Genomic DNA, 51,206 nt, shown 5'->3' with positions numbered 1-51,206 from the left:
GGGTTTGCCGTGTTTCGTCAGTCTGTTTCAGCTCGTCACTGCCTTTCGGTGCTGTCCGCTGCGTTCTGTGCGGTTGCTGTTCCGTTTCTGTCGGGCTGTGGACCCAGCTATTCCCCCGATACCTACGCTGACCGCGCGATGCAGCAGGCCAACAAGGTTGAACAGGGGGTGATTGTTGGTGTCAGGCCGATCGGGGTCAGTATTGATTCGTCGATGGGTACCGCGACCGGGGCTGCGGCTGGCGGTATCGCAGGGGCGCAAACGCCGGGCGGGGTCGGATCTGCTTTCGGGGCGCTAGGTGGCGCGCTGGTCGGTGGGATTGTCGGAACCACTGCAACCCATGTGGTGGGTGATACCAAGGCATGGGAATATATCGTCCGGAAAACCAGCGGTGATATGGTCTCCGTTACCCAGAAAGATCAAAAACCGCTGGCGATCGGACGTAAGGTGCTGGTGATTGGCGGCAATCAGGCCCGAATTGTGCCTGATTACACGGTTCCCCTGCCGGACAGCAAAGCAGATAATAAACCTGCTGCTTCAACCCCATCTGCAGAAAAACCCGCAGCTGATTCGACTCAACCTGCGGAAACCCGGCCGGATGTGACATCCACCCCGCTTCCGGCTCCGCTCAGCGCCCTGCCTGCCGCCCTGCCCGGCGATTCACCCCTGGTAAAGCTAGCCACTATGGCCGCCAGGCTGGTGCTGCCGGATGCCAAGCCCTGACGAATCCGGGCAACAGCCTCTTTCTCAAGAGACTTGCTTTCAGGCCCTCCTCCGGCGCATGAAGCGCGCATCGTTCGCTGCGCGCGATAAGTCAGACCTGTCGAGCCGACCTGCCTGCAGGCAAGGTCCTGCAAGGGTTGGCGTTTCCTGAACGATCCATAGATGACCTGTCCCGTTCCAGCATCGCGCGTGGATCGTGACCGATCCGGCATGCATATGCCGGCTGGAGACGACTGTGACAGACGTGACATTTGATAGTTTTGGACTGGCCGAGCCTATTCTTCAGGCGCTTCAGGCGGCCAGTTTCCACAAGCCGACCCCGATTCAGGCCGGTGCCATTCCTCCTTTGCTGGAAGGCCGTGACCTGCTGGGGATCGCCCAGACCGGAACCGGCAAGACGGCAGCTTTCTCCCTGCCTTTATTGCAGCACCTGATGCAGAAGCGGGAGCGTCCGCGGGCTTTTTCGACCCGCGCCCTGATTCTGGCCCCGACCCGCGAACTGGCCGTGCAGATTGACGATAATCTGCGCATGCTGGGTGGTGAGCTGCCGATTCGCCGCGTTCTGATTCTGGGTGGCGTCGGCCGCAAGCCGCAGGTGCAACGCATGCAACGCGGTGCTGATATCGTGATCGGCACGCCGGGTCGTATCTGCGATCTGATGAGCACCAATGAACTGCTGCTGGATCAGGTATCGCATTTTGTTCTGGATGAAGCAGACCGGATGCTTGATCTCGGCTTTATGCGCGACATCCGCAAGGTTCTGGCCTCCCTGCCGGAAAAGCGGCAGTCCCTGCTGTTCTCTGCCACCATGCCCGGTGAAATCGGACGTCTGGCAGAAGGGCTGCTGCGTAATCCTGCGCGCGTGCGGATCGCGGTGGAGGAGCCGACTCCCGACCGGATTGCCCAGCATGTGCATTTCATCGAAAGCACCGGCAAGCGCGTGCTGTTGACCCGTCTGCTGGCGGATCGGGCGTTGGAAAAGGTAATCGTGTTTACCCGCACCAAGCATGGCGCCAATCGTGTCGCTGAGCATCTGGAAGAATCCGGTATTCCGGCCGATGCCATTCATGGCAACAAAAGCCAGAATGCTCGTCAGCGCGCTCTGGAGCGTTTCCGTAGCGGAGATGCACGGGTTCTGGTGGCCACCGATATCGCCGCCCGTGGTATCGACGTTGCCGGGGTGTCACATGTGGTCAATTTCGAACTGCCGAACGAGCCGGAAAGCTATGTCCATCGTATCGGCCGCACGGCGCGGGCTGGACAGACAGGCATTGCGATTTCCTTCTGTGATTCCAGCGAGCGTCCGTTCCTGAAGGCTATCGAAAAGCTTACCCGTGTGAAAATGTCGGTCGCCGGCGGTGTCGAAAGCGATCTTCCGGCTGAAGAACCCCGCAAGCAGCCGCAGGCGCGCCGTCATCGTCCGCGTTGGCGCAATGCGGCCTGATTTTCACTCCGGTCAACTTGGCTGATTGACTTACCGGTCGGGTACGGGACAACACTTGCGAAGCCATGCCAATGATCAGCAATGTTTCCTGTACCCCTTCCTCCCTGCCCAATGACTCTCTTCCGCCTGCTGGGTCGGGCAAGCGGCGTAAGCTTGCGGTGGTGCTGTTCAACCTTGGCGGCCCGGACAGCCCAGCCGCCATCCGGCCCTTTCTGCTGAATTTATTCAGGGATCCCGCTATTCTGAGGGTCCCGTTTTTTGTCCGTCCAATTCTGGCGAGAATGATCGCGAAAGCGCGTGTCAAACCGGCCAGCGAGAATTATGCGCTGTTGGGCGGCAAATCTCCGCTGCTGGAGCTGACACAGGAACAGGCACACACGCTGGAACAGGCTTTGCCGGAATGCGAGGCCCGCTGTTTCATTGCCATGCGATACTGGCACCCGTTTGCTCGTGAAACGGTGCGGGAAGTGAAAGACTGGGATCCGGACGAAATCATCCTGCTGCCGCTCTATCCGCAATATTCCACCACGACGACGGGCAGTTCGCTGACAGACTGGCGGGAAGCCGCCGCAGCGGCAGGATTGGCAAAACAGACTTTTTCCCTCTGCTGCTATCACAGCGATCGTGATTTTGCTTCGGCAACGGCGGCCCTGGTGCGGAAAGCGTATGATGAGGCCCGCAACACCCTGCCGGATGACGTCCCTCTGCGACTGTTATTCTCGGCGCATGGTCTGCCGGAGGTCATCGTCAAGAAAGGCGATCCTTACCAGTTTCAGGTGGAGCGGAGCACGGCAGCCGTTCTGAGGGCTATGAACATGCCCGGCCTTGATCATCAGATCTGCTATCAGTCCCGCGCCACGCCGCAGGTCTGGCTGGGCCCCTCGACGGAAGAAGCGATCGATCGGGCGGTTGAGGATGGGGTTGCAGTGCTGGTGGTGCCTATTGCCTTTGTCAGCGAGCATTCGGAAACGCTGGTTGAACTCGATGTTGAGTATGCAGAATTGGCGCACAGAAAAAACATCAAGGGCTATTTCCGGGTGCCTACCCAGAATTCCGATCCGGGATTTATCGATTCTCTGGCCGGGCTGGTAAGGCGTGTGAGAGAGCATGGACCCGGCCTGTGCAGTTTTGCCGGGGGCCGTGTCTGCCCGCGTGTTCATCGCGATTGCCCCCACGGTGAACAGGGAGATACTCCATGAGAGCGGTGCCCTTGCGTCTGGTGATCTTCGATTGTGATGGCGTGCTGATCGACAGCGAAACCATTGCTTCCCGTGTCGTGGCAGCCAGCCTGACCGAAGAAGGGTTGCCGATGACGCCTGATGAGGCACACCGTATTTTTCTTGGCATGTCGTTGATTGATATGGTGCCTTTGATCGAAAAAATGCTGGGTCGTCCTGTGTCGCCCGGCTGGCGTCCAGCATTGGCAAGCGCGTTGCTGAAAGCGCTGGAAACCGAATCCGTCACTGTGCCGGGGGCAAAAGAGGTTCTGGAGGGGATGGCGGCGCTGGGTCTGGAATGGCGGGTTGCTTCCAACAGTTCCCAGGCGGAAATGGCTGTCAAATTCGCACGGACCGGCCTTAGCTATCTGACGGAAGGCCGGACATTCAGCGGGGGGCCGGGAGGTTCGCTCAAACCGAAACCCGCCCCGGATGTATTTCTGGCCGCGGCGGCGGATGCCGGCATTCCCCCTGAGGCATGCATCGTGGTGGAGGATAGTATTCCTGGCATAAGGGGGGCTCGCGCAGCGGGTATGGAGGTTCTGGGTTTCGCCCCGCATGATGACGGCGCCAGACTGAGGGCGGAAGGGGCCATTCCATTCAACGATCTGGCGGAACTGCCGGGTTTGCTACGCCCGAGAATGCGGATCGGCCAGGGTGAGGCGGCATGACCGTGTCGTTCCTGACGCCGCTCTATCCCTGGATCAAGGCGGCGCATGTGGCCAGCATGATTGCCTGGATGGCGGGCTTGTTCTACCTGCCGAGGCTGTACGTCTATCATTGCGCCTTGAAACGCGGATCAGAGGAGAGCGAGCGTTTCAAGGTGATGGAACGTCGTCTGCTGAAGCAGATCATCAATCCGGCCATGATCTCCACCTGGTTTTTCGGTATTCTGCTGGTTTTGACTCCAGGGGTGATCGATTGGGCGCAAGGCTGGTGGCACCTGAAACTGCTCTGTGTGCTGTTGATGAGCGGTTTCCATGGTGCGGTCTCGAAATGGCGGCGGAATTTTCTGCAAGACAGGAATGAAAAACCAGCCCGCTTCTACCGGATTGCCAATGAGGTTCCCACGCTGCTGATGCTGATCATTGTCACGATGGTCATCGTCAAACCATTTTGAAACGCTTCGCCGATATGGACTGTTGCGAAATGGTCATATCGCAGGGTTTTTAAAGAAACACCCATCAAATGTAATTGCGACTCATTATCATATTCAATAGTTAGGCCTCCTTGCTTGGCGTATCGTTTGCCTGCCGGGAGATCTTTATTATCGTGCCGAAACAGTTTTTGACGTGCCGTTCCTGGCTGACCACCGGTTCAGCCTTGACATGCCTGGTATTGCCTATGCTTGGCAGCATCGCCGCCAATGCGGCTGCGCCTGCACAACCGTCTTCGAACACCGATACGGCCGGCAGCCTCCCTGTTCTGAATGTCAGCGGGGAAGCCGTTCCGTCCGCCACCGCGCCGGTGCGCGGCTATGTGGCGGAAAGCACCGAAACCGCAACCAAAACCGATACGCCGCTGCTGGAAACGCTGCAATCCGTCTCGGTCGTGACAGCGGACAGCATCAGCGCCCGTGCCGCTCAATCGGTCAGCGAGGCGCTACGCTATACATCCGGCATGCAGGCTGAAGCCTATGGTAACGATCCGCGGCTGGATTGGATCCGCATTCGTGGCTTTGATGCCAATACCGGTGGCATCTATCTGAACGGGATGCGCTTTCCTTCCGGTGTTTACGAACCGTATGGGCTCGAACGCATCGATGTTCTGAAGGGACCGGCCTCGGTGCTGTATGGCCAGACGCCTCCTGGAGGGCTGGTCAATCTGGTCAGCAAAAGGCCGACCTCCACCCCCCTGCATGAGCTGAAATTGCTGGGGGGCAGTTTTGGCCGCATTCAGGGTCAGGCCGATATGAGCGACAATGTGCCTGGCACGGACGGAAAATGGTCCTATCGTATCACAGCACTGGTGCGTGATGCCGGAACGCAGGTCGATGAAGTGCGCAATGATCGTGTTTTTGTCGCACCCACTTTGACATGGCATCCGGATGCCGACACAACGGTGACGCTGCTGACCCATTATCAGCGCGACCATACGGCCGGCACACAATTCCTGCCGGCTTCTGGAACGGTATTGCCCAATCCGTATGGCAAGATTTCATCGACTCTTTTCAGCGGATCGCCGGGTTTCGATAAATACGATCGCATTGTCTATTCCGGCGGTTACGCTGCCGAGCATCGTTTCAACGATGTCTGGACCGTCAGGCAGAATCTTCGCTACACGCATACCGATCTGACGTGGTCCCAGGCTTATGGGCTGGGATTGCAGGCGGATCAGAAAACGCTGAATCGCCTGGCCTTTACCCAGAATACGGCAACGGATCTGTTCACGCTTGACAACCAGGCGCAGGCAAAATTCGGTACCGGTTTCGTCGCGCATACGGTACTGGCGGGCGTCGATTACAGCTTGCTGAATTACAGCCAGTATTTTGCGAGTGCGATGGGCACGCCCATCAATCTTTTCGCGCCCGTCTACACAATTCAGCCGCCGCTCGGCGCGGGAACCGTTACCAACCAGGATACGAGTCAGACAGGTATCTATTTGCAGGATCAGATGAAGCTTTGGAATCGTCTGCTGTTCACGGCCGCGCTTCGCCATGACTGGCTGCAAAGTGATACTACCAGAGCCTCGCAATCCCAGTCGCAACCGGATGGGGCATTCACCTATCGTGTTGGTCTCGGCTATTTGACACCGTTCGGACTGATGCCGTTCGTCAGCCATGCGACATCGTTTCAGCCGATTCTTGGCACGAATCTGTATGGCGATCCCTTCAAGCCGAGTCGGGGCAAGCAAACCGAGATCGGTTTGAAATACCAACCACAGAATCACACCAGCTTCATCACTGCATCCGCTTTCGATATCACGCAGAGCAACGTGCAGACCCCGGATCCCAATAACGCGGCGAATACGATTCAGACCGGAGAAATTCGGGTACGCGGATTTGAGGTCGAAGCCAATGCCAGTCTGGCGTCGGGCCTGAATTTGACCGGCAGCTATACTTACCTCGATCCCGTAATTACCAAGGCCAATGACGGGACTCAGGGAAATGAACCGACAGGCGTGCCACGCAATACGGCGTCCCTATGGATGGATTACAGCTTTCAGAAGGACGGTTCGGTTGCGGCCTTGGCTGGGCTCGGCTTTGGCGGCGGGGTGCGTTATGTCGGCAGCAATCCGGCGGGGAACGCCAATGTGTTTCGTGTTCCGAGTGTAACGCTCTTCGATGCCGTCGTGCATTACGATTTCGGTCAGGATATGCGGTGGCGCTTCGCGATCAATGCCAGCAATCTCTTCGATCGTACCTACGTGGCGTCTTGTGGTGGCATGACGTCCTGTTTCTATGGAATGCGGCGCACGGTGTTCGCCAGCGTGCAGTTGCGTTGGTAGCAGACAAGGAAAAAATCCGGAAACCGGCAGCGCTGCCAAGGGTGGTTTTGCTGGTTTCCTGATGAGCATGTTTCACTGAAAAGTCTTTATACTACTCAGCATCGATATGCTTTCTCGGTCCCGTTTGTTGATCGAAGAGGTGGATCATGTCTGGGTGGAAGACGGCCCTAAGCGATTTGGGCATGGGAACCCCGGTTTTAGCGAATACAAATGGCAAAGCCGGTCAGCTGACCGGGATCATTGTCAGCTTATTGCTGGTTATTGGTGTCGTGTATGCCGCTTTTCATCTGTCGAATGATCTGGAGGGTGTCAGTTATCCGACGGCTCTGCCCTTTGTTCTGCTCGGCATTGCTCTGGCGATTGCGCTGGGCTTTGAATTCGTCAACGGTTTTCACGATACCGCCAATGCTGTGGCGACAGTTATCTATACCAATTCGCTGCCTGCCCATTTTGCTGTGATCTGGTCAGGCGTATGGAATTTCCTGGGTGTTCTGGCTTCCTCGGGGGGTGTCGCCTTTACAGTGGTCTCCCTGCTGCCGGTGGAGCTGATTCTGCAGGTTGGCAGCGATGCCGGATTTGCGATGGTATTTGCCCTGCTGGTGGCAGCGATTTTGTGGAATCTGGCCACCTGGTATGTGGGTATTCCCAATTCTTCCTCTCATACTCTGATTGGCTCCATTATCGGGGTCGGTCTGATGAATCAGCTGATGGCCGGTCCGAATGGCACCAGCGGCGTGGACTGGGCACAGGCGGTGAATGTGTTGCGTTCCCTGTTGTTCAGCCCCATTGTCGGATTTCTGCTGGCTGGCCTGGGAATGTTGTTGCTGCGCAGACTGGTGAAAATTCCGGCCCTGTACAAGGCACCGGAAGGAAAACAGCCGCCACCCTGGCCGATCCGTGCTCTGCTGGTTCTGACCTGCACCGGCGTCAGCTTCAGCCATGGTTCCAATGATGGCCAGAAAGGCATGGGCCTTATCATGCTGATCCTGATCGGCACGGTTCCCACGGCTTATGCCCTGAATCATACCGTTGATGGTCAGAAACTGATCGCGCTGCATCATGCGTCCCTGCAGACAGTGCAGATACTTGATGATCTGTCTGCTGCCCGACATGCTCCTGCCGTATCATTGGATGCGGCCCGGAGCAGGGTGACGGCTGCGATACAGAAAAAGAAAGCCCTGCCCGATACGGCATCGGCGCTGGATACCTTGATCAAAGATGTGAATGCAAAGCTGGAAAGCCGGGGAGCACTGCGCGATGTGCCGCATGATCAGGCCGGCAATATTCGCAATGATTTCTATCTGATCAGCCATGCCCTGCCGTTCGTGGAAAAAACCGCTACTCTGACGCCGCAGCAGAAATCGATTTTCGAAACTTTCACGGCGCAGGCGAACAACGCCACCCAGTTCATTCCCTTGTGGGTCAAGGTCTGTGTTGCTCTTGCGCTGGGGCTTGGCACTATGGTCGGCTGGCGTCGCATTGTGGTGACGGTCGGGGAGCGTATCGGCAAGGAGCATCTGACCTATGCGCAGGGTGCAGTTGCTGAAAGCGTAGCGATGGGCCTGATTCAGGCAGCCGATATATATCATCTGCCGGTCAGCACCACCCATGTGCTGACATCCGGTGTGGCGGGTACGATGGCAGCAAACGGATCCGGTCTGCAGGCGAAAACAGTGCGCAATCTGCTCATGGCCTGGGTGTTGACCCTGCCTGCCTCAATCCTGCTGGCAGGCGGCCTGTTCTGGGCTTTCCGCAGTATGTTTACCGGTTAATCCGCAGCAGCAAGCTGGGGATTATCAAAAACCGGATTCTGAACCCTGTACAACGCGTCCTGAAGGGTTTCCGCCAGGGCGCGTTTTTCATCCTCTCCCAGTGAACGTGCCAGCTCGAATTCACCATCCCGGGATGACAGGATCAGTTGCGGCACGCGTCCCGGACGTTCCTCCAGCCGCAAACGCAGCCAGCCCGGTCGTATTTTCATATGGCGGCGTCGTCCCCGTGCGTCGATATGGGCGATGCCGGGATCAGTTCCATTCAGGATCACGATCTCGGTTTGGCGGACCGCTCTGGCATTCCATAGCAGAGCAGCGATCGCCAGCGGGGCTTCCAGCCCGGCAAAACCCGCCACGGGCCAGGCATGAATCATCAGGGAAAACAGGACACCCAGCCCGGATAACAGGCACAGCCCTCCACACACCAGCGCCAGCCCGCGGCGGGACAGGCTGCGATGCGGGATAATGATGGCTTCCGTGACCGGAAGCCCGTCAGACTTTGTTTCCGTCAATCGCCACATAAGGCGTGCATCATCCCTGCTTTCATCCTGAAACGCCACTGGATTTGCCTGCCTCTTGCCATAATCGGGTCAGGCGTGGTGTCTCTCCTCTCCATGTCCTCCTCTTCTTCTTTTTCTGCTGCCGATCCTGTTTCTGCCAGTCCGCGTATGACCAGGGCACAGGTGCTCGGTTTTCTGGATGCTCTTGCCAAAGCCAATCCGGATCCGAAAAGTGAGCTGATCTACACGTCCAATTTCACGTTGCTGGTTGCGGTTGTGTTGTCAGCCCAGACCACGGATGCCGCTGTGAACAAGGCCACACGGAGCCTGTTCGAACAGGCCCCCGATCCCGCTTCGATGGCGGCGCTGGGGGAGGAAGGGATAGCCCGTCATATCCGCTCCATCGGACTATGGCAGGCCAAGGCGCGGAATGTCGCGGCCTTGTCACAGCAATTGCTGGATCGTTTCGGCGGGGAGGTTCCTGCTGATCGGGAAGCTCTGGAATCCCTGCCGGGTGTTGGCCGCAAGACCGCGAATGTCGTGCTGAGCGTGGCGTTCGGTCAGCCGACCATGGCGGTGGATACGCATGTGTTCCGTCTGGGGAACCGTACCGGCATTGCGCCCGGCAAGACCACGCGCATGGTCGAGGATGCGTTGGTGGCCCGTATTCCGGCGGACAGGCTGGGCCTGGCGCATCACTGGCTGATCCTGCATGGACGCTATGTCTGCAAGGCGCGCCGTCCGGAATGCTGGCGATGTGTGGGGGCGGAGTGGTGCCGTTACCCGGCCAAGGTGCTGGTGCCACCTGTCAAATGAAGCACAGGGCCTTATTCGTCCCTGACCGGGCGGGACAGCAATGCACTCATGGCCTTCTGAAAATCGGCCTGGCCTGAGACCATCGCGGCAACAGCGGAAATGACCGGGAGGTCGGCATTTGGGCCGGCCCGGTGCAGCAGGGCGGGGGCGGTCATGACGCCTTCCACCACCCCTTCACTGGCGGCCAGCGCCTGATCCAGCGCCATCCCCTGCCCGAGCGCGAAGCCGAGACGGAAATTGCGGCTGGCCTTTCCGGTGCAGGTCAGCAGCAGATCGCCCAGCCCTGATAAACCGGCCACTGTTGCGGCCTGCCCCCCCAGTGTAACAGCCAGACGCGACAATTCGGCGATGCCGCGGGTCACCAGTGCGGCACGGGCATTTTCCCCCAGCCCAGCACCGATTGTGGCCCCTGCGGCGATGGCGATGACGTTTTTGGCCGCGCCACCGACTTGCGCACCGACAGGATCGGCATTGCCATACAGCCGGAATCCGGCACTGCCGAGAGCATGGATAATATCGCTTCTCAATCCGGCATCGGTGCTGGCGATGACGGAAGCGGCCGGCAGTCCGGCAGCGACTTCATGCGCGAAATTCGGGCCACTGAGCACGGCATGAGGCAGAGCAGGAAACAGGGTTGCCAGAATTTCCAGCGGAAACAGTCCAGTCTTACTCTCCACGCCCTTGCAGCAGGTGACCAGCCGCATGGGCGGCAGGTTTTGTGCGACCGCCCGCATATGCTGCATCGGTACAGCCAGCAGGGCGAAGGCAGCTTGCTCCAACCGATGGGTGACTGTCACCGCGTCGTGGATCACGATACCGGGCAGACGGGGATTGTGGCGGCTATCCTGCAAACGGGCGGCTGTTTCCTCGCTGCGTGCCCACAGCCGCACGCGCCGCCCGGCCCTCGCCGCCTGAATGGCCAGGGCGGTGCCCCATGCACCGGCACCGACAACCAGAACGTCGTTCAAACCGGTATCTGTCATTGCGTTTTATGTTCCATGACCGCCGGGGCAGAGGCCGGACCATCGGTTCCGAATTCATCCACGCGGATCTCACACGCCTTGAGCCCGGTTTTCAGGGCCTGCATGATCGCGCGAGCGTCATCGCCAAATTGCCAGGGCGGGTTGAGAATGGCCATGCCACTTCCGTTAAGACGTGTCGTATCCGTGGGCGGGTGAAGGAATAATTCGGCGATCAGCACCCGTTTCAGCCCGGCATCCTGAAGCTGATGCCGCAGCAGCCGGGCCGGAGCACCGCCCTTGATCGGATACCACCCCGCGACCATGCCGGTGGGAAAACGCCGTTGTGCCGTCAGCATGGCATCGGCCAGGCGGTGATGTTCATCCGGCTGTTCGAAAGGTGGGTCGATCAGGGTCAGGCCGCGCCTGGGCAGGACACCGCCGGAGGAAGCGGTTTTCGGAGGCAGCATGGTTTCCAGCGCTTTCCACCCGTCGCGGCGATGGATGGCGCAATAGGGATCTCCCCTGAACCGCTCGGCAAGGCTGGCGCCATCTTCGGGATGAAGTTCACACACGGCCATACGGTCCTGAGGACGCAGCATGGCGCGGGCAATCAGGGGAGAACCTGGATAGAGGCTCCGCTCCATGCCCAGTGATTTGACCAGCGCCAGATAGGATGCCAGCGCCGGAGCCGGATCATCCAGCAGCAGACCGATTCCCTCCCTCCATTCACCGGTACGGGCGGCTGGTCCGTCCGTCAGCAGGGTCTCGCCGCTGCCCGCATGGGTATCGAGCACGAAGAAAGGAGCCTCTTTCTGCCGCAGGGCGGTCAGCAATGCGACCATCAGGGCGTGCTTATGGCAATCGGCGAAGTTTCCGGCGTGGAAAGCGTGGCGATAATTCATGGCGTGATCAATTCCGGCAACGCCATATCAGGAGCCTCCAGCGGCCAGCGTGGCAGGGGGGCATGATCCAGACCGGAGACCGCGCCATGTTTCAGCCGGTGCAGCCCGGCCCAGGCCACCATCACGGCATTATCGGTGCACAGCCGGGGTGGAGGGGCGAGCATGATGATGCCACGCTGCTCGGCGGCGGTGGAAAGTGCTGTCCGGATTGCTGCATTGGCTGCGACCCCGCCGGAGACGACGAGCATTTTTGCGGGCGCGATCTCATCGGCCATAGCAAGGGCGGCGGTGGCGCGATCAGCCATGACATCGGCCACGGCGGCCTGAAAACTGGCGGCTATGTCGGCGGCATCGGATAAGGGCAGCGGCCCATCCGGAAACCGGGCGACATACTGGGCCACCGCTGTTTTCAGCCCGGAAAAACTGAAATCGCAACCCGCCCGGCCCTTCATCGGGCGGGGAAAGGCAAGGGCGCGTGGATTGCCCTGCAGGGCCAGCCGCTCCAGCGCCGGGCCGCCGGGCCAGCCCAGCCCCAGCAGCTTGCCGACCTTGTCGAAGGCCTCCCCCACCGCATCGTCGATCGTGCCGCCGAGCCGCCGGTAACGTCCGATCCCCTCGACCAGAATGCACTGGCAGTGGCCGCCGGACAGCAGCATCAGCAGGAAAGGGAAATGCTCGCCGGCGGTTGTTTCCGCAACTCCGCCCAATGCCGGCAGCAGAGCGGCCAGAGCATGGGCCTCCAGGTGATTGATGGCGATAAACGGTCGTTTTGCCGCCAGAGCCAGACCTTTGCCCAACCCTGCCCCCACCAGCAGCCCACCGATCAGCCCCGGACCGGAGGTCGCGGCAATCGCGGCCAGATCCTGAAAACGGAGTCCGGCCTTGTCCATCACCTCTGTCACCATGCCGGGCAGATAGGCCAGATGGGCACGGGCGGCGATTTCCGGCACCACCCCGCCGAAGCGGGCATGATCATCGTACTGGCTCAACACGATTTCGGCCAGAATGCGGCCCGATCCGTCCAGCACGGCAGCGGCGGTTTCATCGCAGGAGGTCTCGATACCCAGTACCGGACCCGGAAAAAGGTTTTCGGAAGCCGGAAAATCCGCTGCTTCATGCATTTCCGGCAGATTGGGGGTCATCTGTACTCTTTCCTTTCCTCTGTGCGGGTTTTAGGACACATGCATGCAACCCGCCCACCCCCCCGGCCACCCTTCTGGCCCCGCAACGCCCTCTTCTACGCCGCCATCCTCCCATGCGGGGATGCATGGCCTGCCTTTACGGGTCGGCACGCGCGCCTCTCCTCTTGCTCTGGTGCAGACCCGCGCGTTTCTCGCCCGGCTGCGCAGCTTCTGCCCGATCCTGCGGGATATGGAGGTGTTCGAGGAACACCAGATTAACACCACCGGCGACCGTGTGCAGGACCGACGTCTGGCCGAAATTGGCGGCAAGGGCCTGTTCGCCAAGGAAATTCACGAAGCGCTGGCTGACCGGCGGATCGATTTTGCGGTTCACAGCCTGAAGGATCTGGAAACCCAGCTTCCCCCCGGCATCGTGCTGGCCTGCACCCTCAAGCGTGAAGACGCACGGGATGCGATTATCCTTCCCCCCGGCTTTACGCCACCCCCGCCGGGAGACCCGTTCAGCGTGTTGCAACAGGGCGCGCTGGTCGGCACGTCATCGGTGCGCAGACAGGCGCAGCTGGCCCATGCCCGCCCTGATCTCCGCTTTGCGACAATCCGTGGCAATGTCCAGACCCGCCTTGCCAAGCTGGCGCGGGGGGAATGCGATGCCAGCCTTCTCGCTCTGGCCGGTCTGCGCCGGCTGGATATGGAGCAGGCGGCCAGCGTGGTGCTGGATACCGAAATCATGGTGCCTGCCGCCTGTCAGGGTATCGTCGGCGTCACGGTGCGGGAAGACGATTACGCTCTGCGCGACCTGCTGGCCGGGATCGAGGATCGGGAGGCCAAGGCGGTCTCCACCGCGGAACGGGCATTGCTCAATCTTCTGGATGGGTCCTGCCGCACGCCGATCGGCGGGCATGCGCGGATTCTATCGGGTGGTGTGCTGCATCTGACCGGTCTGGTCGCGGCCGAGGATGGCAGCTTTCTGCTCCGCCGGACGTTGCAGGGTGCGGTTTCGGAAGCGGAGGCGCTGGGGGCTGAACTCGGCCGCAGCCTGCGTGCCGACAGCCCGCCCGATATTTTCCTCGATTAGCATAGGGCAGAGCGGGGTATGAGCCTTCCGATCCCGTCCCGCCCTGAACGGCCCGCCATCCTGGTTACCCGGCCGGAGCCGGGTGCTTCAGCGACGGCACGACGGCTGGAGGAACTCGGCTTTACGCCGGTGCTGGCACCGGCGCTGGAAGTCCGGATCCGCCCCGATGCTCTGGCCGGAGAGGCTTTGCCTGATTTGCAGGCCGTGCTGGTCACCAGCGCCAATGCCATTCCCGCGCTTGATCCGCTGCGTCCTCTGCCCCTGTTCGCAGTGGGGGATGCAACAGCAAGGGCGGCGCGGGCGGCGGGTCATCAGGATGTGACCAGTGCCGGAAAAGATGCGGAACGTCTGCTGATGCTCGTTCGTGCCAGGCTTGACCCGGCTGGAAAGCCGCTATTGCTTGCCTCCGGCGAAGGCCAGGGGGCATTTTTGTATCAGGGATTGACCCAGATCGGGTTCACCGTGCTGCATCGTTTCGTATACTGCGCATGCCCGGTGCAGGCTCTGCCCGAACAGGCGGAGCAGGCTCTGCGCATTCTGATGGAAGGGGCTTCCCCCTCTGCGGGGGTGCCTGAACTGAAGGCGGTCCTGTTCTTTTCACCGGAAACAGCACGGAGCTTCGTGCGTCTTCTGGACAGGGCCGGATTGGCTGACGGGACGTCGAGGCTGGTGGCCTGTGTCATCTCCTCTGCCACCGCTGAGGCCATTACTTCTTTAAGTTGGAGGGATATACGTGTCGCAGCACAGCCTACTCAGGACAATCTTCTGGCCCTCCTGCGATGAGTGAACCAGACAAGACCGGGCCGCAGATCGATGGCCATGCGGATAAGGTGACCGGGGTGAAGGAACAGTCTTCCGCATCTCCTTCTTCTTCTTCCACACGGGCGTCGGAGAAGAATGCCCGGCAAAGCATTCTTCCGCATGTCGTGCTGGTGTTGGCGGTGGGTGCGTTGGCTCTTGGCGGGGTCTCGCTGTATCTGAGCACACAGTCGCAGCCGACCGATCCCGTGCTGCAGGCACGGTTGGAGGCGTTGGAGGAAAACGAAACCCGCCATCAAAATCCCGATCGGCCTGCCATCAAGAAAATGCAGGATCAGCTTGAGGATCTGGAAACCACCCTTCACCGGCAGATTCAGTCACTTGCCAATGCTGTGCGCGTTCATACGGGTCGTCTCGACACTCTGCAGAATCGTCCTGCTGTCCAGGACGAGAAGACAGTCGGGTTGGTCGAGGCACTCTCGAAGCGGGTGGATGAAGTTACGGCAGAACAGAAACGATTCAGGGATCTTTTCGATTCCGAACGCGATCGGATGCAGGCGGCGCTTCACGGATTGGAATCTCGCCTCACGAAACTGGATGCGGAGCAGCAAGGGGCGGTTCAGGCGCTGCAACAGGCACGTGAACGCCTGAACGAAATCGCCGGAGAAGCCGGAAAGGTGACAGCGCTGGCTGATCGGGCGGGCAGGCTGGCGCGTCTGCAGGCTGCCTCATCCGCTCTCAGCCGGGGTGAGAAGCTGGGTGATATCCCGGATGCACCGCCTGCCCTGACCCGCTTTGCGCAGGAGGCCCCTCCCACCGTGGCGGCGCTGACATTGTCTTTCGAGACTGTCGCACAGCATGCTCTGGAAGCATCCCGCCCGGACGTGAGCCATGCTTCCTTTTGGGAAACCGTGAAACAAAAAGCCGAAACTCTGGTAACCGTCCGGCGGGGGGATCAGGTTCTGGTGGGTGATCCTGCGGCAGGGGTCATTGCCCGGGCCAGAAAAGCATTGGATGCGGGTGATCTGGCCGGGGCCGTCAGGACGCTGGATGCGCTGACGGGGCCTGCGGCGCAGGCTGTCAGTGGCTGGAAAGCACAGGCGCAGGCTCTGCTGGATGCGCAGGCTGCGCTGTCCGATATGGCGGCACACGCCTGATGCGCCGGATCATCAAAATTGTTCTCCCTGCGGCGGTGGTTGTTGCCGCCGCGTGGTATATCGCCGGACTGCCCGGCCATGTCGGCATGACGGTCGGGGATGATCTGACCATAGACATGTCGGTGCCAGCGGCCATTGTTGCGGTCGTCATTCTGGTTCTGGCCGTGCATCTGCTGCTGCGTGCCGTTGGTGCGATACTGGGCCTGCCCCGCACCATCCGCCGCTGGCGGCAGGCGCGGAAGCGGCAGGCCGGTGATTATGCTGTTTCCCGTGCATTGGTCTCATTGGCTGCGGGTGATGCGGGTGGAGCATGGCGGGAGGCAGGCAAGGCCCGCGCCTGCCTCGGCGATACTGCCCAGACTCTGCTGCTGGTGGCCGAGGCGGCCCGTCTTTCCGGCCGGGAGAGTGAGGCCACGCAGGCTTTCCATGCACTGACCCGGACTGAAGATGCCTCTTTCCTTGGCTATCGAGGCCTGCTGAGGGAGGCAATCACACGCGAAGACTGGGCCGGTGCCGCCGAACTGGCGCGCAAGGCGGAGCTGGCCCATCCCGGCGCCGCATGGCTGCGGACAGAGCGTGTCAATCTGGCGATCCGTGGCGGTCACTGGATGGATGCGCTGTCTCTGGCGGAAAACGATCAGCAACGTGCGGCCTTTGCCACGGCAGCGGCGCAGGCAGAGACGGATCAGGTCGAAAAGCTGCGGACGGCCCGGCAGGCATTTCGTCTGGACCCCAGCCTGACCCCTGCGGCCATTGCCTATGCGACTGCGCTGCGTGCAGCAGGTCGGCAGAGACGTTCCGATGCCGTGCTGGTCAAGGCATGGGCTGCCCATCCACAACCCGATCTGGCGATGGTGGCCCTGTCCGGTGTGACGGACCCACTGACAAGGGTGCGCATGGTCAAGCGGCTGGTGGCTGGCAATCCCGGCCATCCAGAGTCGCATCTGTTGCTGGCACGGGAAAATCTGGCTGCCGGGCTGACCGGCGAAGCCCGCAGCCATGCCGAACAGGCCAGTCGCCTGATCGACCAGAAACGGGTCTGGCTGCTGCTGGCTGATATCGAGGAAAAGGAGCGTGGCCCCGGTGCCGCCATGCAGGCTGCGCTGCGTCGCGCCTCGGAGGCCAGTTCTGATCCGGGATGGCGCTGCCTGCATTGCGGTCATGCTACGCCGCATTGGGTGGCTGCCTGTCCGTCCTGCCATACGCCCGGTCAGATACGCTGGACCACGCCGGGTGAAGCAGGGGTGGCCTTACCCCCTCTCCCGTCCTCGACAGAGCCGCTTCTGGCCCTTCGCTGACATCGATTTTTCTTCCAGTCAGGCTGCCGTTCCAGATCATGGGACGGCAGTTTTGTTATGGACTCCGCGCAGTCGGCCCTTCCCTGCTCTGAAGAGAAAATTAATACGATTTAAAATCGTTTAATTTATTAATCTTGACAATTTTACATAAATTCTTGATATAACGTTAAGAAATCGTTATTTAGGCAGGGCCGGATAATGGCGAAGCAAATCCGTCTGAACGCGTTCGACATGAATTGTGTCGGGCATCAATCCTCCGGCCTCTGGCGGCATCCGCGTGATCGGTCGGGCACGTATAACACGCTTGGGTACTGGACCGATCTGGCCCAAACGCTGGAGCGGGGATTGTTCGATGGCCTGTTTCTGGCCGATGTGCTGGGTGTGTATGACGTCTATGGCGGCAACGCGCATGCTGCGCTGATCGATGCGGCACAGATTCCCGTCAACGATCCGGCGATGCTTATTCCCGCTATGGCGGCGGTCACCCGGCATCTGGGGTTTGGTCTGACCTGCACTCTTTCCTATGAACCGCCTTTTCCGTTTGCGCGGCGTATGTCGACGCTCGATCACCTGACGGAGGGAAGGATCGGCTGGAACATCGTCACCGGCTATCTGAACAGTGCGGCGAAAGGCTCCGGGCTGGCGAAGCAGCCGGAGCACGACACGCGATACGATATTGCCGAAGAATACATGCAACTGACCTACAAGCTGTGGGAAGGAAGCTGGGATGACGATGCCGTTCTGCGCGATCCTGTCAGCGGGGTGTTCACCCAGCCGGACAAGGTGAGGAAAGTGCATCATGACGGCGCATATTTCCGTGTGGATGCAATGCATCTGTGTGAACCGTCGACGCAGCGTACGCCCGTGCTTTATCAGGCGGGCGCCTCTCGCAAAGGCCGGGCCTTTGCAGCGCGACATGCGGAATGTGTTTTTATTGCGGGACCGTCGAAGCAGGTGGTTGCGCCCAGTGTTGCCGATATTCGCAAGCAGGCTGGCGAGCAGGGCCGCGATCCATCGGATATTCTGATTTTTACCCTCATGACCGTGATCGTTGGTCGCTCCGATGAGGAAGCGCAGGCGAAATTTGACGAGTACCGGCGTTATGTCAGTCACCGGGGAGCCCTGACATTGATGTCGGGCTGGACCGGGATCGATTTTTCCCAATACGGGCTGGATGACGAGCTGAAACAGATCCGGAATGACGCGATTCACTCGGCTGTGGATGCATTCACCGTCGCCGATCCTGGGAAAGTCTGGACGATCAGGGAAATTGCCGAATTCGCGGCGATTGGCGGGACAGGTCCGATCGTCATCGGTTCGCCTGAGCGTGTAGCGGACGAATTGCAGTCCTGGATCGAGGAGACCGGCATTGACGGCTTCAACCTCGCCTACGCTGTCACACCCGAAACGTTCGAGGATTTTGTCGCTCTGGTGATCCCTGAACTCCAGCGGCGTGGTGTCTATAAGACCGCCTATGCCGAAGGCAGCCTGCGCAACAAGCTGTTTGGTCACGGCGACCGGTTGGGTGAAACCCATCCCGCCCATACATTCCGGGCCACATCCCGAACGCTGGCTGCCTGAATGTCATGATGACATCCCCATCTGACTCGTCGGCCTCTTTTATCCGGGGCCTGCCGTGCCGACATTGCAGCAAGACAAATCGGCAGGAGAGTGTGGATGGAAACGGCGGTCATAGGGGGCGGCTGCTTCTGGTGCGTGGAAGCGGTGCTGAGGGAGTTGAGCGGGGTTACCTCGATCCGTCCCGGCTATGCGGGGGGACATACGGCCAATCCCACTTACAAGGAGGTATGCACCGGTACGACGTTCCATGCCGAAGTGGTCGAGGTTACGTTTGATCCGGCTATTCTCTCCTATGTCGATCTGCTGAGAATTTTTCTGACTATTCACGATCCGACCACGCCCAACCGGCAGGGCGCGGATGTAGGGACGCAGTATCGCTCCGTCATCATGCCGGCCTCGACAGAGCAGGAGAATGCAGCGCGTGGGGTGCTGGCAGAGGTCGAGGCTGCGCAAATCTGGCCTGCCCCATTATCAACGACGATCGAGCCTTTACGGGTTTTCTATCCAGCCGAACCGGAGCACGTGGATTATTTCGCCCGTCATCCGGAGGCGGCCTATTGTCAGGCGGTCATCGCGCCGAAAGTCCGTGCTTTTCGAAAGCATGCGGTCGGCCGCGTCAGGGCTGACATATCTCCGAACCATGCTTGACGTTCTGGATGAGGAAGCCTCCATAGCCGGGCCTTAACCGTTACAGGAGACAGCCACCATGAGATTATCCGCCCGTAATCAGATTCAGGGTCGCATTGTCGAGGTCAGGCCAGGTGCCACGACCACGCATGTGAAGATCGAAATTGCTGACGGCGTAGTTCTGACAGCCTCGATCACGAATGAAGCTTCCGAGGAGCTGGGTCTGAAAATCGGCGACACAGCGACGGCCGTTATCAAGGCTTCGGATGTGATGGTCGGAGTTTGATCGAGACTCGGAAGTGGGCTTCCCCGTATCTGGCTGGCGATCAGCCAATACGGGGTCCGCGCTTCAGATCGCCGTCTGGCGTCAGTCTGATACCGATTTTTCCCAAAGCGGTCAGGAAATAATACGCGCCCTTGAACGCCCGGACCGGGCCGCGCGGCAATGTGCCATGGACATTCCCGGCCAGCAGCGACACCAGACCATCCCGCATGCGGAAACGATTGCTGGGGGACATGAACATGTCACGCAGCACCGGTTTGTTGATGCGATAGACCAGCCAGGACAGCGTGCCGATCGCGTGACGGATTTTGGCTTCGACTGTTTTCAGTTTTTTCCGAGCGGCCGCAGGATTGTCCAGCCAGAGATCGGCGACGTCTGCCCCCATTTCACCGCTGGTCATGGCCAGCAGCACGCCAGAGGAAAAAACCGGATCCAGAAAGGCGAAGGCATCGCCGATCATCATCCATCCCGGCCCTGACAGCCGATCGCAGGAATAGGAGTAATTGCCGGTGGCGGTGACTTTGGAGATCCGTTCAGCCTGCATCATGCGGCTGCTGACACTCGGGCTGGCGGCGATGCGGGCGTCGAGAAAATCTTCCAGTGAGCTTTTGCGTTGCTTGAAAGCCTCCTGTGTGCCGACAAAGCCGATGCTGGTGATGCCGTCAGGAAGCGGGATCATCCAGAACCATCCGCCTTCCACCAGACAGATGGTAATATAACCGGTGCGGTCACAGGGGCGTGGCGTCACATGACGGAAATGGGCGTAGAGAGCGGCCGTATTGTTATGCGGATTCCGCTTTTTGCTACCCAGCTTGCCGCCCAGAAACGTATCCCGTCCCGAGGCGTCGATCACATAGCGGGGAGCAAAATGATGCGTGTTCCCGGCTTCGTCCACGGCTTCCACGATGGCGCGGGCCGATCCTTCCGGCACACCTTCGGGAAAACGGATGGTGGTGACACGCATGCCGTCCATGGCCTGCGCGCCCTTGTTCCGTGCGCTGCGGAACAGGGCGGCATCAAAATCGGCGCGTTTCACCTGCCAGGAATGGGTAAATGTCTTGTCGAGCGCATCGGCGAAACAGAATTTGGTATCTCGCCCGCCATGGCCGTCGGAGATGAATTCGGCACCCGGTTTGAACACGCCGAATGCCGCCACTTCCTGAGTCAGGCCCAGACGTTCGATCAGGTGCAGATTACGGGGCAGCAGGCTCTCGCCAATGTGAAAGCGCGGATGGCGGTCTTTCTCCAGCAGAATGACATTGCGCCCTTTTTCAGCCAGCAGGGCGGCCGCAGTGCACCCGGCCGGTCCGGCGCCGACGATCAGGACATCACAAAGTTGTGCGTCACTGGATGATTCATCCACGTTTATGGAGATCGATGCGCTGTCCAGCATGAAGAGTTTACCATCTGTCCGTGACTGACCTAGTATAAATTATTCAGGATTTTTTTGTAACCGGAATGCTGATATTCCTTGCGCCTTTGTAATCAAAAACACGTTCTGTGACCTATTCAACCTCTGTTTCGTTTTCAGCTGATCCGGGCAGGAAGAGGCCCGGGGAGGAAAACGTATCGCGCATCGTCATTGTCATTCCCGCCTATCAGGAAGAAAAATCGGTTGGCGACATTGTGATGCGCTGCCGTGCGTCTGTGCGGGCTGCCCGGGTTCTGGTGGTCGATGATGGCTCCCGCGATACAACAGCACAGCGTGCGGAAGCAGCGGGGGCAGAGGTGCTGCGTTTCCCCGCCAATGCAGGCAAGGGAGCGAGCCTTGCGGCCGGTCTGGCGGCGGCCTGCGCCATGGAAGCTGGCCTGATCGTTACGCTCGATGCGGATGGCCAGCACAGGCCGGAGGATCTGCCGCGTCTGATCCAGGTTTCTGAACGCTATCCGGCCCTGATCGTCATCGGTTCCCGCCGTCGTGACCATGCGCCTGGACCGTGGATTCGCCGTGCCGCCAACCGTGTGGCGGATGCTGTTGTTTCATGGGCATCCGGCTGGCCGATTGAGGATACGCAGAGCGGGATGCGGGTTTACCCGGCCCTGCTGCTGCCGCATCTGCTGGACCGGATCAGGTCGGGCGGCTTTGCCTATGAAAGCGAGTTGCTGATTGAGGCTGGCCGCCAGGGGATTAGGACCGTCTCGGTCGATATTCCCCGTATCCATGGCCCCGCCCTGCATCGGCCCAGCCATTTCAGGCCGCTGAGTGATGTCGGACGTATCGGCGCCATGACATGGGGCCGCCTGTGGCGCACCGGATTTTGCCCTGTTGGTCTGGCCCGGCTGCTCCTTACCCGACCCAAACGCAGTTGAACTCCTATATCGCCCGTTGACGCGATAGCGCCTCTGAGAGAAAGAACGCGGTATGAAGCGCATATTCTCCGGCATTCAGCCTTCCGGCATTCCGACCCTTGGCAATTATCTGGGTGCTCTGCGCAACTGGGTGACGCTGCAGGATACGCATGAGTGTCTTTACTGCGTGGTTGACATGCATGCGATCACGGTGGCGCAGGACCCGGAAAAGCTGCGTCAGTCTACGCGGGAAATGGCGGCATCGGTGATTGCCTGCGGTGTGGACCCGGCCCGCAACATTCTGTTCGTGCAGAGTTCCGTCAGCGCCCATGCAAGGCTGGCCTGGATTTTCAATTGCGTGGCCCGGTTGGGCTGGCTGAACCGCATGACGCAGTTCAAGGACAAGGCCGGCAAAGATCGTGAGAATGCTTCTGCCGGGCTGTATGTGTATCCCAACCTGATGGCGGCGGATATTCTGGCCTACCATGCCACGCTGGTTCCGGTGGGCGATGACCAGCGCCAGCATCTGGAACTGACCAACGACATTGCCGAGAAATTCAATCACGATTTCGGCGTGGCGTTTTTCCCGCATGTGGAGCCGCTGATTCAGGGTCCGGCAGCGCGGGTGATGAGCCTGCGGGATGGTTTACGGAAAATGTCCAAATCCGATCCATCTGATCAGAGCCGCATTAATCTTTCGGATGATGCCGATACCATCGCCATGAAAATCCGTCGGGCGAAAACCGATCCTGAACCGCTGCCTGAGGATATTGCCGGGCTGGAAGGGCGTCCGGAAGCCCGGAATCTGGTGGGTATTTATGCGGCGCTGACCAACAGTGACACCGCAACCGTGCTGCGCGAGCATGGCGGAAAAGGCTTCGGCCCCTACAAGGAGGCCCTGACCGAACTGCTGGTGCAGGAACTGTCCCCTATTGCAGTGGAAACGAAACGGTTGCTGGCAGATGAGGCAGAGCTCGACCGGCTGCTGCGTGAGGGTGGCCGGCGGGCGGAAGCCATCGCTGAGCCCATCGTCGCTGAGGCAGAAAAACTGGTTGGTTTTCTGCGGGTCTGATCCACTTTTTTCTCTTTTTGGACATGCTTTCCTGCTCTGGCTGAAGTCACGGCACGGGGATTGCTTGCCTCCCTGATGACCATTGGTACCGCACAAGCGCGTGACAGATGCGTTTGTCTCTGTATCGTGGTGGTGCCGCAGGAGCCGGCTCGCTACCGCCGGATTCTGAACGGTCTGTTCAAGCCAGGGAGCGAGTATGGACGCCGCCAATACGCCTTACACCGCACAGGTTGCCGAACTGCACCGTGCCATCGAAGACAAGATGCGGTACGCGGTGGGGCGCGATCCCCGCCATGCCCGGTTGCACGACTGGTATGCCGCGACCGCCCTCGCTGTGCGTGACCGGATCGTGGATCGCTGGCACGCCACCGCCCGCTCCGCTGATGAGGCCAATGCCAAGCGGGTCTATTACCTGAGTCTCGAATTCCTGATCGGTCGTCTGCTGACGGACAGCCTTACCAATCTGAACCTGATGGCGGCGACGAAGGAAGCCCTCACCCTGCACGGTGTTTCCTTCGACCAGATCAAGGATCTGGAGCCGGATGCGGCGCTGGGCAATGGTGGTCTGGGTCGTCTGGCCGCCTGCTTCATGGAAAGTATGGCAACGGTCGGGCTGGCCGGTCTTGGCTATGGCATCCGCTATGATCATGGCCTGTTCAGGCAGGTGATCCGCGACGGCTATCAGGTCGAACTGCCGGAAGACTGGCTGGTTTTCGGCAATCCGTGGGAATTCGAGCGCCCCGAAATTGCCTATGATATCGGCTTCGGAGGCCGCGTACTGCCGCAGGATCAGCCGGATGGCTCCACCCGTCTGGTCTGGATGCCGGCTGAGCGGGTGCGTGCCGTGGCTTATGATACACCGGTGGTGGGCTGGCAGGGTACGCACATCAATACGCTGCGTCTGTGGCGCGCACGCTCGGTGGAGCCGATGCGGCTGGACGCCTTCAATCGCGGTGACCATGTCGATGCTTTTGCCGCCCAGCTGAATGCCACCAATATCAGCCGCGTGCTCTATCCCGATGACAGCAGCGAGGCTGGCCGGGAATTGCGGCTGAAACAGGAGTTTTTCTTCACTTCCGCCTCCCTGCAGGATCTGGTCAGGCGTCACATGGCGCAGCAGGGATCGGTGGAGAGGCTGCCGGATACGGCTTCCATCCAGCTGAACGATACCCATCCGGCAGTGGCAGTGGCGGAGCTGGTGCGTCTGCTGGTGGATGAATACGGCCTGACGCTGGAACGCGCTTTCTCCATCGCCCGCGGCACGCTGGGCTATACCAATCACACCCTGTTGCCGGAGGCGCTGGAAAGCTGGCCGGTGACGCTGTTCGAGCGTCTTCTGCCGCGCCATATGCAGATTATCTATGAGATCAACGCTCTGCATCTGGATACCGCAGCCCCTCGCCCGGTCAGTTCTCCCGAGTTGCGGCGCTCTATCTCTCTGATCGATGAGAGCAACGGGCGTCAGGTGCGCATGGGTCATCTCGCTTTCGTCGGATCGAAAAAAGTGAATGGCGTTTCGGCCCTGCATGGCGATCTGATGAAGACCACGGTGTTCCGTGATTTCCACAAGCTGTTTCCGGACCGGATCACCGCCATCACCAACGGCATCACCTTCCGTCGCTGGCTGGTGGAGTGCAATCCCGGCCTGACCGCCCTGATCAACGACTCGATCGGGGATCGCTGGGTCGCGGATGCGGAGGAACTGTCGGAACTGGCCCGGTTTGCCGATGATACGCCCTTTATGGACCGCTACAGCGCCGTAAAGCGTGAAAACAAGCAGCGGCTGGCGGCTCTGGTGCAGGACCGGATGGGCATCCGGCTTGATCCCGATGCGCTGTTCGATGTGCAGATCAAGCGTATCCACGAATACAAGCGGCAATTGCTCAATCTGATCGAGACGGTGGCGCTGTATGACAAGATGCGCGCCGAGCCGGGCCGTAACTGGACACCGCGGGTCAAGATATTCGCGGGCAAGGCGGCTGCCAGCTATCACCGTGCCAAGCTGATCATCAAGCTGGCCAATGATATTGCCCGTGTCGTCAACAATGATCCGGTGGTGCGTGACCGGCTGCGGGTGGTGTTTCTGCCCAATTATAATGTCAGCCTGGCCGAGGTCATTATTCCGGCGGCTGATCTCTCGGAGCAGATCTCGACGGCGGGGCTGGAAGCATCCGGCACCGGCAACATGAAAATGGCGCTGAACGGCGCGCTGACCATCGGCACGCTGGATGGCGCGAACATCGAGATTCGCGATCATGTCGGGGATGACAATATCCTGATCTTCGGGCTGAGGGCTGATGAGGTGGCGGATATCAAGATGTCCGGATACGATGCCCGTGCCAAAGTTGCTGCCTGCCCCAGCCTGGCGCAGGCGATCGAGGCGATCCGCTCAGGCGTGTTCTCCCCCGATGATCCGTCACGCTATGCAGAACTGATTGAGCATCTGCTGAATGATGACGTGTTCCTCGTGACCGCCGATTTCGAAAGCTATGAGGAAACCCACAAGCGCGGAGCGGCCCTGTATCGTACGCCGCTGGAATGGCGGCGTAAGGCGCTGCTCAACACGGCGGCGATGGGCTGGTTTTCTTCCGACCGGACCATCCGGGAATATGCGCGGGATATCTGGCACGCCGCCCCGCACCCCTCTCCGTGAATCGATCCATCGGGTGATCAGTAAAACTGAAAAGGGGCGGGCAAAACCTGCCCCTTTTCTTTATCCGGCCCTTTCCTGATCCAGTCAGGCAGTGATGGCCGGCCTGCTGTAATTCCGGGCATAGGCGTTTTCGACACCGGGCAGGATTTCCACGATCTCGAAATAGCGATCCCAGAAAGCGGTTTCGCGGAGGACTTCGACCAGAAGCTGATAGGCGTGATGATCCCTGGCATCCCACATCCATAGATCGGTAACGCGGGTTGCGTAGAACTCCACATCGAAAAAGCGCAAGGTGATGTTCGCCGCGTGTTTTCGGAGGATGGGGGTGAACTGCTCCTCCAGCAGTGCGAAACGTCGTTCCACCGGGAAGCCGAGCCATTCGGGAGAGGTCTTGACCAGCATGAAAACGGTCAGGGCTGGTTCGAAAGAAGGGTGGGATGTGGGCACGGTGTATGGTCCTTTGCATCATTGCGTGATGCTGTCAGAATGTGAGTAAATCCTCATATTCACTACTCGCATTTATGCTGATGCCGCAGTCACCTTCCTCCCGACGCCCCTCTCCAAGAAAAATGCCCCGTCAGGCGCGTTCGGCGGAGACAGTGCGCATCATTATTGAGGCGGCAGCTCACATTCTGGAGCGCAAGGGGCTCGGGGATTTCACGACCAATGCAGTGGCGGAACGGGCCGGTGTCAGTATCGGCTCGCTCTATCAGTATTTCCCCGGCAAGGAGGCTCTGATCGCCGCGTTGATCGTGCGGGAGACCTCGATTCTGCTCGCAGAGTGTGAACAGTCTCTTGCTGCCCCGACCGGGCAGGCAGCTTTGTCCGGCATGATCGAGGCAGCGGTGGCTCATCAGCTACGCCGCCCGGTTCTGGCCCGGTTACTCGATATCGAGGAAGCGCGGCTGCCTTTCGATGAGGATACGCAGCGTGTCACAAGCCGGCTTCTGGCGATTCTGCGGGAAGTGCTCAGCCGTGGCGATCTTCCCCCTCAACCTCAATACGACATGGCGGCACAGGATGTGATGGCGATTGTGAAAGGCATGGTCGATGCTGCCGGGGAAAAGGGCGAGCTGGATCGATCCGGTCTTGTCAGGCGGGTTTCTCGGGCTGTTTACGGCTACCTCAACAGTGTCGGACAGCCTTTCCCTGAGTCCGGCTGAACGTATGTTTGTACTTTTTTTGTTCTGATTATTGAAAATAACAGTTCTGTTTTTGTTCTGTGTCTGCTAGAACGTCCCTGTCAGCCAGTATGGAAAAGGATGACACGGTCATGCGGATGTTTTTCACGTCCTCTCGGGTTGTGCAGACCCGGAGCCTGGCTCTTTTTCCGCTCCTGCTGACGGTCGGAACAGCTGCGTTGGTCGGTGGCAGCTATGGTCCGGTCAAGTCTGCCGCCACGGTTGTGTCGGATCATCAGGCAGGTGGGTTCGCCCCTTTCCCATCTGCTTCACGGTCTGAACGCCCCCCTTCCGTGGCGGCAGATTTTTCTCCTCCGCCATCGCGTCCGGTGGAATTGCTGGCCCCGGCCGAGATCGTTCCCTATCGCTATGGCCGGTTCTGCCATCCGCTGGACCAGACCTGCCATGTGAAATGGCGGACCTGACCCTTCAGCGGCGGCGGCGGATTTTTGTCAGCGTATCCCTGATCTGGAACGCCCCCAGCATCTGGCCGCTGAGCACATAGGCGCCCCCGCCAATGGCCATCAGCAAAGCCAGCGCGACCCAGCGTGCGCCGTGAATATCGGGCAGCGTATCGAATAGCAGCGGCCTGAACACGGCCAGCACGGCTCCCATCGCCAGCGCTGCCAGCCCCATGCGGGACAAAGCCCGGCGCAAAGTGGCGTCTGCTGAGAAATGACCGCGCCGGCCCAGGATCCCCGCCAGCACCAGCACATTGACATAGGCAGCGATGCTGGAGGCCAGAGGTGGTCCCATATGATGCAGCCGATCCATCAGCAGCAGATTGAGACCCAAATTCAGGGCGATGATGAAAACGCTGATCTTGACCGGCGTTGCGGTATCGCCACGTGCGAAAAAACCATTGGTGACGATGCGTACGGCCACGAAGGCTGGCAGCCCGATTGCATAAGCTGCCAGAGATTGTGACGACAGATAGGTGGCTTCGGCTGTGAAGGCTCCGCGCTCATAAAGCACGGCCATGATTGGCTGGGCGATGACCACCAGCGCCACGGCGGCAGGCAGGATCAGCGTCATCGCATATTCCAGTGCCCGGTTCATGGCATGGTTGGCACCCTGCTCATCCCCTGAATGCACCAGCCGGGACAATACGGGCAGGGAGGCGGTGCTGGTGGCCAGCCCCACCACACCGAGCGGGAGCTGATTAACCCGGTCGGCATAGCCCAGCAGCGCCACCGATCCAGCGGGCAGCAGAGTGGTGATGACGACATCAATCAGAAAATTGATCTGGGTGACCCCGGCCCCGATCAGCCCAGGTCCCATGCGGCGCAGCAGGATACGCATGCGCGGGGTCAGGCGCGGGCGCGGCAGATGCAGCGCCATGCCGGCCCGCTTCGCCGCCCACAGCATCAGCGAGAGTTGCAGCACGCCGGAGACCGTCACACCCCATGCCAGCGCATGCCCTACCCCCGGCATGAACGGCGTGGCCCAGAGCATGAACACGATGGAGACCACGTTGAACAGCACATAGCTTGCGCTGGCGGCGGTGAAGCGGTTCAGCCCGTTCAGCACCCCGCCGACCAGCGCGCACAGGCAGATCAGCGGCAGATAGGGAAAGGTGATACGGCTGAGCGTAACGGTAAGGGCGAATTTGGAAGGATCATCGACAAAGCCGTTGGCCAGCACCGTCATCATCCACGGCATACAGATTTCGCCGAGAATGGTCAGGGAGACCAGCCAGAACGTCATGACGGCCATAGCCTCGCTGGCGAAGCGCTGGGCGGCGTCGTGACCTTCCGTTTGCAGCAGACCGGAGAAAGAAGGGACGAAGGCGGCATTGAAGGCCCCTTCCCCGAACAGCCGTCGGAACAGATTCGGCACCTTGTTGGCGATGATGAAGGCTTCCGCGACTGGCCCTGTGCCGACCAGTGCCGCGATCAGCATTTCCCGCAGCAGTCCCAGAATACGGCTGGCCATGGTCCAGCCGCCGACGGTCAGAATTCCTTTCAGCATCGGCGCAGTCGCTTTCAGCGCATGCCCAGCACATCCATCATTGAATACAGTCCGGGTGGTTTACCCTGCACCCACAAGGCTGCCTGCACCGCACCGCGCGCGAAAGCACGACGGTCAAAGGCGCGGTGGGTCAGGGCGATATGCTCGTCATCAGCGGCAAACAGCAGGGTGTGTTCGCCGACCACCTGTCCGCCCCGCAGTGCCGCGAAGCCGATGGCGCCGGGTTGGCGGGGGCCGACATGCCCGTGCCGACCGCTTTCAATCACTTCCTCCAGCGCCACGCCGCGACCGGCGGCCACCGCGCGACCCAGACCGATGGCCGTGCCGGAGGGGGAGTCGATCTTGCGGCGATGGTGCATTTCCACGATTTCGGCATCATAGCGGTCGCCGGGCAGGGCCGCGGCCATTTTTTCGGCCAGCGCCAGCACCAGATTGACCCCCGGCGCGAAATTGGGCGCATACACCACCGGGATGAGGGCGGCGACGTCCTCGACGGCCTTTTCATCAGCAGGGGAAAGGCCGGACGTGCCAAGAATCCATGCCGTCCGCGTTTTGCTCAGCGCGCTGGCATGCGTCTGCACGGTGGAGGCGGAGGTAAAGTCAATCACCGCGTCGGAGGCTTCTGCCAGCGCGCTGATATCAGCAAAGGCATGAACGCCGGCTGGTGCCTGGCTGTTTGATCCGGGTCGGAGTGTTCCCCCGGAGACCGTACCCTGCGCGGCCGCTTCCTCGACCAGCAGGCTGCCCATCCGACCGGCCATGCCGGCAATTCCAATGCGTATGCTGCGATCTGTGCTCATGTTCCTCTGGTGGCACAGACTGCACGGAATGACGAGAGGGGACAGAAGCGCACAGGCTATGACGGGTCGTATTTGCCCGTATGGGCGTGCTTTGCTTCAAACAGCCCCGAACAGGTGATGAAGGCGGGATGCGGTGATGAAAACCGGCGTGGTCGTGGGCTTACAGGCTGAAGCAAGACTCCTGCGCGGGTTCGGTATTGCCGCGGTCGGTGGAGGGGAGCCCGAGGGCGCGGAACGGGCTGCCATTCATCTGGCTGAAAGCGGGGTGGATCGGCTGGTCAGTTTCGGTCTGGCAGGTGGCCTTGATCCGGCCATTGTGCCGGGTGCCCTGCTGATTCCGGCCGAGTTGATCGAGGAAGGGGTCATTTATCGGACAGACCCGTTATGGCCGGTCGGCAGTACCTTGCGGCGTATGGTTGCAACCCGGCAGGTCGTGGCCAGTCGGAAGGACAAGGCCGCGCTGTTTCATCAGACCGGTGCAGGGGCGGTCGATCTGGAAAGCGGGGCGGTGGCGCGGGTGGCGGCCCTGTATGGCATCCCTTTTTCGATCGTCCGGGCAGTGTGTGATCCGGCGGACAGGGATTTGCCGCCTGCGGCGTTGCTGGCGCTGGATCAAACCGGGGCGATCGGTGTGTTCAGGGTGGCAGGATCAATTCTGCGTCAGCCTTCGCAGCTAGGTTCCCTGATGGCGCTGGCACGGGATGCTGCGGCGGCCCGGAGAACCCTGCGTCAGTTTCAGTGGCCGACTCTGACCTGAGTAAAGAAAAACCCCCGACCGTTTGCACGATCGGGGGAGAAATCAGCTTAGTCTCCAGCCCCGGCGGCTACGTGGCGAACCACAGTCTTGGGGGGTTTGGAAGCGCCAGCCTGCTCGGCGCGGATTTTTTCCAGCGCGGTTTCAACGTGCCGGCTGAAAACATACTGGGCCGGACGCTGGTTGGTCAGCGGAATATCGGGGGCCATGTCACCAGTGGTCCTGATGCCGGTCAGGGCGAGCTTGGCGGCTTTCCACGGTTTGCTGACAGCCTCGGCGACGGCGGTGGCTTCATATCCGGAATGCACCATGCAGTCGGCGCATTTTTCGTAATTGCCGGTGCCGTAGGCATCCCAGTCAGTTTCCTCCATCAGCTCCTTGAAGGATTTGGCATAGCCTTCACCGAGCAGATAACAGGGGCGTTGCCAGCCGAAATAGGTGCGTGTCGGGTTACCCCACGGGGTGCATTTGAAAGTCTGGTTTCCGGCCAGGAAATCCAGGAACAGGGAGGACTGATTGAACTCCCATTTCTTCTTTGTCTTGTCCGCACGGGCAAAAATCCCGCGGAACAGGTCTTTCGTGCGACGACGGTTCAGGAAGTGCTGCTGATCCGGCGCACGCTCATACGCGTAGCCGGGGGAGACGCTGATCCCGTCCACGCCGATTTCCATGACATCGTCGAAGAAGCGCGCCATGCGCTCCGGATCGGCGGTGTCGAACAGGGTGGAGTTGATAATGGTGCGGAATCCGGCCTGCTTCACGCGGCGGATGGCTTCCACCGCGCGTTCGTAGACGCCATCCTGACAGACCGATTTGTCGTGATCTTCCTGGTCTCCATCCAGATGGACCGACCAGGAGAACCACTTGCTCGGCTTGAAAAGATGCATCTTCTTTTCGAGCAGCAGGGCATTGGTGCAGACGATCACGAATTTTTTACGGGCAATGATGCCCTCGACCACCTGATCGAGTTCCTTGTGCAGCAGCGGCTCGCCACCGGCGATCACCACAACGGGCGCGCCGCATTCATCGACGGCTTCGAGGCACTCTGCCACGGACAGGCGCTGGTTGAGGATTTCCGCCGGGTAATCGATCTTGCCGCAACCCGCGCAGGCCAGATTGCAACGGAACAGCGGTTCCAGCATCAGGACCAGCGGATAGCGTTTCCGCCCCAGCAGATGTTGCTTCATCACATAGGCGCCTACGCGGATCGCCTGGTGCAGCGGCACAGCCATACGGAACTTCCTCAGCCTTTGGTCAAAACTGCGGTCGGATGACCGGTCGTGGACCGGGCATCAGGGATAAGCCAATCATACGATCCGGGTAGATCCGACGGGTTGGCCATGGATGCTCTGGAACATGATATGACGGAACGATAAATGATAGCCTCATCATGCTGTATGCCCGGGCAGTTCAGGCCGGGCATGGGGCCAGTTTCGCTACACCATCCGGACCGCACGGGTCCAGACTGGAAATGCGTGGCAGCACGGTGTGCAAAGCAGGGGCGAGCTGTTCTGTTCAGGATCAGAAAAGTTTTTTGTCGGGGCATGACCGCCTGTCAGTGCCGTTTTTGAGAGCCAATCATTCAGTTTACGAGACGTAAATCATTCCATGCCATGTTTGAGAGTCTTCCATTAAAAGCAGGACAGGTTATCACCACAGTGTTGCTCATAAAGCACGCTTCTTGATGGATTCGGACATTGTGATCGGGGTGGCTGCGGGTTTGGGGTTGCCGCAGACGGTTCCACATGAAACATGCAATCAAGGAGTTGCCGGATTTGGATAGAGGGGAATGCGAACTGCGCGAGTGGTCTCTGGTCATCAAGACCGCTGCCACCGCTCAGCTCGGACAGGGTCCAGCCCGTGAGGGAATCGGGCCGTCTGGTCTTCCGGGGGGAAGGGCGGACGGGAAGTCCGGGTGGTGTTCAAGAATTGAAGCGGCTGCGCGCCGCAGGATGAAGAGTTCGCATGACTGATACAACCCCTGGCCGTCGCCATGAGACTCCGACCCTGGACCGTGTTCGTTACCCGTCTGATTTACGGAACATGTCATCGGAGCAACTGCGCGCGGTTGCGGATGAGCTTCGTGCGGAGACGGTAGACGCTGTCTCGGTCACGGGCGGGCATCTTGGCGCGGCGCTTGGCGTGATTGAGCTGACGGTGGCGATCCATGCGGTGTTCGACACGCCGTCTGACCGTCTGATCTGGGATGTTGGTCATCAGGCTTATCCTCACAAGATCCTGACAGGTCGCCGGGATCGTATTCGCACGCTGCGGATGGGTGGGGGTCTGTCCGGCTTTACGAAGCGTTCGGAGAGCGAATACGACCCGTTCGGCGCGGGCCACAGCTCGACCTCGATCTCGGCTGGACTTGGCATGGCGGTGGCGCGCGATCTGCGGCGTGCGGCGGGCGAGGTCGGGGCGGGACCGGAGCATGTGATCGCTGTGATCGGCGACGGGGCGATGAGCGCGGGGATGGTGTATGAGGCGATGAACAACGCCGGCAGCCTGAAGTCGCGTCTGGTGGTGATCCTGAACGACAATGACATGTCGATTGCGCCTCCTGTGGGGGCGATGTCGGCATATCTGTCGCGTCTGCTGTCATCGCGGAGCTTCCTGAACCTGCGTGATCTGGCTGGGAAGATGGCGCGCCATTTCCCGCGGGGGATCGAGCGGACGGCGCGCCGTGCGGAGGAATATGCCCGCGGCATCCTGACGGGCGGCACGCTGTTCGAGGAGCTGGGCTTCTATTACGTAGGCCCGATTGACGGTCATAATCTGGATCATCTTCTGCCGGTTCTGCGCAATGTGCGGGATGCGGAGGAGACGGGTCCGATCCTGGTGCATGCGATCACGCGGAAGGGGCATGGCTATGCCCCTGCGGAGGCGTCTGCGGACAAATATCACGCGGTGAGCCGGTTCAATGTTGTGACGGGCGAGCAGATCAAGCCTGCGCCTGTTCCGGGCGCGAAGCCTGCGCCGCCGACCTACACGAAAGTCTTTGCAGAGGCGCTGATTGCGGCGGCGGAGGATAATCCCCGGGTGGTTGCGATCAATGCGGCGATGCCGTCGGGCACGGGTCTGGATGCGTTTGAGAAGCGCTTCCCGGATCGTTGCTTTGATGTCGGGATCGCGGAGCAGCATGCGGTGACGTTTGCGGCTGGTCTGGCGGTGGAGGGGATGGTTCCGTTCTGCGCGCTGTATTCGACCTTCCTGCAACGCGGTTATGACCAGCTGGTGCATGACGTTGCGATCCAGAACCTTCCGGTTCGCTTTGCGATTGACCGTGCGGGTCTGGTGGGTGCCGATGGCGCGACGCATGCTGGCAGCTTCGACATGGCGTATCTGGGCTGTCTGCCCGGGATGATGATCATGTCTCCGTCTGATGAGGCGGAGCTCGTGCATGCTGTGGCGACGGTTGCGGCGTATGATGCGGGGCCGAGTGCGGTGCGTTATCCGCGTGGTGAAGGCGTGGGTGTTGCGCTGCCGCGTGATGGGAAAGGTCGCCTGCGCGGGGATATCCTGCCGATCGGTCAGGGCCGCATCGTGCGGGATGGCCGGAGCGGGATCGCGATCCTGAGCATAGGCACTCGGTTGCAGGATGCCCTGCTGGCGGCGGATGATCTTGCCACGCATGGCCTGACGGTGACGGTGGCGGATGGCCGCTTTGTGAAGCCGCTGGACACGGCGCTGGTGGAGCGTCTGGCGCGGGAGAACGACGTTCTCGTGGTCGTTGAGGAAGGCTCGATAGGCGGCTATGCCAGCCACGTGATGCAGCATCTGGCGCAGTCCGGCCTGCTGGATGGGCGCGATGGCCATGCCCTGAAAATCCGCTCCATGATCCTGCCGGATCGCTATATCGACCATGATACACAGCCAAACCAGATCAGACAGGCCGGACTTGACCATCAGGCAATTCGCGATACCGTCCTGAAATTGCTGGAACAGACAATGACCCGGAAGGTGCCGTCACGATGAAAAGATTCATCCGCGCGTCTCTATTACAGGGACTGGTGTTGTGGGCACCGGTTGCCGGGCTTTCCTTCACGACGAGCCTGGTTCCCATTGCGGCACAGGCCCAGACGGCAGGTCCGTCCGCCCAGATCGAACGGCTCAATCAGGCGCTGCTTGGTATTATGAAACAGGGCAGTGCGGTTCCTTTTCCCCAGCGTTACCAGACATTGGCTCCGGTCGTGCAGCAGGTTCTGGACCTGCCGCTGCTGCTGAAAAATTCCGTCGGTCTGAAATGGAACAGCCTGACGCCGGAACAACAATCCCGGCTGCTGGATGTTTTCACGCGCTTTACTGTGGCGCGTTACGTTTCCGAATTCTCGAGCTTTGATGGCCAGTCCTTCCGGGTATCACCTAACCCGGTGGCATCCGGTAGCGATCAGGTGGTACAGAGCCAGATCGTGAGTGACGGCACCGCCAATCGCATTGACTATCTGATGCGTAATGATGGCGGGCAGTGGAAAGTCGTTGATGTTCTGCTGGATGGCTCGATCAGCCAGGTGGCGGTGACACGTTCCGATTTCCGCACATTGCTGGCAGCCGGGCCGGATAATCTCCTGGACAAACTCCGGCAGAAAATATCGGACCTGTCCGGTGGCACGATGTGATGAAGCGTGTCCCGATGTGTTCCTCAAGATTTTAGTCCGGTTTTTTGAGTGATGCTCTTTTTTGCTGATACGACCATGGCTCTGGCCGGGATCGGGATGGTGCAGACCGTTCTCGGCCTCGGGGCTGTGTGGACATTTGCCAGGCATGCAAGGCAGCCTCTGCCCCCCCGGCAGGACTGGCCCGCCGTCACCATCATGAAACCGTTGCATGGTGAGGAGCCGCTGCTCGAGCAGGCGCTGGAAAGCTTCTGTCAGCAGGATTACCCGCATTATCAACTGGTTTTCGGTGTACAGAGCGCAAGTGACCCCGCCCGTCATGTCGTGCGTCGTTTGCAGGGACGGTTTCCCCATCTGGATATCGTGATGGTGGTTGATCCCACACCGCATGGCGAAAATCGGAAAATTGCCAATCTTATCAACATGTATCCAAGCGCCCGGCATGATGTGCTGGTGATTGCGGATAGCGATGTCCATGTCACGCGGGATTATCTCCGACGTCTGGTTACTGCGCTGGAGCAGCCTCAAACCGGGCTGGTAACCACTCTGTATTCCGGTGTATCGCCGCAATCCGGTCTGGTCGGTACTCTGGGCATGGCGGGTATTTCCCATCAGTTCCTGCCCGGTGCGCTGGTTGCGCGTCTGCTGGGCCGTCAGGATTGCCTGGGTGCCACCATGGCGCTGCGGCGGGAGACGCTGGAAAATCTGGGCGGTCTGGCAGTGCTTGCGCATCATATCGCCGATGATGCGGTGCTGGGCCACTTAATGGTGGGGCAGGGTCTGCGCGTCGGTCTGGCTGACACCGTTCCTGCCACCACCGTGCCGGAGACCACGATCCGCGCCCTGTTCGACCATGAGCTGCGCTGGCAACGCACCATTCAGTCTGTGGCCCCGGTCGGGTTCATTCTTTCCATTCTTCAGTTTCCGTTATTCTGGGCCATGCTGGGTGTGGCGCTGTCCGGTCTGGCGGGTTGGGCGCTGGCGGTGTTTTTTGCCTTCTGGATGGTGCGTTTTCTGGTCAGTCGCGGGATCGACCACCTTTTGAAGCTTGCTCCGGCGACCTCTCTTCTGCTTCTGCCTGTGCGGGAGCTGTTGTCGATGGCCACCATTCTCGCCACGTTCCGCAAAGGGGATGTCAAATGGCGCGGGCAGGTGGTGCAGGTGACGCGGATGGCCTATCGCTCGTCTCCGGCCATGCAGCAGGCGACGCTGGCGGGGCAGCCCCTCCTGAAGGGCTGAGGTCAATTGCAATGCGGGCATACGTATCCGCGCCACAATGACGTAAGACAATGACTGCGTAAGATTGCGTAAACGGAGCCGGGCCTGTCGGCGCCGACTCATGAAGAGGTACCGACGCTCATGATGAAGACCCTGTTTCTGCACCCGCCTTCCTTTGATGGATTTGATGGCGGAGCCGGTTCCCGTTATCAGGCGCGGCGCGAGATCCGTTCCTTCTGGTATCCGACATGGCTGGCCCAGCCTGCTGCGATGGTGCCGGGCAGCAAGCTGATCGACGCTCCGCCGGCCGGGATCACGCTGGAGACGGTGACGGCGCAGATCAAGGATTACGAGCTGTGCGTGATGCATACCTCTTCCCCCTCCTTTGCCTCCGATGTGAAGGTGGCGCAGGCGTTGAAAGACGTGAACCCGTCTCTCAAGATCGGTTTCGTCGGTGCGAAAGTGGCGGTGCAGCCGGAGGAAAGTCTGAAGAGTGGCGGCCCGGTTGACTGGGTGGCGCGCAATGAATTCGACTTCACCGTCAAGGAAGTGGCCGAGGGCCGCGACCTGGCCACCATTGCCGGCCTGTCCTGGCGGAATGCCAATGGCGAGATCATCCATAACCCGGATCGTGAAATTCTGGAGGATATGGACCAGCTTCCCTTCGTGACCGAGGTCTACAAGCGTGATCTGAAGATCGAGGATTACTTCATCGGCTATCTGAAGCATCCCTATCTGAGCCTGTATACCGGGCGCGGCTGTAAATCCCGCTGTACCTTCTGCCTGTGGCCGCAGACGGTTGGTGGCCATCGCTACCGCGTGCGCAGCCCGCAGCATGTGGCCGAGGAAATCGCTCTGGCGAAGAAATACTTCCCGCAGGTGAAGGAATTCTTCTTCGACGACGATACCTTCACGGACGATCTGCCCCGTGCCGAGGCCATCGCACGGGAGATGGGCAAGCTGGGTGTGACATGGTCCTGCAACGCCAAGGCCAATGTGCCGCGCGAAACCCTGAAGATTTTGAAGGATAATGGCCTGCGCCTGCTGCTCGTTGGCTATGAGAGCGGCAACCAGCAGATCCTGCATAACATCAAGAAGGGTCTGCGGATCGAGGTTGCAAAGAAATTCTCCAAGGATTGCCACGATCTCGGCATCAAGATTCATGGTACCTTCATCCTCGGCCTGCCGGGTGAGACGAAGGAAACCATTCAGGAAACGATCGAATACGCGAAGGAAGTGAACCCGCACACGTTGCAGGTGAGCCTCGCCGCACCGTATCCGGGCACCTTCCTGTATAATCAGGCGGTCGAGAATGGCTGGCTGGATGCCGAGCATGCGGAACTGATCGACGAGCATGGCATCCAGATGGCGCCGTTGCATTACGACCACCTGACCCACACCGAGATGTTCCAGAGCGTCGAGGAGTTCTACCGGAAATTCTATTTCCGTGCGCCGAAGATCGCCTCCATCGTCGGTGAGATGATCACCAGCCCGCAGATGATGAAGCGTCGCCTGCGCGAGGGCGTGGAGTTCTTCCAGTTCCTCAAGGAACGCAAGACCCAGCGTAACGCTGCCTGATTGATCCGTACGGGTTAAAACAGGGATAACGGGACAGGGCCAGAGTTCATTCTCTGGCCCTGTCGCTTATGAAGGATAGGACAGGTGATGAGGCGGATCATCGTCTCGGCTGATGATTTCGGCCTGACCTCGGCGGTGAATGAGGCGGTGCTGGATGCCCACCGCAACGGTATCCTGTCGACATGCAGCCTGATGGTGGCGGCTCCGGCGGCGGCCGAGGCCGTGGCCATGGCGCGGGAGACGCCTTCTCTGCGGGTCGGGCTGCATCTGGTGCTGGTGGAGGGAGATTCCGTGCTGCCGTATGCCCGGATTCCGGCACTGGTCGATCAGCAGGGGCGTTTCGGCTCCGATCAGGTGCGGCGGGGTTTCACCTATTTCTTTTCCCCCTCGGCGAGGCGGCAACTGGCGGAGGAGATCGATGCCCAGTTTGCGGCCTTCCGCGCCACCGGGCTGACGCTGGATCATGCCAATGCGCACAAGCACATGCATCTGCATCCGACGGTGGGGAAGCTGCTGTGCGAGATCGGCCGGGATTATGGTCTGCGTGCGATCCGTATTCCTGCGGAGCCGCCTGCCATCATGGCGGCCTGCGGAGAAAAGACCGGCCTGAGTGATACGCTGTTATATCGCTGGACCGGTATGCTGCGGGCGCAGGCGCGCAAAGCGGGTCTTTCAGTCAATGATCACGTGTTCGGCCTGCGCTGGAGCGGGCACATGACATCCGACAAGCTGCTGCGCCTGAGCAGGCATCTGCCGTCCGGTGTCACGGAAATCTATACCCATCCGGCTGCCCGGCCTGATGCGACCCTGCGGGCGCTGATGCCGGAATACGACCAGACCGGTGAATACGCAGCCCTGACTGATCCACACGTAAGGGACGCATTCACGGGCAGACAGGCGCAGTTCATAGGTTGGAATGATCTGTGAAATCGCTGACATTATGCTGTCAGCCGGTTCCGGCCTTCCGGCAGGCCATCGCGCCTTGACGATATGACCGGTTTCAGCCACACCCCCCACCATGGCGATCGTAGCGGTTCACGCTCGCGACAAGAGGAAAAAACTCCATGCGCGATAAGGGCGAATATCTTTTCACCTCCGAATCTGTTTCGGAAGGTCATCCCGACAAGGTGGCAGACCGGATCAGTGATACGGTTCTGGATGCCTTCCTGAAGGCTGATCCTTACGCCCGTGTGGCCTGTGAAACGCTGGTCACCACCAACCGTGTCGTTCTCGCGGGTGAAACCCGTGGCCCTGCTTCCGTGACACCGGAGCTGCTTGAAAACCTAACCCGTGAGGCGATCAGGGATATCGGCTACGATCAGGAAGGCTTTTCCTGGAAGAACACCGATATCGCCATTCACCTGCATGCGCAGTCCGCTGACATCGCTGTCGGCGTCGATAGCGCAGGCAGTAAGGATGAAGGCGCGGGCGATCAGGGCATCATGTTCGGCTATGCCTGCCGCGAGACGCCGACCCTGATGCCGGCCCCGATCTATTATTCTCATGAAATTCTGCGTCGTCTGACGGAGCTGCGTAAAAGTGGTTCCGCCGAGGGCAAGCTGCTGGAGCCGGATGCGAAGAGCCAGGTGACCCTGCGTTACGTGGATGGCCGCCCGGTCGGCGCAACCAGCGTCGTTGTCTCCACCCAGCATGGCGAATCCGCGTCTCAGGACGAGCTGCGCCGTATCGTGACCGGTGTGATCGGTCAGGTTCTGCCGGATGGCTGGATGCCGCCGGAGCAGGAAATCTACGTCAACCCGACCGGCAAGTTCGTCATCGGCGGTCCGGATGGTGATGCGGGTTTGACGGGCCGCAAGATCATCGTCGACACGTATGGTGGCGCGGCCCCGCATGGCGGTGGAGCCTTCAGCGGCAAGGATCCCACCAAGGTTGACCGTTCCGCTGCCTATGTCGCCCGCTATCTGGCCAAGAATGTGGTCGCCGCCGAACTGGCGGACCGGGTGACCCTGCAGATCAGCTACGCAATCGGTGTGTCCCATCCGCTGTCCGTCTATGTCGATCTGCACGGTACGGGGCATGATGTGGATGAGGTGAAGCTGGAAAAGACCCTGCGTGAGCTGGTGAACCTGTCTCCCCGCGGCATCCGCGAGCATCTGCGCCTGAACCGTCCGATCTATGTGCCGACCTCCGCATACGGCCATTTTGGCCGTATCCCGGATATGGCGCTGGACAACTTCACCTGGGAACAGACGGATATTGCGGCAGCCCTGCGCTCCGCCTTCAACCGCTGAGACCAGACGCCTTCGGCGTACTGGATGATATGAAAGGTCAGGGAGCAATCCCTGACCTTTTCGTTTGATCTGGATCATCTGCTTCTGCCTGATGTGAATCGATGCCTGACATGACCATGAAATCCCAACCCGACCGGCTGTATGGCCGCCAGCGGGGCCACGCGCTCCGGCCCCGTCAGCAGCGTTTGCTGGACCTGACCCTGCCCCGGCTGCGCTATGCCGGGCCGTCCTCGCTTCAGGGGGTTTCTCCGCTCTGGCTGGAGATCGGGTTCGGCGGTGGTGAGCATGCCGTGGCCCAGATCGAGGCGCATCCGGATGTGACTCTGATTGCCTGCGAAGTATTCGAAAACGGTCTGTGTTCCCTGTTGTCACGCCTCCTGCCAGAACCGTTGGATGAGGAAACCGCGCCGCTGCCCGGTAATCTGCGGGTATGGGATGATGATGCGCGCCCGCTGCTGCGCGATCTGCCGGATCAGGTACTGGACCGGGTTTTTCTGATGTTTCCCGACCCATGGCCGAAGGCGCGACACGCGAAGCGGCGCTTCGTGCATCCTGAAAATGCCGCTACGCTGGCGCGGGTGATGAAGCCGGGAGCGGAATGGCGGATTGCCTCTGATGATCCTACCTATCAGGCTTGGGTGCCGGAGGTCATGGAGCGTCAGACCGCTTTCGAGCTGGTCGCCATGAGCGATGAAAGGCCGGAAGGCTGGCCGCCAACACGTTATGAGGCCAAGGCGATCAGGGCCGGTCGTCAGCCGCTTTATTGGCGCTATGTGCGGCGCTGACGCCACCATTTGTTGCCAATTGCGTACAGCACGGTCGCAATCGGGAACCTGACACGCTTTACTGCGCATTAGGGTGAAGCCTTTTCGCAGCAAAGCGACCCTCATGCCTGACGCGCCATCTTCCTCTTCGTCCTCCCTGCTGCCGCCGGTCGCAGATAACCGCGTCCGCATCGCCGCCGCCGAAACGCCCAGCAGTAACGATCTCCGCGCTGTGGTGATCGGCGTGGTCGTGGTGGCGGCGCTGTATCTGGGGCGCGAGGTGCTGGTGCCGATCACGTTGGCCGTGCTGCTCAGCTTCGTGCTGTCGCCGCTCGTCTCAGTGCTGCGCCGGTTGTGGATGCCGCGATTTATCGCGGTGGTGCTGGCTGTGTTGCTGGCCCTGGGCATCATTCTGGCGTTGGGCGGTCTGATCGGCACCCAGTTGGCGCAGCTGGCTGATAACGTCCCGCGCTATCAGTCCACCATTCTCGACAAGGCGGACCTGCTGCGGGACTGGGCGATGACGCGTGCGGGGCATATTGCCGACCGTCTTGGAACATTCGGCCATGAGCGAAGCGCCAGACCGTCTTCTTCCCAGACATCAACGCCGGAGAATCAGGCTTCCTCGGGCCCTCCAGCTCAGTCGACCCATGATCAGACAGCTTTGCCGCCGCCCCAGCGGATGGGTGACCGCAATCTTCAGCCTCATGGGGGGCGGGAAGGGGTGGGGAAGGAAGCCCAGCCTGTTCCGGTGACCATTGCGCCTGTCAATCCGTCTCCGCTGGAAATTGCGGAGCGGTATCTGTCGCCCATCATCGCTCCGCTGGCCTCCACGGGAATCGTGTTCATCGTCGCCATTTTCATGCTGATGAGGCTGGAGGATCTGCGGGACCGGATGATCCGCCTGTTCGGTTCGTCCGATCTGCATCGCACGACTTTGGCGATGGACGATGCGGCCAGCCGGCTCAGCCGGTATTTTCTGGCGCAACTTGGACTGAATGCGGCTTTCGGTCTGATCACCGGGCTTGGTTTGTGGATGATCGGTGTGCCCAGCCCAGCTTTGTGGGGGGTGATCGCCGGGCTGATGCGGTTCGTGCCTTATATCGGCACACCGCTGGCAGCCATTCCGCCGATCGCCCTGGCGGCGGCAGTCGATCCGGGCTGGAGCATGGCGCTGTGGGCGGTCGGTATGTTTCTGGTGGCGGAAAGCATGATGGGGCAGGTGGTGGAGCCGCTGCTCTATGGTCATTCGACCGGGCTGTCGCCTCTGGCGGTCATGCTGTCGGCGATTTTCTGGACCTGGCTTTGGGGCTCAATCGGGCTGATCCTGTCCACACCGTTGACGGTCTGTCTGGTGGTGATGGGCCGGCATATCCCGAAGCTGGAATTTCTGGATGTTCTGCTGGGCGACAGGCCGGCATTGACGCCGGTGGAGAGTTTTTACCAGCGCATGCTTGCCGGTGATTCTGACGAGGTCCAGGACCATGCCGAGATCCTGCTGAGGGAACGGAGCCTGTCTTCCTATTACGATGACGTCGCCCTGAAGGCGCTGCAGTTGGCCGGCAGAGACGCCCAGCGTGGTGTTCTGGCGCCAGATCGGGTGGAGGTGATTCTTCAGCAGGTGCGCGATCTGACGGATGAGCTGGCCGATTTCGATGATGAGGCCCTGCTGCCTGAAGAAGCGGCCGGCACCATGACCGAGACTTCTGCTTTATCATCAGACACGCATGGTGAGCCTCCTTCGGCTGGATCCTATTCGATTGTTTGCGTCGCGGGGCGGGGACCGCTGGATGAGGGGGCTGCCATCATGCTGGCTCAGCTGATGGCCAAGCATGGCCTGCCGGCACGGGTTCTGTCACGTCATGCAGTGCGGGGCGGTCGGATTGCCCAGACCGATCTGGGGGCGGTCGATCTGGTGTGCGTTTCCTATCTGGAAGTCACCAGCCGGCCAGCGCATCTGCGAATGCTGATGCAGCGCCTGCGCACCCATGCCCCTCATGCGAAGCTGATGGTCGGGCTGTGGCCGACGGGAAACCCGGTTCTGTCCGATGAAGCGCAGCGGGAAATGATCGGGGCGGATTACTATGTGACCTCATTGCGGGATGCGGTGCGGCTGGCGCATGCGGCAGCGGTGGAGCATCAGTCAGGAATGGCGGCATGAAGCGTATTCTTGCTATTCTCAAGGATGCGGCGGAGGGTTATCTTGCCGATAATTGCCTCAGCCGCGGGGCGGCGATTGCGTATTACACGGTGTTTTCGATGTCGCCGGTGCTGGTGATCGTCATTGCCGTGGCAGGCACCCTGTTCGGGGAGGATGCCGCACGTGGTGCGATCGTCAGCCAGCTTGGCGGTCTGATGGGCAAACAGGCCGCCGAAGCGTTGCAGGCCATGATTGCCAGTGCCGGACGGCATGGCGCAGGGCCGATTGCGACGGCGATCGGCATCGGCACATTGCTGATAACGGCCAGCGGCGTGTTCGGCGAAATTCAGGCGACGTTGAATGTGATCTGGCGGGCGGAGCCTCCACGCTCCACCGTCGGACAACTGGTCAGGGTCAGATTGCTCAGCCTTGGGCTGGTGATGACGATGGGTTTTTTACTGATGGTCTCGCTGGTGGCCAGTGCGGTGCTGGCCGCCATCGGCGACTGGCTTGACAGTTTTATTCCGGAAACCAGATTGCTGCTGCAACTGGCCAATGCCGGCATGTCCTTTCTCATTATCGCCCTGATCTTCGGGGCAACCTACAAAATCCTGCCAGATCGGGTCATTGCGTGGCGTGATGTGGGGATGGGGGCCGTGACGACTGCGCTCCTGTTCAGCGTCGGCAAGATGCTGATTGGTATGTATATCGGTTCCAGCAATGCAGCGACTTCCTATGGGGCGGCTGGTGCGCTGGTGATCATGCTGCTGTGGGTTTATTACTCTGCGCAGATTTTCCTGTTCGGGGCCGAGTTGACCCGCGCCTATTCCGATGACCGTCATGCACGCCGGCAGGCAGGTGTTGCACCGGACACGGTAAAGGCGTAAGAACCGTTTCCAAGATATTCAGCCTGTAAAAGGGTGGCCCACGGGCCGCCCTTTTTCTTTACTGGACGCATGACCATATGAGTGTGGCGCAAACTCCTCTCGAACAGCGTATCGCCGGACTGATCGCTCCTGGTCTGGCCGATATGGGATTCGAACTGGTGCGCGTGGCCGTGCTGGGACGGGAGCAGCCGACCGTGCAGATCATGGCTGACCGCGCCGACGGTTCCCTGATCGGCATTGATGATTGCGAGGCTATCAGCCACGCAGCCGGTGCGCTGTTGGATGTGGAGGATGTGATCCAGTCCACCTGGAATCTGGAGGTCAGCTCCGCAGGGATCGACCGTCCGCTGACCAGGGTGAAGGACTGGGTGCGTTTTGCCGGTCATCTGGCGAAGGTCGAGATGTCGATTCCCGGCCCCGGCGGTCGTCGGCGTTTTTCCGGCACGGTGCTGGGGGCCGATGAAACGGCAGCGCGTCTGCGGCTGGATGATGGCGAGGAAGTCAGCCTGCCGATGGATGGGCTGAAGAAGGCTAAACTGGTGCTGACGGATGCATTGATCGAAGCCACCGCCCAGGAAGCAGGCATGGCCGATTCCCCGCAGCAGCCGAATTGATAGAGGACCGCATGGATACTGCGATTTCCCGTCCCGAACTGCTCCTCGTCGCCGATGCTGTGGCGCGGGAAAAGTCGATCGACCGAGAAGAAGTGCTTGAGGCGATGGAGCAGGCCATCCAGAAGGCTGGTCGCGCGAAATACGGGCATGAAAAGGATATCCGCGCCACCATCGACCGTAAAACCGGTGATGTGCGCCTGTCCCGCTGGACCGAGGCGGTCGAGGTCGTGGAAAATGAGGAAACTCAGATCCCGATCCATATCGCCCGTAAATTCAAACCCGATATCGAGCTTGGCGGCCATCTGGTCGATCCCCTGCCGCCGATCGATTTCGGGCGTATTGCCGCGCAGACCGCCAAGCAGGTGATCGTGCAGCGCGTGCGCGAATATGAGCGTCGCCGTCAGTACGACGAATTCAAGGATCGCGTGGGCGAGATCATCAACGGTGTGGTCAAGCGGACCGAATACGGCAATCTGATGGTCGATCTTGGCAAGTCCGAAGCGCTGCTGCGGCGTGACGAGCTGATTGCCCGTGAAAGCTTCCGCAATGGCGACCGCGTGCGGGCCTATATCTATGATGTGCGTGAAGAGCCGCGCGGCCCGCAGATTTTTCTCAGCCGCACCCATCCGAATTTCCTGGCCAAGCTGTTCGCGCAGGAAGTGCCGGAAATCTACGATGGTATCATCGAGATCAAGGCGGTTTCCCGCGATCCCGGCAGCCGTGCGAAAATGGCGGTGATCAGCCGTGACCAGTCCATCGACCCGGTCGGCGCCTGCGTCGGTATGCGCGGCAGCCGTGTTCAGGCGGTGGTGGCCGAGTTGCAGGGCGAGAAGATCGACATCATCCCCTGGAGCCCGCAGGCTGCGACCTTCGTGGTGAACGCGCTTGCTCCGGCTGAAGTCACCAAGGTGGTGATGGATGAGGAAGCAGGCCGCGTTGAAGTCGTCGTGCCGGATGACCAGCTCAGTCTGGCAATCGGTCGCCGTGGCCAGAATGTCCGCCTCGCCAGCCAGTTGACCCGTTGGGATATCGACATCCTGACCGAGGCCGAGGAAAGCGAGCGCCGTCAGGAAGAATTCCGCAAGCGCACCAGCCTGTTTGTTGATGCGCTGGATGTCGATGACGTGATCGCCGGTCTGCTGGTGACGGAAGGTTTTACCACAGTCGAGGAACTGGCTTTCTCCCCCGTGGAAGAACTCAGTGAAATCGAGGGTTTCGACGAGAACGTGGCAGAAGAGCTGATCCGTCGCGCCGAGGTTGATCTGACCCGTCGTGCGAATGAGATGGATGACAAGCGCAAGGCGCTGGGTGTTACCGACGAGATCGCCGATATCGAAACGCTGACGCCTGCCATGTTGGTGGCGCTGGGGGAAAAGGGCGTGAAAACCCTTGACGATCTGGCCGATCTGGCCGGTGACGAGCTGGTGGAAATCGTCGGCAGCGATGCCATGGACGAAGAGACGGCCAATGAGATCATCATGGCTGCCCGCGCCCACTGGTTCACCGATGAGGAACAGGAGGCTGACCACGCCTGACGCGCCCACAGTGCCAGACGATTCGCTGGACAACGCGGATGATGAGCAGGACGAGCGGGGGCCACTGCGCCGTTGTGTCGTCACGCGGGTGCAGGGTGAACGTGCCCGTATGCTCCGTTTTGTTATTGGTCCTGACGGCTCGGTGGTCCCTGACCTGACGGCAACCCTGCCGGGCAGGGGAATATGGTTGAGCGCACGGCGCGATGTGTTAGAAACAGCCCAGCGCCGGGGTGCCTTCGCCAGGGCTGCGCGCGCACAGGTGGTTGTTCCGCCCGATCTGACCGATAGGGTACGGCATGGCCTTCTGCGACGGGTTACGGATTGCCTTGGTCTGGCGCGCCGCGCCGGGCAGGCAGTGGCGGGTTATACCAAAGCCCGCGAATGGCTGGTCGCCGGTCGGGCGGCGCTGATTGTGCAGGCTGCTGATGGCAGTCCGGACGAAAGGGCGCGTTTCCTGTCGGGACAGAGGACCGTGTTGGTCATCTCGCCGCTGAGCGGTGAGGAACTGGGACGGATATTTGGCCGCGATCATGCCGTGCATATTGCGGTTACGCCGGGGGCTCTGGCCACGCGGCTGGAGATTGAGGCGGAACGGTTGGCCGGACTCACCGGCGACACGATTGAGGGTTAAGGCGTTAGATGAGCGAAGGCAACGATCAGGACGCGGGCAAGGGCCGGCTGTCGCTTCGGCCCGCTGGCCGAATGGAGCTGGGCCGTACCGTGGATGCCGGATCCGTGCGGCAAAGCTTCAGCCACGGACGTTCGAAGGTTGTGCAGGTTGAGGTCCGCAAGAAGCGCGGATTACAGCCTGGCGCTCCTTCGGCCCCGGAAGGCGGCAGCAGCAGCGCACCCGCCCCGCAGGGCGGCAATGCCCCACAGGGTACGCCACGCAGTGGTGGTGGTAATCGCGGCTCCGGTCGTGGTGGTGCAGGGGGCGCAGGCCGCGCTCTGACGGCGCAGGAACTGGCTATTCGCCAGCGCGTGCTGGAACAGCAGCGTGTCGAGGCTGCCCGCCGTGAGGTGGAGCGCCGGGAGCAGGAGAAGATCTCGATCCTCTCTGCTGCCGAGGAAGCACGCCGTCGCGAGGAAGAAGCCAAACGCGCCGCTGAAGAAGAGGCACGTCGCAAGGAACAGGAAGAGGCCGACCGGATTGCCGCAGAAGCGGCCCGTAAGGCAGCCGAATCCGCGCCGCCGGTCGAGGCGCCTCCTGTGCCTCCTCCGGCCCAGCGTGAGCGTACGGCAGCCCCTTCGCGGTCTGCACCCTCTCGCTCAGCCCCGTCGGATGATATTCGTCGTCCGTCCCGCCCTGCGCCGATCCCCTCCAAGGTTCCCGTTTCAGCACCGTCCGCTCCGCAGACGTTGCGTCTGCGGGAACGTGGGGAGGAGGGTGATGAAGAACGCAAGCCGCGCCGTACAGGCGGCGGCGGTGCACCGGCACCGCGCAAGGCGGCAGCTCCGGTTGCTAAAAAAGCCGTTGCTGAACCGCGTCGTGGTGGCCGCATTGATGTGCGCGCCGCGATCGAGGGTGAGGATGAGCGTACGCGCTCCATTGCCTCGATGCGTCGTCAGCGTGACCGTGAACGCCGGCAGGCGGAACTGGAACGTCTGCGCGCTGATCAGCTGAAAGTGGTGCGCGATGTCGTGCTGCCGGAAACCATTGCGGTGGGTGAACTTGCCAACCGTATGGCCGTGCGGGCTGCCGATGTCATCAAGCAGCTGATGCGCATGGGCATGATGGCTACCGTTACCCAGACCATCGACGCCGATACCGCCGAACTGGTCGTGCAGGAATTCGGTCATCGCGTCCGTCGCGTCAGCGAAAGCGATGTGGAAGTCGGTCTGGAAGGTATCAGCGATATCGACTCCGACCTTCAGCCGCGGCCGCCTGTGGTGACGGTCATGGGGCATGTCGATCACGGCAAGACCTCGCTGCTCGATGCGCTGCGTGCCACCGATGTGGCGGCGGGCGAAGCGGGCGGTATCACCCAGCATATCGGTGCGTATCAGGTGACTTTGCCCTCCCGGCAGAAGCTGACCTTTCTGGATACGCCCGGCCACGAAGCCTTCACCGCCATGCGCTCTCGCGGTGCATCGGTGACGGATATCGTCGTGCTGGTGGTAGCGGCGGATGATGGCGTGATGCCGCAGACGATCGAGGCCATCAAACATGCCAAGGCCGCGAACGCGCCCATCATTGTTGCCATCAACAAGTGCGACAAGCCGGGGGCCAATCCGGGCCGTGTCCGCCAGGAACTGCTCCACCACGAAATCGTGGTCGAGGAAATGGGCGGCGATACACAGGATGTCGAGGTTTCGGCTCTCAAGCGCCAGAATCTGGACAAGCTGGAAGAAGCCATTCTGCTTCAGGCGGAAGTGCTGGATCTGAAGGCCAATCCGGATCGGGCTGCTGAGGGCACCGTGGTGGAAAGCCGTCTGGATCGCGGACGTGGTCCTGTGGCCACCGTGCTGGTGCAGAAAGGCACGTTGCGTCAGGGCGACATTGTCGTCGCCGGGGCGGAATGGGGCCGCGTGCGCGCCATGCTGGACGATAAGGGCCAGCAGATGAAAGAAGCCCTGCCTTCGACACCGGTGGAGATTCTTGGTCTGGCCGGGGTTCCCTCGGCGGGCGAGCCTTTCGTCGCGGTGGAAAACGAAAGCCGGGCGCGGGAAATCAGCGAATTCCGTCAGCGCAAGATCCGCGAGAAAATGGCCGCCGGTATTGCCGCCGGCCGTGGCACGCTGGAGCAGATGCTCAGCCGCATTCAGGCTGGCGCGCAGAAAGAAGTTGCTGTCGTCATCAAGGCTGACGTGCAGGGCAGCGCGGAGGCAATTGCCACCACCGTGCAGAAGCAGGAACACGAAGAGGTCAAGGTTCGCACCCTGCTGTCCTCGGTTGGTCAGATCAGTGAAAGCGATGTGCAGCTGGCCAAGGCTTCCAATGCCGTGCTGATCGCCTTCAATGTGCGTGCAACCAATCAGGCGCGTGAGCTTGCCCAGCGCGAGGGTGTTGATATCCGTTACTACTCCATCATTTATGAAGTGGCGGACGATATCGAGGCGCTGGTACGCGGCAAGATCGCGCCGAAACAGCGTGAGAAGTTCCTGGGCTATGCCGAGATCCGCAAGGTTTTCGAAATTACCAAGGTCGGCAAGGTCGCTGGCTGTATGGTGACCGAAGGTGTGGTGAAGCGTGGCTGTGGCGTGCGTCTGCTGCGTGACAACGTTGTCATTCACACGGGTGAATTGAGCCAGTTGAAGCGCTTCAAGGATGATGTGAAGGAAGTGGCCCGCAATTACGAGTGCGGTCTGTCCTTCGCAGGCTACAATGACATCAAGGAAGGCGATGTCGTTGAATGCTATGAGACGGAGCTTGTTCCCGCTTGAGCAGCCGTCCGCCCTCCTCCTCCGGGCCTGCTGGCATTCCGAAAGGTGCGCCATCCCAGCGTCAGCTGCGTGTAGCGGAAGAAATCCGCCACGTGCTGGCCGGGGTGTTCGCACGTCAGGAATTCCGGGACCCGGAACTGGCCACGACCACTTTTACAATCAATGAAGTGCGGATCAGCCCGGATTTGAAACACGCCACCGTGTTCATCTCCCGTCTGGGCAGCAGTGAGATCGAACCGCTTCTGCCTAATCTGAAGCGTGTTGCGACCTATCTGCGTGGAGAAGTAGCCAAGGTGATGCGGCTGCGTTATGCGCCAGAGCTGCATTTTCAGCCAGACTCGGCTCTGGAATACGCGATGCATGTGGATTCCCTGCTTCGCCGTCCGGAGGTTAAGCGGGATCTCGACGAATAAGCCGGCAGGATTCTGTGAATCATAAAAAAAACGGCCAGACGCTTTTGTCTGGCCGTTTTTATATTCGGGTTTCTGAACAGATCAGATCAGGCTGGTATGGCTATTTGCCGCTTCTGTTTTCTGGCCGGTTTCGGCGACGCGGTTACAGAAGCCGTGGTTTCGGGAACCGGTTTTTCCGTCACCCGGACACTGAAATATTTGCAGCCATTGTCTTCACGCAGAACGTGATCCTGCGTCACATAGCTGAGATTGGGGTTATAGAAAGGATCACCGTTTTTCAGAATCTCGGCATGACGTTGCAGCAGATAATCGGTGTCTTCCGGATGCATCACCTGCTTGGTCTGGCTGCGCGTGGCGCTTTCATAGTGGAACAGGACCGTGGCGCCATCATACAGCACTTTCAGATTGGCTTCCCGGATCCGCAGGCAAAGATCGGTATCGTTGAATCCAACACCGAATCTGGGCTCAAAACCACCGAGTTGATCAAACACGGATTTCCGCATCATCAGACAGGCCGCGGTAACAGCAGAATAGTCTCGTACTGAACTGAGGCTGCAATTATAGCCGAGATTCCGACGCCCCTTGTCATTCAGGTAGGCATCGACGAATTTGAAGGCATGATCAGCGGATTCATTGAATCCCATGATCACACCCGCATGCTGCACACGCTTGTCGGGATACAGCAGCAATGCACCGACAGCGCCAACCTCCTGACGGTTGGCAAGGCTGCGCATACGGTCGATCCAGTTATCCGTGATGGCCTCGACATCATTGTTCAGGAACAGGACGAATTCGCAATCATCACCGTGTTTTTTAACGGCTTCATTGTTGATTTTCGAATAGTTGAACGGACCTCGATACGGCATCACGATATGCCGCTTGGCCAGAGCACGGAAATATTTCTGGCTTTCCGGCTCGGTGGATTCATGATCGACCACGACGATGCGGTAATCCACATCGGGCGGGGTTGTTCGCTCGATGGACTCGACCGCGGTTTTGACCAGATCGGCCTTGTTCTTGGTCGGGATAACGATCAGCACCCTGCCCTGACTTTTCGGCCAGTTGATGCGGAACTGATTGAACCATACGCCTTCCTCGACCGTCGCACCGGTTTTCAGGCGATCGAGATGCGCCTGAATGGCTTTCTGCGTGGCCTCCATAACCTGCTGTTTCTTGGAATGGCCGGTGCTGCCGCCATGGGTGCGCCAGCGATACAGCACCCGTGGAACATGGGCGATGGTGCGGGCATGTTCGATGATACGCAGCACGAAATCGACATCTGCCGAAATCGCCATGCTTTCATCCCACCCGCCCAGTTGATGAGCCAGCTCGCGCTTCAGGCAGAGCATATGCACGAAGTAGGGATGGGACAGATAATAGTCA

General features: G+C 60.3%; 45 protein-coding genes (1 of these 45 cut by a window edge). 35 read left to right on the top strand and 10 right to left on the bottom strand.

Translation table 11 applies throughout. The features are described 5' to 3' along the window. Positions 1 to 9: 9 nt before the first annotated feature. From GbCGDNIH8_RS12580 to GbCGDNIH8_RS12550, 7 genes are all read left to right on the top strand, one after another. The gene (locus GbCGDNIH8_RS12580; RefSeq protein ID WP_072573450.1) at positions 10 to 723 is read left to right on the top strand and encodes an outer membrane lipoprotein; all 714 of its coding nucleotides are present in this window, start codon (positions 10 to 12) and stop codon (positions 721 to 723) included. Between the two features lie 235 nt (positions 724 to 958). Next, the gene (locus tag GbCGDNIH8_RS12575; protein WP_072573890.1) at positions 959 to 2,167 is read left to right on the top strand and encodes a DEAD/DEAH box helicase; all 1,209 of its coding nucleotides are present in this window, start codon (positions 959 to 961) and stop codon (positions 2,165 to 2,167) included. A 65-nt stretch (positions 2,168 to 2,232) separates the two neighbouring features. Then, positions 2,233 to 3,366, top strand: coding sequence for a ferrochelatase (gene hemH / locus GbCGDNIH8_RS12570; RefSeq protein ID WP_172822960.1), 1,134 nt, complete (start codon positions 2,233 to 2,235; stop codon positions 3,364 to 3,366). After that, positions 3,363 to 4,055 (top strand): HAD family hydrolase, encoded by a 693-nt coding sequence (locus GbCGDNIH8_RS12565; protein WP_072573449.1) that lies wholly within the window; start codon positions 3,363 to 3,365, stop codon positions 4,053 to 4,055. Before hemH ends, GbCGDNIH8_RS12565 begins: the two co-directional genes overlap by 4 nt. After that, complete coding sequence (gene hemJ, locus GbCGDNIH8_RS12560; protein ID WP_072573448.1) at positions 4,052 to 4,504, top strand: protoporphyrinogen oxidase HemJ; 453 nt, start codon at positions 4,052 to 4,054, stop codon at positions 4,502 to 4,504. The genes GbCGDNIH8_RS12565 and hemJ overlap by 4 nt, the downstream gene beginning before the upstream one ends. Before the next feature lie 203 nt (positions 4,505 to 4,707). Continuing rightward, complete coding sequence (locus GbCGDNIH8_RS12555; RefSeq protein WP_172822998.1) at positions 4,708 to 6,831, top strand: TonB-dependent siderophore receptor; 2,124 nt, start codon at positions 4,708 to 4,710, stop codon at positions 6,829 to 6,831. Positions 6,832 to 6,977: 146 nt separating this feature from the next. Next, positions 6,978 to 8,603, top strand: coding sequence for an inorganic phosphate transporter (locus GbCGDNIH8_RS12550; RefSeq protein ID WP_253805630.1), 1,626 nt, complete (start codon positions 6,978 to 6,980; stop codon positions 8,601 to 8,603). Here the strand turns inward: GbCGDNIH8_RS12550 and GbCGDNIH8_RS12545 are convergent. Next, positions 8,600 to 9,163 (bottom strand): DUF2244 domain-containing protein, encoded by a 564-nt coding sequence (locus GbCGDNIH8_RS12545; RefSeq protein ID WP_072573446.1) that lies wholly within the window; start codon positions 9,161 to 9,163, stop codon positions 8,600 to 8,602. The genes GbCGDNIH8_RS12550 and GbCGDNIH8_RS12545 overlap by 4 nt on opposite strands. Before the next feature lie 54 nt (positions 9,164 to 9,217). On the opposite strand from GbCGDNIH8_RS12545, the gene nth reads away from it, so the two are divergent. After that, positions 9,218 to 9,919, top strand: coding sequence for an endonuclease III (gene nth, locus GbCGDNIH8_RS12540; protein ID WP_072573445.1), 702 nt, complete (start codon positions 9,218 to 9,220; stop codon positions 9,917 to 9,919). An 11-nt stretch (positions 9,920 to 9,930) separates the two neighbouring features. Here the strand turns inward: nth and GbCGDNIH8_RS12535 are convergent, their stop codons facing one another. The 3 genes from GbCGDNIH8_RS12535 to tsaD are packed head-to-tail and all read right to left on the bottom strand — an operon-like array spanning position 9,931 to position 12,925. Continuing rightward, entirely contained in the window at positions 9,931 to 10,902 is a 972-nt protein-coding gene (locus GbCGDNIH8_RS12535) for an NAD(P)H-dependent glycerol-3-phosphate dehydrogenase (RefSeq protein ID WP_072573444.1), read from the bottom strand. Further along, positions 10,899 to 11,783 carry a 23S rRNA (adenine(2030)-N(6))-methyltransferase RlmJ gene (locus GbCGDNIH8_RS12530; RefSeq protein WP_072573443.1) on the bottom strand — a complete coding sequence of 295 codons (885 nt, stop codon included), beginning with the start codon at positions 11,781 to 11,783 and terminating at the stop codon, positions 10,899 to 10,901. Before GbCGDNIH8_RS12530 ends, GbCGDNIH8_RS12535 begins: the two co-directional genes overlap by 4 nt. After that, positions 11,780 to 12,925 (bottom strand): tRNA (adenosine(37)-N6)-threonylcarbamoyltransferase complex transferase subunit TsaD, encoded by a 1,146-nt coding sequence (gene tsaD, locus GbCGDNIH8_RS12525; RefSeq protein WP_072573442.1) that lies wholly within the window; start codon positions 12,923 to 12,925, stop codon positions 11,780 to 11,782. Before tsaD ends, GbCGDNIH8_RS12530 begins: the two co-directional genes overlap by 4 nt. A gap of 43 nt (positions 12,926 to 12,968) precedes the next feature. Between tsaD and hemC the strand changes: the two genes are divergently transcribed. The 7 genes from hemC (at position 12,969) to GbCGDNIH8_RS12490 (ending at position 19,708) form a co-directional block, all read left to right on the top strand. After that, positions 12,969 to 14,000, top strand: coding sequence for a hydroxymethylbilane synthase (gene hemC, locus GbCGDNIH8_RS12520; RefSeq protein WP_072573441.1), 1,032 nt, complete (start codon positions 12,969 to 12,971; stop codon positions 13,998 to 14,000). Positions 14,001 to 14,018: 18 nt separating this feature from the next. Beyond that, a complete protein-coding gene (locus GbCGDNIH8_RS12515) occupies positions 14,019 to 14,783 on the top strand; it encodes a uroporphyrinogen-III synthase (RefSeq protein ID WP_072573440.1) in 765 nt (254 codons plus the stop codon). Next, complete coding sequence (locus tag GbCGDNIH8_RS12510) at positions 14,780 to 15,916, top strand: COG4223 family protein (protein ID WP_072573439.1); 1,137 nt, start codon at positions 14,780 to 14,782, stop codon at positions 15,914 to 15,916. Before GbCGDNIH8_RS12515 ends, GbCGDNIH8_RS12510 begins: the two co-directional genes overlap by 4 nt. Beyond that, positions 15,916 to 17,214, top strand: coding sequence for a heme biosynthesis HemY N-terminal domain-containing protein (locus tag GbCGDNIH8_RS12505; RefSeq protein ID WP_072573438.1), 1,299 nt, complete (start codon positions 15,916 to 15,918; stop codon positions 17,212 to 17,214). The genes GbCGDNIH8_RS12510 and GbCGDNIH8_RS12505 overlap by 1 nt, the downstream gene beginning before the upstream one ends. Before the next feature lie 198 nt (positions 17,215 to 17,412). Continuing rightward, complete coding sequence (locus GbCGDNIH8_RS12500) at positions 17,413 to 18,795, top strand: LLM class flavin-dependent oxidoreductase (protein ID WP_072573437.1); 1,383 nt, start codon at positions 17,413 to 17,415, stop codon at positions 18,793 to 18,795. Positions 18,796 to 18,891: 96 nt separating this feature from the next. Further along, positions 18,892 to 19,443, top strand: coding sequence for a peptide-methionine (S)-S-oxide reductase MsrA (gene msrA, locus GbCGDNIH8_RS12495; RefSeq protein ID WP_072573436.1), 552 nt, complete (start codon positions 18,892 to 18,894; stop codon positions 19,441 to 19,443). A gap of 58 nt (positions 19,444 to 19,501) precedes the next feature. Then, positions 19,502 to 19,708, top strand: coding sequence for a TOBE domain-containing protein (locus GbCGDNIH8_RS12490; RefSeq protein ID WP_025319322.1), 207 nt, complete (start codon positions 19,502 to 19,504; stop codon positions 19,706 to 19,708). Between the two features lie 40 nt (positions 19,709 to 19,748). Here the strand turns inward: GbCGDNIH8_RS12490 and GbCGDNIH8_RS12485 are convergent, their stop codons facing one another. Further along, a complete protein-coding gene (locus tag GbCGDNIH8_RS12485; protein ID WP_072573435.1) occupies positions 19,749 to 21,098 on the bottom strand; it encodes an NAD(P)/FAD-dependent oxidoreductase in 1,350 nt (449 codons plus the stop codon). Positions 21,099 to 21,205: 107 nt separating this feature from the next. On the opposite strand from GbCGDNIH8_RS12485, the gene GbCGDNIH8_RS12480 reads away from it, so the two are divergent. The 3 genes from GbCGDNIH8_RS12480 to GbCGDNIH8_RS12470 all read left to right on the top strand — a co-directional run bounded on the left by GbCGDNIH8_RS12480 (position 21,206) and on the right by GbCGDNIH8_RS12470 (position 25,719). Then, the gene (locus GbCGDNIH8_RS12480) at positions 21,206 to 22,015 is read left to right on the top strand and encodes a glycosyltransferase family 2 protein (RefSeq protein ID WP_081369018.1); all 810 of its coding nucleotides are present in this window, start codon (positions 21,206 to 21,208) and stop codon (positions 22,013 to 22,015) included. 52 nt (positions 22,016 to 22,067) lie between these two features. After that, the gene (trpS, locus tag GbCGDNIH8_RS12475) at positions 22,068 to 23,066 is read left to right on the top strand and encodes a tryptophan--tRNA ligase (RefSeq protein ID WP_072573434.1); all 999 of its coding nucleotides are present in this window, start codon (positions 22,068 to 22,070) and stop codon (positions 23,064 to 23,066) included. A 196-nt stretch (positions 23,067 to 23,262) separates the two neighbouring features. Then, positions 23,263 to 25,719 (top strand): glycogen/starch/alpha-glucan phosphorylase, encoded by a 2,457-nt coding sequence (locus tag GbCGDNIH8_RS12470; protein WP_072573433.1) that lies wholly within the window; start codon positions 23,263 to 23,265, stop codon positions 25,717 to 25,719. A gap of 84 nt (positions 25,720 to 25,803) precedes the next feature. On the opposite strand, the gene GbCGDNIH8_RS12465 is transcribed toward GbCGDNIH8_RS12470, so the two are convergent. Continuing rightward, positions 25,804 to 26,166 (bottom strand): darcynin family protein, encoded by a 363-nt coding sequence (locus GbCGDNIH8_RS12465; RefSeq protein ID WP_072573432.1) that lies wholly within the window; start codon positions 26,164 to 26,166, stop codon positions 25,804 to 25,806. Between the two features lie 80 nt (positions 26,167 to 26,246). Here GbCGDNIH8_RS12465 and GbCGDNIH8_RS12460 point away from each other — a divergent pair, with 80 nt between their 5' ends. Beyond that, positions 26,247 to 26,882, top strand: coding sequence for a TetR/AcrR family transcriptional regulator (locus GbCGDNIH8_RS12460; RefSeq protein ID WP_072573886.1), 636 nt, complete (start codon positions 26,247 to 26,249; stop codon positions 26,880 to 26,882). Positions 26,883 to 26,992: 110 nt separating this feature from the next. Continuing rightward, positions 26,993 to 27,325, top strand: a complete 333-nt coding sequence (locus GbCGDNIH8_RS12455; RefSeq protein ID WP_157692656.1) for a hypothetical protein — start codon at positions 26,993 to 26,995, stop codon at positions 27,323 to 27,325. 4 nt (positions 27,326 to 27,329) lie between these two features. On the opposite strand, the gene murJ is transcribed toward GbCGDNIH8_RS12455, so the two are convergent. After that, positions 27,330 to 28,871 carry a murein biosynthesis integral membrane protein MurJ gene (gene murJ / locus GbCGDNIH8_RS12450; protein WP_072573430.1) on the bottom strand — a complete coding sequence of 514 codons (1,542 nt, stop codon included), beginning with the start codon at positions 28,869 to 28,871 and terminating at the stop codon, positions 27,330 to 27,332. 14 nt (positions 28,872 to 28,885) lie between these two features. Next, positions 28,886 to 29,671, bottom strand: coding sequence for a 4-hydroxy-tetrahydrodipicolinate reductase (dapB, locus tag GbCGDNIH8_RS12445; RefSeq protein WP_172822959.1), 786 nt, complete (start codon positions 29,669 to 29,671; stop codon positions 28,886 to 28,888). 136 nt (positions 29,672 to 29,807) lie between these two features. On the opposite strand from dapB, the gene GbCGDNIH8_RS12440 reads away from it, so the two are divergent. Continuing rightward, the gene (locus GbCGDNIH8_RS12440) at positions 29,808 to 30,428 is read left to right on the top strand and encodes a phosphorylase family protein (protein ID WP_072573429.1); all 621 of its coding nucleotides are present in this window, start codon (positions 29,808 to 29,810) and stop codon (positions 30,426 to 30,428) included. A 47-nt stretch (positions 30,429 to 30,475) separates the two neighbouring features. On the opposite strand, the gene hpnH is transcribed toward GbCGDNIH8_RS12440, so the two are convergent. After that, positions 30,476 to 31,657 carry an adenosyl-hopene transferase HpnH gene (gene hpnH / locus GbCGDNIH8_RS12435; protein ID WP_072573428.1) on the bottom strand — a complete coding sequence of 394 codons (1,182 nt, stop codon included), beginning with the start codon at positions 31,655 to 31,657 and terminating at the stop codon, positions 30,476 to 30,478. Between the two features lie 733 nt (positions 31,658 to 32,390). Here hpnH and dxs point away from each other — a divergent pair. The 14 genes from dxs to rbfA all read left to right on the top strand — a co-directional run bounded on the left by dxs (position 32,391) and on the right by rbfA (position 49,823). After that, positions 32,391 to 34,400, top strand: coding sequence for a 1-deoxy-D-xylulose-5-phosphate synthase (dxs, locus tag GbCGDNIH8_RS12425; RefSeq protein ID WP_072573426.1), 2,010 nt, complete (start codon positions 32,391 to 32,393; stop codon positions 34,398 to 34,400). Then, positions 34,397 to 35,041 carry an ABC transporter substrate-binding protein gene (locus GbCGDNIH8_RS12420; RefSeq protein WP_072573425.1) on the top strand — a complete coding sequence of 215 codons (645 nt, stop codon included), beginning with the start codon at positions 34,397 to 34,399 and terminating at the stop codon, positions 35,039 to 35,041. Before dxs ends, GbCGDNIH8_RS12420 begins: the two co-directional genes overlap by 4 nt. Before the next feature lie 51 nt (positions 35,042 to 35,092). Next, a complete protein-coding gene (gene hpnI, locus GbCGDNIH8_RS12415) occupies positions 35,093 to 36,277 on the top strand; it encodes a bacteriohopanetetrol glucosamine biosynthesis glycosyltransferase HpnI (RefSeq protein WP_072573424.1) in 1,185 nt (394 codons plus the stop codon). 120 nt (positions 36,278 to 36,397) lie between these two features. Further along, positions 36,398 to 37,834 (top strand): hopanoid biosynthesis associated radical SAM protein HpnJ, encoded by a 1,437-nt coding sequence (hpnJ, locus tag GbCGDNIH8_RS12410; protein WP_072573423.1) that lies wholly within the window; start codon positions 36,398 to 36,400, stop codon positions 37,832 to 37,834. Between the two features lie 87 nt (positions 37,835 to 37,921). Then, entirely contained in the window at positions 37,922 to 38,761 is an 840-nt protein-coding gene (gene hpnK / locus GbCGDNIH8_RS12405) for a hopanoid biosynthesis-associated protein HpnK (protein ID WP_072573422.1), read from the top strand. A gap of 137 nt (positions 38,762 to 38,898) precedes the next feature. Next, the gene (metK, locus tag GbCGDNIH8_RS12400) at positions 38,899 to 40,086 is read left to right on the top strand and encodes a methionine adenosyltransferase (RefSeq protein ID WP_072573421.1); all 1,188 of its coding nucleotides are present in this window, start codon (positions 38,899 to 38,901) and stop codon (positions 40,084 to 40,086) included. A 101-nt stretch (positions 40,087 to 40,187) separates the two neighbouring features. After that, complete coding sequence (trmB, locus tag GbCGDNIH8_RS12395; RefSeq protein ID WP_072573420.1) at positions 40,188 to 40,871, top strand: tRNA (guanine(46)-N(7))-methyltransferase TrmB; 684 nt, start codon at positions 40,188 to 40,190, stop codon at positions 40,869 to 40,871. Between the two features lie 103 nt (positions 40,872 to 40,974). Next, positions 40,975 to 43,011: an AI-2E family transporter gene (locus tag GbCGDNIH8_RS12390; protein ID WP_081369016.1), complete on the top strand. Its 2,037-nt coding sequence runs from the start codon at positions 40,975 to 40,977 to the stop codon at positions 43,009 to 43,011. Next, positions 43,008 to 43,877 carry a YihY/virulence factor BrkB family protein gene (locus tag GbCGDNIH8_RS12385; protein ID WP_072573419.1) on the top strand — a complete coding sequence of 290 codons (870 nt, stop codon included), beginning with the start codon at positions 43,008 to 43,010 and terminating at the stop codon, positions 43,875 to 43,877. Before GbCGDNIH8_RS12390 ends, GbCGDNIH8_RS12385 begins: the two co-directional genes overlap by 4 nt. Before the next feature lie 77 nt (positions 43,878 to 43,954). Next, positions 43,955 to 44,491: a ribosome maturation factor RimP gene (rimP, locus tag GbCGDNIH8_RS12380; RefSeq protein WP_072573418.1), complete on the top strand. Its 537-nt coding sequence runs from the start codon at positions 43,955 to 43,957 to the stop codon at positions 44,489 to 44,491. 11 nt (positions 44,492 to 44,502) lie between these two features. After that, complete coding sequence (gene nusA / locus GbCGDNIH8_RS12375; RefSeq protein ID WP_025287672.1) at positions 44,503 to 46,026, top strand: transcription termination factor NusA; 1,524 nt, start codon at positions 44,503 to 44,505, stop codon at positions 46,024 to 46,026. A gap of 10 nt (positions 46,027 to 46,036) precedes the next feature. Further along, positions 46,037 to 46,657: an RNA-binding protein gene (locus GbCGDNIH8_RS12370; protein WP_253736049.1), complete on the top strand. Its 621-nt coding sequence runs from the start codon at positions 46,037 to 46,039 to the stop codon at positions 46,655 to 46,657. 8 nt (positions 46,658 to 46,665) lie between these two features. Beyond that, the gene (gene infB, locus GbCGDNIH8_RS12365) at positions 46,666 to 49,410 is read left to right on the top strand and encodes a translation initiation factor IF-2 (RefSeq protein ID WP_072573417.1); all 2,745 of its coding nucleotides are present in this window, start codon (positions 46,666 to 46,668) and stop codon (positions 49,408 to 49,410) included. Next, the gene (rbfA, locus tag GbCGDNIH8_RS12360) at positions 49,407 to 49,823 is read left to right on the top strand and encodes a 30S ribosome-binding factor RbfA (protein WP_011633091.1); all 417 of its coding nucleotides are present in this window, start codon (positions 49,407 to 49,409) and stop codon (positions 49,821 to 49,823) included. Before infB ends, rbfA begins: the two co-directional genes overlap by 4 nt. An 86-nt stretch (positions 49,824 to 49,909) precedes the next feature. On the opposite strand, the gene GbCGDNIH8_RS12355 is transcribed toward rbfA, so the two are convergent. After that, on the bottom strand, positions 49,910 to 51,206 hold the 3' end of the coding sequence (locus GbCGDNIH8_RS12355) for a glycosyltransferase family 2 protein (RefSeq protein ID WP_072573416.1). 1,670 nt of this gene lie beyond the right edge of the window; 1,297 of the gene's 2,967 nt are visible here — the last part of the coding sequence; its start codon lies off the right edge, out of view — the gene reads right to left on this strand; the stop codon is at positions 49,910 to 49,912.

It is taken from the genome of Granulibacter bethesdensis (assembly GCF_001889545.1).
Taxonomy (GTDB): Bacteria; Pseudomonadota; Alphaproteobacteria; order Acetobacterales; family Acetobacteraceae; genus Granulibacter; species Granulibacter bethesdensis_B.
The sequence above is the reverse complement of the archived record's forward strand: the minus strand, read 5'-3'. Positions and strand labels throughout refer to the sequence as shown.

Bases quoted from the DNA above. Each gene is read 5' to 3' on its own strand.
- trmB (WP_072573420.1), top strand. From the start codon at position 40,188: ATGCCTGACATGACCATGAAATCCCAACCCGACCGGCTGTATGGCCGC.
- GbCGDNIH8_RS12420 (WP_072573425.1), top strand. From the start codon at position 34,397: ATGAAAAGATTCATCCGCGCGTCTCTATTACAGGGACTGGTGTTGTGG.
- hpnK (WP_072573422.1), top strand. From the start codon at position 37,922: ATGAGGCGGATCATCGTCTCGGCTGATGATTTCGGCCTGACCTCGGCG.
- GbCGDNIH8_RS12565 (WP_072573449.1), top strand. From the start codon at position 3,363: ATGAGAGCGGTGCCCTTGCGTCTGGTGATCTTCGATTGTGATGGCGTG.
- GbCGDNIH8_RS12470 (WP_072573433.1), top strand. From the start codon at position 23,263: ATGGACGCCGCCAATACGCCTTACACCGCACAGGTTGCCGAACTGCAC.
- hpnH (WP_072573428.1), bottom strand. From the start codon at position 31,657: ATGGCTGTGCCGCTGCACCAGGCGATCCGCGTAGGCGCCTATGTGATG.
- trpS (WP_072573434.1), top strand. From the start codon at position 22,068: ATGAAGCGCATATTCTCCGGCATTCAGCCTTCCGGCATTCCGACCCTT.
- GbCGDNIH8_RS12460 (WP_072573886.1), top strand. From the start codon at position 26,247: ATGCCGCAGTCACCTTCCTCCCGACGCCCCTCTCCAAGAAAAATGCCC.
- hemJ (WP_072573448.1), top strand. From the start codon at position 4,052: ATGACCGTGTCGTTCCTGACGCCGCTCTATCCCTGGATCAAGGCGGCG.
- nusA (WP_025287672.1), top strand. From the start codon at position 44,503: ATGGATACTGCGATTTCCCGTCCCGAACTGCTCCTCGTCGCCGATGCT.
- rimP (WP_072573418.1), top strand. From the start codon at position 43,955: ATGAGTGTGGCGCAAACTCCTCTCGAACAGCGTATCGCCGGACTGATC.
- nth (WP_072573445.1), top strand. From the start codon at position 9,218: ATGTCCTCCTCTTCTTCTTTTTCTGCTGCCGATCCTGTTTCTGCCAGT.
- metK (WP_072573421.1), top strand. From the start codon at position 38,899: ATGCGCGATAAGGGCGAATATCTTTTCACCTCCGAATCTGTTTCGGAA.
- msrA (WP_072573436.1), top strand. From the start codon at position 18,892: ATGGAAACGGCGGTCATAGGGGGCGGCTGCTTCTGGTGCGTGGAAGCG.
- GbCGDNIH8_RS12510 (WP_072573439.1), top strand. From the start codon at position 14,780: ATGAGTGAACCAGACAAGACCGGGCCGCAGATCGATGGCCATGCGGAT.
- GbCGDNIH8_RS12455 (WP_157692656.1), top strand. From the start codon at position 26,993: ATGCGGATGTTTTTCACGTCCTCTCGGGTTGTGCAGACCCGGAGCCTG.
- dapB (WP_172822959.1), bottom strand. From the start codon at position 29,671: ATGAGCACAGATCGCAGCATACGCATTGGAATTGCCGGCATGGCCGGT.
- infB (WP_072573417.1), top strand. From the start codon at position 46,666: ATGAGCGAAGGCAACGATCAGGACGCGGGCAAGGGCCGGCTGTCGCTT.
- GbCGDNIH8_RS12485 (WP_072573435.1), bottom strand. From the start codon at position 21,098: ATGCTGGACAGCGCATCGATCTCCATAAACGTGGATGAATCATCCAGT.
- GbCGDNIH8_RS12440 (WP_072573429.1), top strand. From the start codon at position 29,808: ATGAAAACCGGCGTGGTCGTGGGCTTACAGGCTGAAGCAAGACTCCTG.
- GbCGDNIH8_RS12535 (WP_072573444.1), bottom strand. From the start codon at position 10,902: ATGACAGATACCGGTTTGAACGACGTTCTGGTTGTCGGTGCCGGTGCA.
- dxs (WP_072573426.1), top strand. From the start codon at position 32,391: ATGACTGATACAACCCCTGGCCGTCGCCATGAGACTCCGACCCTGGAC.
- hemC (WP_072573441.1), top strand. From the start codon at position 12,969: ATGCAACCCGCCCACCCCCCCGGCCACCCTTCTGGCCCCGCAACGCCC.
- hpnJ (WP_072573423.1), top strand. From the start codon at position 36,398: ATGATGAAGACCCTGTTTCTGCACCCGCCTTCCTTTGATGGATTTGAT.
- tsaD (WP_072573442.1), bottom strand. From the start codon at position 12,925: ATGACCCCCAATCTGCCGGAAATGCATGAAGCAGCGGATTTTCCGGCT.
- GbCGDNIH8_RS12505 (WP_072573438.1), top strand. From the start codon at position 15,916: ATGCGCCGGATCATCAAAATTGTTCTCCCTGCGGCGGTGGTTGTTGCC.
- GbCGDNIH8_RS12385 (WP_072573419.1), top strand. From the start codon at position 43,008: ATGAAGCGTATTCTTGCTATTCTCAAGGATGCGGCGGAGGGTTATCTT.
- GbCGDNIH8_RS12390 (WP_081369016.1), top strand. From the start codon at position 40,975: ATGCCTGACGCGCCATCTTCCTCTTCGTCCTCCCTGCTGCCGCCGGTC.
- murJ (WP_072573430.1), bottom strand. From the start codon at position 28,871: ATGCTGAAAGGAATTCTGACCGTCGGCGGCTGGACCATGGCCAGCCGT.
- hpnI (WP_072573424.1), top strand. From the start codon at position 35,093: ATGCTCTTTTTTGCTGATACGACCATGGCTCTGGCCGGGATCGGGATG.
- GbCGDNIH8_RS12550 (WP_253805630.1), top strand. From the start codon at position 6,978: ATGTCTGGGTGGAAGACGGCCCTAAGCGATTTGGGCATGGGAACCCCG.
- GbCGDNIH8_RS12515 (WP_072573440.1), top strand. From the start codon at position 14,019: ATGAGCCTTCCGATCCCGTCCCGCCCTGAACGGCCCGCCATCCTGGTT.
- GbCGDNIH8_RS12530 (WP_072573443.1), bottom strand. From the start codon at position 11,783: ATGAATTATCGCCACGCTTTCCACGCCGGAAACTTCGCCGATTGCCAT.
- GbCGDNIH8_RS12490 (WP_025319322.1), top strand. From the start codon at position 19,502: ATGAGATTATCCGCCCGTAATCAGATTCAGGGTCGCATTGTCGAGGTC.
- GbCGDNIH8_RS12500 (WP_072573437.1), top strand. From the start codon at position 17,413: ATGGCGAAGCAAATCCGTCTGAACGCGTTCGACATGAATTGTGTCGGG.
- hemH (WP_172822960.1), top strand. From the start codon at position 2,233: ATGCCAATGATCAGCAATGTTTCCTGTACCCCTTCCTCCCTGCCCAAT.